General features: G+C 71.9%; 48 protein-coding genes and 1 tRNA gene (1 of these 49 running past the window's edge). 27 read left to right on the forward strand and 22 right to left on the reverse strand.

The genetic code is table 11. The features are described 5' to 3' along the window. Positions 1–25: 25 nt before the first annotated feature. Positions 26–3,214: a vWA domain-containing protein gene (locus AB0F56_RS26495; RefSeq protein WP_362013906.1), complete on the reverse strand. Its 3,189-nt coding sequence runs from the start codon at positions 3,212–3,214 to the stop codon at positions 26–28. A gap of 219 nt (positions 3,215–3,433) precedes the next feature. On the opposite strand from AB0F56_RS26495, the gene AB0F56_RS26500 reads away from it, so the two are divergent. From AB0F56_RS26500 to AB0F56_RS26535, 8 genes are all read left to right on the forward strand, one after another. Further along, on the forward strand, positions 3,434–4,216 hold the full coding sequence (locus AB0F56_RS26500; RefSeq protein ID WP_362013907.1) for a 2-keto-4-pentenoate hydratase: 783 nt from the start codon (positions 3,434–3,436) through the stop codon (positions 4,214–4,216). Between the two features lie 6 nt (positions 4,217–4,222). After that, positions 4,223–5,116 (forward strand): acetaldehyde dehydrogenase (acetylating), encoded by an 894-nt coding sequence (locus AB0F56_RS26505; protein ID WP_362013909.1) that lies wholly within the window; start codon positions 4,223–4,225, stop codon positions 5,114–5,116. Next, positions 5,113–6,153 (forward strand): 4-hydroxy-2-oxovalerate aldolase, encoded by a 1,041-nt coding sequence (dmpG, locus tag AB0F56_RS26510; RefSeq protein WP_362013911.1) that lies wholly within the window; start codon positions 5,113–5,115, stop codon positions 6,151–6,153. The genes AB0F56_RS26505 and dmpG overlap by 4 nt, the downstream gene beginning before the upstream one ends. 49 nt (positions 6,154–6,202) lie before the next feature. Continuing rightward, positions 6,203–7,345 carry a Rieske 2Fe-2S domain-containing protein gene (locus AB0F56_RS26515; protein ID WP_362014154.1) on the forward strand — a complete coding sequence of 381 codons (1,143 nt, stop codon included), beginning with the start codon at positions 6,203–6,205 and terminating at the stop codon, positions 7,343–7,345. Continuing rightward, positions 7,345–7,581, forward strand: a complete 237-nt coding sequence (locus AB0F56_RS26520) for a hypothetical protein (protein ID WP_362013912.1) — start codon at positions 7,345–7,347, stop codon at positions 7,579–7,581. The genes AB0F56_RS26515 and AB0F56_RS26520 overlap by 1 nt, the downstream gene beginning before the upstream one ends. Then, a complete protein-coding gene (locus AB0F56_RS26525; RefSeq protein ID WP_362013914.1) occupies positions 7,571–8,557 on the forward strand; it encodes a ferredoxin--NADP reductase in 987 nt (328 codons plus the stop codon). The genes AB0F56_RS26520 and AB0F56_RS26525 overlap by 11 nt, the downstream gene beginning before the upstream one ends. 104 nt (positions 8,558–8,661) lie before the next feature. Continuing rightward, positions 8,662–9,084, forward strand: coding sequence for a ribonuclease (locus AB0F56_RS26530; RefSeq protein WP_362013916.1), 423 nt, complete (start codon positions 8,662–8,664; stop codon positions 9,082–9,084). An 80-nt stretch (positions 9,085–9,164) separates the two neighbouring features. Further along, positions 9,165–10,631, forward strand: a complete 1,467-nt coding sequence (locus AB0F56_RS26535; RefSeq protein ID WP_362013917.1) for a PE-PGRS family protein — start codon at positions 9,165–9,167, stop codon at positions 10,629–10,631. On the opposite strand, the gene AB0F56_RS26540 is transcribed toward AB0F56_RS26535, so the two are convergent. Further along, positions 10,615–11,493: an IclR family transcriptional regulator gene (locus tag AB0F56_RS26540; RefSeq protein WP_362013919.1), complete on the reverse strand. Its 879-nt coding sequence runs from the start codon at positions 11,491–11,493 to the stop codon at positions 10,615–10,617. The genes AB0F56_RS26535 and AB0F56_RS26540 overlap by 17 nt on opposite strands. Before the next feature lie 236 nt (positions 11,494–11,729). Here AB0F56_RS26540 and AB0F56_RS26545 point away from each other — a divergent pair, with 236 nt between their 5' ends. Beyond that, positions 11,730–12,827 (forward strand): TauD/TfdA family dioxygenase, encoded by a 1,098-nt coding sequence (locus tag AB0F56_RS26545; protein WP_362013921.1) that lies wholly within the window; start codon positions 11,730–11,732, stop codon positions 12,825–12,827. Then, entirely contained in the window at positions 12,824–13,411 is a 588-nt protein-coding gene (locus AB0F56_RS26550) for a phosphonate degradation HD-domain oxygenase (RefSeq protein WP_362013923.1), read from the forward strand. The genes AB0F56_RS26545 and AB0F56_RS26550 overlap by 4 nt, the downstream gene beginning before the upstream one ends. A gap of 64 nt (positions 13,412–13,475) precedes the next feature. Here the strand turns inward: AB0F56_RS26550 and AB0F56_RS26555 are convergent, their stop codons facing one another. The 6 genes from AB0F56_RS26555 to AB0F56_RS26580 are packed head-to-tail and all read right to left on the reverse strand — an operon-like array spanning position 13,476 to position 19,012. Next, complete coding sequence (locus tag AB0F56_RS26555; protein ID WP_362013925.1) at positions 13,476–14,231, reverse strand: GntR family transcriptional regulator; 756 nt, start codon at positions 14,229–14,231, stop codon at positions 13,476–13,478. 25 nt (positions 14,232–14,256) lie between these two features. After that, a complete protein-coding gene (locus tag AB0F56_RS26560; RefSeq protein WP_362013927.1) occupies positions 14,257–14,910 on the reverse strand; it encodes an HAD family phosphatase in 654 nt (217 codons plus the stop codon). Then, the gene (locus AB0F56_RS26565) at positions 14,907–15,980 is read right to left on the reverse strand and encodes an ABC transporter ATP-binding protein (RefSeq protein WP_362013929.1); all 1,074 of its coding nucleotides are present in this window, start codon (positions 15,978–15,980) and stop codon (positions 14,907–14,909) included. The genes AB0F56_RS26560 and AB0F56_RS26565 overlap by 4 nt, the downstream gene beginning before the upstream one ends. After that, on the reverse strand, positions 15,977–16,864 hold the full coding sequence (locus AB0F56_RS26570; protein WP_362013931.1) for an ABC transporter permease subunit: 888 nt from the start codon (positions 16,862–16,864) through the stop codon (positions 15,977–15,979). Before AB0F56_RS26570 ends, AB0F56_RS26565 begins: the two co-directional genes overlap by 4 nt. Then, complete coding sequence (locus AB0F56_RS26575) at positions 16,852–17,853, reverse strand: ABC transporter permease subunit (protein ID WP_362013933.1); 1,002 nt, start codon at positions 17,851–17,853, stop codon at positions 16,852–16,854. Before AB0F56_RS26575 ends, AB0F56_RS26570 begins: the two co-directional genes overlap by 13 nt. Before the next feature lie 7 nt (positions 17,854–17,860). Further along, the gene (locus AB0F56_RS26580) at positions 17,861–19,012 is read right to left on the reverse strand and encodes an extracellular solute-binding protein (RefSeq protein WP_362013935.1); all 1,152 of its coding nucleotides are present in this window, start codon (positions 19,010–19,012) and stop codon (positions 17,861–17,863) included. Positions 19,013–19,332: 320 nt separating this feature from the next. On the opposite strand from AB0F56_RS26580, the gene hsaA reads away from it, so the two are divergent. The 5 genes from hsaA to AB0F56_RS26605 all read left to right on the forward strand — a co-directional run bounded on the left by hsaA (position 19,333) and on the right by AB0F56_RS26605 (position 24,666). Continuing rightward, a complete protein-coding gene (gene hsaA, locus AB0F56_RS26585) occupies positions 19,333–20,508 on the forward strand; it encodes a 3-hydroxy-9,10-secoandrosta-1,3,5(10)-triene-9,17-dione monooxygenase oxygenase subunit (protein WP_362013937.1) in 1,176 nt (391 codons plus the stop codon). Continuing rightward, positions 20,505–21,368: a 4,5:9,10-diseco-3-hydroxy-5,9,17-trioxoandrosta-1(10),2-diene-4-oate hydrolase gene (gene hsaD / locus AB0F56_RS26590; RefSeq protein WP_362013939.1), complete on the forward strand. Its 864-nt coding sequence runs from the start codon at positions 20,505–20,507 to the stop codon at positions 21,366–21,368. The genes hsaA and hsaD overlap by 4 nt, the downstream gene beginning before the upstream one ends. Before the next feature lie 240 nt (positions 21,369–21,608). Next, positions 21,609–22,517: a VOC family protein gene (locus AB0F56_RS26595; RefSeq protein ID WP_362013941.1), complete on the forward strand. Its 909-nt coding sequence runs from the start codon at positions 21,609–21,611 to the stop codon at positions 22,515–22,517. Then, a complete protein-coding gene (locus AB0F56_RS26600; protein WP_362013943.1) occupies positions 22,517–22,978 on the forward strand; it encodes a flavin reductase family protein in 462 nt (153 codons plus the stop codon). Before AB0F56_RS26595 ends, AB0F56_RS26600 begins: the two co-directional genes overlap by 1 nt. Continuing rightward, positions 22,975–24,666 carry an FAD-dependent oxidoreductase gene (locus tag AB0F56_RS26605; protein WP_362013945.1) on the forward strand — a complete coding sequence of 564 codons (1,692 nt, stop codon included), beginning with the start codon at positions 22,975–22,977 and terminating at the stop codon, positions 24,664–24,666. The genes AB0F56_RS26600 and AB0F56_RS26605 overlap by 4 nt, the downstream gene beginning before the upstream one ends. On the opposite strand, the gene AB0F56_RS26610 is transcribed toward AB0F56_RS26605, so the two are convergent. Beyond that, on the reverse strand, positions 24,626–26,134 hold the full coding sequence (locus AB0F56_RS26610) for an ankyrin repeat domain-containing protein (protein WP_362013947.1): 1,509 nt from the start codon (positions 26,132–26,134) through the stop codon (positions 24,626–24,628). The genes AB0F56_RS26605 and AB0F56_RS26610 overlap by 41 nt on opposite strands. 64 nt (positions 26,135–26,198) lie before the next feature. After that, entirely contained in the window at positions 26,199–27,053 is an 855-nt protein-coding gene (locus AB0F56_RS26615) for a hypothetical protein (protein WP_362014155.1), read from the reverse strand. A gap of 234 nt (positions 27,054–27,287) precedes the next feature. Here AB0F56_RS26615 and AB0F56_RS26620 point away from each other — a divergent pair, with 234 nt between their 5' ends. Further along, the gene (locus tag AB0F56_RS26620) at positions 27,288–28,073 is read left to right on the forward strand and encodes a serine protease (RefSeq protein ID WP_362013949.1); all 786 of its coding nucleotides are present in this window, start codon (positions 27,288–27,290) and stop codon (positions 28,071–28,073) included. A 125-nt stretch (positions 28,074–28,198) separates the two neighbouring features. On the opposite strand, the gene AB0F56_RS26625 is transcribed toward AB0F56_RS26620, so the two are convergent. Then, positions 28,199–29,950 (reverse strand): beta-galactosidase family protein, encoded by a 1,752-nt coding sequence (locus AB0F56_RS26625; RefSeq protein WP_362013951.1) that lies wholly within the window; start codon positions 29,948–29,950, stop codon positions 28,199–28,201. 119 nt (positions 29,951–30,069) lie between these two features. Here AB0F56_RS26625 and AB0F56_RS26630 point away from each other — a divergent pair, with 119 nt between their 5' ends. From AB0F56_RS26630 to AB0F56_RS26660, 7 genes are all read left to right on the forward strand, one after another. Then, positions 30,070–30,957, forward strand: coding sequence for an AraC family transcriptional regulator (locus AB0F56_RS26630; protein WP_362013953.1), 888 nt, complete (start codon positions 30,070–30,072; stop codon positions 30,955–30,957). 11 nt (positions 30,958–30,968) lie between these two features. Further along, positions 30,969–31,277 carry a chorismate mutase gene (locus AB0F56_RS26635; protein WP_362013955.1) on the forward strand — a complete coding sequence of 103 codons (309 nt, stop codon included), beginning with the start codon at positions 30,969–30,971 and terminating at the stop codon, positions 31,275–31,277. Between the two features lie 188 nt (positions 31,278–31,465). Beyond that, positions 31,466–32,464, forward strand: coding sequence for an asparaginase (locus tag AB0F56_RS26640; protein WP_362013957.1), 999 nt, complete (start codon positions 31,466–31,468; stop codon positions 32,462–32,464). Between the two features lie 81 nt (positions 32,465–32,545). Beyond that, positions 32,546–35,038, forward strand: a complete 2,493-nt coding sequence (gene pepN, locus AB0F56_RS26645) for an aminopeptidase N (RefSeq protein WP_362013959.1) — start codon at positions 32,546–32,548, stop codon at positions 35,036–35,038. A gap of 182 nt (positions 35,039–35,220) precedes the next feature. Next, positions 35,221–36,087, forward strand: coding sequence for a nuclease (locus AB0F56_RS26650; protein WP_362013961.1), 867 nt, complete (start codon positions 35,221–35,223; stop codon positions 36,085–36,087). A 121-nt stretch (positions 36,088–36,208) separates the two neighbouring features. Further along, positions 36,209–37,675: an aminotransferase class V-fold PLP-dependent enzyme gene (locus AB0F56_RS26655; protein ID WP_362013963.1), complete on the forward strand. Its 1,467-nt coding sequence runs from the start codon at positions 36,209–36,211 to the stop codon at positions 37,673–37,675. Next, positions 37,672–39,108 carry a SidA/IucD/PvdA family monooxygenase gene (locus tag AB0F56_RS26660; protein WP_362013964.1) on the forward strand — a complete coding sequence of 479 codons (1,437 nt, stop codon included), beginning with the start codon at positions 37,672–37,674 and terminating at the stop codon, positions 39,106–39,108. Before AB0F56_RS26655 ends, AB0F56_RS26660 begins: the two co-directional genes overlap by 4 nt. 16 nt (positions 39,109–39,124) lie before the next feature. Here AB0F56_RS26660 and AB0F56_RS26665 read toward each other — a convergent pair whose 3' ends face one another. Then, positions 39,125–40,924 carry a 5'-nucleotidase C-terminal domain-containing protein gene (locus tag AB0F56_RS26665; RefSeq protein WP_362014156.1) on the reverse strand — a complete coding sequence of 600 codons (1,800 nt, stop codon included), beginning with the start codon at positions 40,922–40,924 and terminating at the stop codon, positions 39,125–39,127. Positions 40,925–41,079: 155 nt separating this feature from the next. Between AB0F56_RS26665 and AB0F56_RS26670 the strand changes: the two genes are divergently transcribed. Continuing rightward, positions 41,080–41,769, forward strand: a complete 690-nt coding sequence (locus tag AB0F56_RS26670) for an SIMPL domain-containing protein (protein WP_362013966.1) — start codon at positions 41,080–41,082, stop codon at positions 41,767–41,769. Between the two features lie 156 nt (positions 41,770–41,925). Further along, the gene (gene pyk / locus AB0F56_RS26675) at positions 41,926–43,362 is read left to right on the forward strand and encodes a pyruvate kinase (protein ID WP_362013968.1); all 1,437 of its coding nucleotides are present in this window, start codon (positions 41,926–41,928) and stop codon (positions 43,360–43,362) included. A 7-nt stretch (positions 43,363–43,369) separates the two neighbouring features. On the opposite strand, the gene AB0F56_RS26680 is transcribed toward pyk, so the two are convergent. Beyond that, positions 43,370–44,152: a transcriptional regulator gene (locus AB0F56_RS26680; protein ID WP_362013969.1), complete on the reverse strand. Its 783-nt coding sequence runs from the start codon at positions 44,150–44,152 to the stop codon at positions 43,370–43,372. Between the two features lie 110 nt (positions 44,153–44,262). Continuing rightward, positions 44,263–44,337 (reverse strand) — tRNA-Leu (locus AB0F56_RS26685). A gap of 97 nt (positions 44,338–44,434) precedes the next feature. On the opposite strand from AB0F56_RS26685, the gene AB0F56_RS26690 reads away from it, so the two are divergent. Continuing rightward, positions 44,435–45,094: a response regulator gene (locus tag AB0F56_RS26690; protein WP_362013971.1), complete on the forward strand. Its 660-nt coding sequence runs from the start codon at positions 44,435–44,437 to the stop codon at positions 45,092–45,094. A gap of 74 nt (positions 45,095–45,168) precedes the next feature. Here AB0F56_RS26690 and AB0F56_RS26695 read toward each other — a convergent pair whose 3' ends face one another. From AB0F56_RS26695 to AB0F56_RS26730, 8 genes are all read right to left on the reverse strand, one after another. Beyond that, complete coding sequence (locus AB0F56_RS26695; protein ID WP_362013973.1) at positions 45,169–45,885, reverse strand: ABC transporter ATP-binding protein; 717 nt, start codon at positions 45,883–45,885, stop codon at positions 45,169–45,171. Beyond that, positions 45,882–46,916, reverse strand: coding sequence for an ABC transporter ATP-binding protein (locus AB0F56_RS26700; protein ID WP_362013975.1), 1,035 nt, complete (start codon positions 46,914–46,916; stop codon positions 45,882–45,884). Before AB0F56_RS26700 ends, AB0F56_RS26695 begins: the two co-directional genes overlap by 4 nt. A 5-nt stretch (positions 46,917–46,921) precedes the next feature. Further along, complete coding sequence (locus AB0F56_RS26705) at positions 46,922–48,715, reverse strand: branched-chain amino acid ABC transporter permease (protein ID WP_362013976.1); 1,794 nt, start codon at positions 48,713–48,715, stop codon at positions 46,922–46,924. Then, a complete protein-coding gene (locus AB0F56_RS26710; protein ID WP_362013978.1) occupies positions 48,712–49,644 on the reverse strand; it encodes a branched-chain amino acid ABC transporter permease in 933 nt (310 codons plus the stop codon). Before AB0F56_RS26710 ends, AB0F56_RS26705 begins: the two co-directional genes overlap by 4 nt. Positions 49,645–49,755: 111 nt before the next feature. Beyond that, positions 49,756–50,988 carry a branched-chain amino acid ABC transporter substrate-binding protein gene (locus tag AB0F56_RS26715; protein WP_362013980.1) on the reverse strand — a complete coding sequence of 411 codons (1,233 nt, stop codon included), beginning with the start codon at positions 50,986–50,988 and terminating at the stop codon, positions 49,756–49,758. Between the two features lie 447 nt (positions 50,989–51,435). After that, positions 51,436–51,879, reverse strand: coding sequence for a hypothetical protein (locus AB0F56_RS26720; protein ID WP_362013981.1), 444 nt, complete (start codon positions 51,877–51,879; stop codon positions 51,436–51,438). Between the two features lie 242 nt (positions 51,880–52,121). Then, positions 52,122–52,628, reverse strand: a complete 507-nt coding sequence (locus AB0F56_RS26725) for a hotdog fold thioesterase (protein WP_362013983.1) — start codon at positions 52,626–52,628, stop codon at positions 52,122–52,124. A gap of 165 nt (positions 52,629–52,793) precedes the next feature. After that, entirely contained in the window at positions 52,794–55,070 is a 2,277-nt protein-coding gene (locus tag AB0F56_RS26730; protein ID WP_362013985.1) for an FdhF/YdeP family oxidoreductase, read from the reverse strand. A 123-nt stretch (positions 55,071–55,193) separates the two neighbouring features. On the opposite strand from AB0F56_RS26730, the gene polA reads away from it, so the two are divergent. Then, positions 55,194–57,671 carry the 5' portion of a DNA polymerase I gene (gene polA / locus AB0F56_RS26735; protein WP_362013986.1) on the forward strand. 234 nt of this gene lie beyond the right edge of the window, so 2,478 of the gene's 2,712 nt are visible here — the first part of the coding sequence; the start codon lies at positions 55,194–55,196; its stop codon lies off the right edge, out of view.

A 57,671-nucleotide genomic window follows, 5' to 3' on the forward strand; every position in this document is an offset into this window, starting at 1 on the left:
GGCTGCGCCCCCGAACCCCCGGCTGTCAGGCGCGGTCGCCGCAGCAACCGCCGCCCGGGCGCGGCGGCTTCGGCTTGCCGGGGCCGCCGGGGCCGCCGGAGCCGCCGGAACCGTCGGGGTCGCCGGGCCCGTGCGGCTTACCCGGCCCACCCGGCCCACCCGGCTCGTGCGGTCCACCCGGCCGACCCGGCTCGTGCGGCCCACACGGGCCAGGCCCACCAGGCCCACCGGGCCCACCCGGTCCACCGGGCCCACCAGGTCCACCAGGCCCGTGCGGCCCACCCGGCCCGTGCGGCCCGCACCCGCACGGCCCGTGTGGCGGGCGCACCAGGCAGCGGCAGAGGGCCTTGAGCAGGCGGCGGAGGGTCGCTTCGCAGGGGTCGCCGCCGCCCGGGGGCGGGGCCGCCGGGGCAGCCACGACCACCGGCGGGCGCCCCGGTTGGGCGACGATGACCCCGGGGGCGGCCGGGACGGACCAGGTCACCGGGATCGTGTAGCTGCCGTCGCCGTTGTCCCTGACCGGCCCCGTGATCGTCGTGCCGGGCGCCCCCGTGATCGGGAGGTCGTCGATGTGGCCGGGGCCCACGTGGTTGCCGTAGCGGTCGCGCGGGACGATCGTGAGCGTGCCGCCGCCGTCGGGCGGTCCGGCGACCGTGACCGTCGTACGGCCCGGGTCCACCGAGACGTCGACGTGCACCGTCCACTGGGTCTCCCGGGTCGACACGCACCCCTCTCCGTACACCGCCCGGGCGTGGAACGTGTAGTTGCCCTCCACCGTGAGCAGCTCGGTCTGCGGGTTGCCGAACAGGCCGCCCGCCTCGAAGGCCCCCTCGGTGTGCGCGGCGTCGTCGAAGAGCGGGAACGTCTGGCTCGTGTACGTGAACAACGGTCTCCCCGCCGCCCGTTCAAGCGCCCGCAGCGTCGCGTGCCGGGCCGGGATCGTGTCGCCGTCCACGGTCACGGGCGCCTGGAGCCCCGCCTCCGTCAGGATGTTCCCGGCGCCCGCCGTCGGCCGGGTCGCCGTGAGGTCGACCCGCGCGTGGTGCGGGCTGCCGCCCTCCTCGTACCGCAGGAAGACCATCGGATTGACCGTGTCGCCCGTGTAGAAGCGGGTCGGGCCCGCCAACCGGTCGAGCCTCGGCCCGCCGGAGGCCACCACCTGCACGAAGAACCGCAGGTCCACTCCCGGCGGCGGGATCTCGCCGCCGCCCGGCCGGAACACCTGCGCCCGCCACTGGCCGTCGCGCTCCTCGCCGTACGGCAACGGCACCCGCAGGAACGTCCAGGTGTGCCCGCGCTCCGAGACGACCCCGTTCTCGGGCGTCACCGACACGACACGCCCGGACGGCGTGAGCAGCCCGACGCCGAGCTCGCCCTCCACGTTGTCCCAGCCGACCACCACGGTCAGCGACTCCTCCCCGCACACGTGGAACGGGATCAGGTCGCTGCGCCGCACCGCTGCCGGCATGTCGAACTCGGGGTCGAAGAGCGCGCCCGACTCGAAGATGTTCCCGAAGGCCAGGCCGAAGAACTTCTTCAGCGCCAGACCGTTCCCGGCGCGCGTGTAGAGCCCGCCGAGCTCCTGTGTGAGCTGGGTGAGCAGGGCCCCGTCCAGGCTGGTCTCCGTGCCGAATCCGATCGCGCTGACGTCGATCCCGGCGAGGCCGCCGCGTACGTCGGCGATCATCGGCGGGGTGTTCTGCAGCCCGTCGGTGAGCAGCAGCACGGCGCGCGGGTTGGTGCCCGGCGCGGGGAACTGGCCGCGCGCGGCGTCGAGTCCGCCGCCGATCGTCGTCATCCCGCCGGGCGAGAGCCCGCCGACCACACCGCTCGAGAACGGCGGTGGCCCGGCGAGCGCCGTCTTCGTCGCGTCGGTGACCGGCGCCAGAGCGAAGTCGACGGGTGAACTCGCGGACGTGGAGAAGGAGACGAGCCCGAGGCGGTTCCCGGTGCCCGCCCGGACCAGCCGGACGAAGAGCGAGGCCGCGTCCCGGGCCTCCTCGATCTTCGTACGGTCGCGGCCCGTCCCGGCCTTCTCCGTCATGCTGCCGGAGCGGTCCACGACCACCATGACGTCCCGGTTCGCGGGGGGTCCCGGCGGGGTGGCGAGATCGCGGAGGATGGTCGCCGTGGGGGAGTACCTCAGGAAGCAGCGGCTGCCGTGGGACAGCACGCCGATCACCCGGCCCGCGGCGTCGAAGAGCCCGGATCCCGAGCTGCCGCCCGAGACGTCGACGTTGACGTCCACCCCGATCGTCGCGCTGCCGATGATCCCGCCGAACGAGGCGTGCGGCGGGCTGAGCTTCTTCACCGCCCCGTTGGGGTGGTGCACGCCGAAGACGGCTTCTCCGGCGCCCGGCAGATCCGGTCTGATCGGGATCGGCGTGATCCCGAGCCCCTCCGGGGGCACCTCGATGCGCAGCAGGCAGTAGTCCAGGCCCGCGTCCCGGTCGTAGCGGTGCCGCAGCACCTCCACGACCTTGTGGAACCGCGCCGCGTACCCCGCGGGCCGGGCGCCCGCGCAGTCCGTCGCGTAGTCGAAGGTCACCGACGCCGAGGCGGCCTCCGCGGCCACGTCCGTCAGACAGTGCCCGGCCGTGAGCACCACGTTCGGCTCGACGAGCGTGACCGAACACGTCGAGAAGAAGTGGCCGTGGTGCGTCGCCACGATCATGCCGACGCTCTTCGCGACCCGGGCCCGCACGTCCGAGGCCGGGGTCGCGCAGGCCGCGTTCTCCCAGTTCGGCGGCGTGTTGCAGAACCAGAACGGGTCGTACTTCGGCTCCGTGTACACCGGATCGCCCAGGAACGGGTCGCTGTTCGAGAACGCCGTGGGGTCCTGCTCGCCCGCGTGCCGCTCACCGCGCGCGTACCGGTCGAGCGTGGCCCCGCCGGTCGTGGCGCCGTCGGTGACGTACCGGATGGGCACGCGCCCGCCGGGGAGTGCGTACACATTGACCGGACGGGACCAGAACTCGGTCCCGTGGGCGGCGGTGAACACGTCTCTTCCGTAGCCGAGTTCGACCTCCAGGCGGTTGGCGGCCGGCAGGTTCACCCCCTGGAAGTGCAGGACCACGTACTTGGTGCCCGAGGGCGCGGGTGCGTACGGGAAGTCGAGCGCCCAGATGCCGGGCGAGGTCGGGGGCGCGCCCGAGGCGGGCCCGATGACGACGGCGGGGGACAAGGTCTGGACCGTGCCGGTGATGTGCGACATGGATCTCTCCAGGGGTTCGCGGCCATGCGCTTGTCACAAGATGTGCCCGTGTCATCACGTACCGTAATCACGCCTGTTGGGGGCGTGAAGAGGCGCGTGAGGCGCCCGCAATGCGCGAGGCGGCGGTTTCCCGGCCAGCGGGAATCCGCGCTCCCCCGGCGCCGCCCCACCGGCCTACGGTCGGCGCACCCATCCCACCTCCCCCCGGAAGGAGCGGCGATGCTCACCGACCGGCTCCGGCGGCAGGCCGCCGAGCGGCTGCGCGACGCCGAGCGCGGCAGAACCCCCGTGGTGCCCCTCACGGAGACCTTCCCGGGCCTCGGCGTCGAGGACGCGTACCACGTCCAGTTGCTCAACATCCGGGACCGGCAGGCGGCCGGAGCCACCGTCGTCGGGCACAAGGTCGGCCTGTCCTCGCCCGTCATGCAGCGCATGATGGGCGTCGACGAGCCCGACTACGGCCATCTCCTCGACGACATGGAGCTCCGCTCCGACCGGCCCGTCCCCGTCGCCCGCTACTGCGCGCCCCGCATCGAGGTCGAGACCGGTTTCGTGCTCGGCGACGACCTCCCCGGCGAGGGCTGCACCCCGGCCGACGTCCTCGCCGCCACCGAACGCGTCGTGCCCGCCCTGGAGTTGATCGACAGTCGGATCGCGGACTGGCGCATCACCATCGGCGACACGATCGCCGACAACGCCTCCTCCGCCGGGTTCGTCATCGGCGAGGGCCGCCCGCCGCGCGACATCGACCCCAAGAGCGTCGAGGCACGGCTCTACGAGGACGGGGCGCCGCTCGCCGAGGGCCGGGGCGACGCCGTCCTCGGCGACCCCGCCCACTCCGTCGCCTGGCTCGCCCGGACCGTCGCCCGCTTCGGCGTCCGACTGAAGAAGGGCCATCTCGTCCTGCCCGGGTCCTGCACCCGCGCCGTCGACGTCACGGCAGGACGTACGTACACCGCCGAGTTCACCGGGCTCGGTTCCGTCTCCCTCTCCTTCTGCTGAGGCACGATGACCACCCTCACCGCCGCCATCGTCGGCTCCGGCAACATCGGCACCGACCTGCTGTACAAGCTGCTTCGCTCACCCCACATCGAGCCCCGCTGGATGGTCGGGGTCGACCCGGAGAGCGAGGGGCTCGCCCGGGCCCGCCGGCTCGGGCTCGACACCTTCGCCGACGGGGTCGACCGGCTCCTCGACGGGGCCGAACTCCCCGACCTCGTCTTCGAGGCGACCTCCGCGTACGTCCACCGCGCCAACGCGCCCCGCTACCGCGCCCTCGGCATCAAGGCCGTCGACCTGACCCCGGCCGCCCTCGGGCCCGGTGTCGTCCCGCCCGCCAATCTGACGGACCACCTCGACGGCGACAACGTCAACATGATCACCTGCGGCGGCCAGGCCACCATCCCCATGGTCCACGCCGTCTCCCGCGTCGTCCCCGTCCCGTACGCCGAGATCGTCGCGTCCGTCGCCTCCGTCTCCGCGGGACCCGGAACCCGCGCGAACATCGACGAGTTCACCCGGACGACCGCGCGCGGCATCGAGACCGTCGGCGGCGCCGGCCGGGGCAAGGCGATCATCATCCTCAACCCCGCCGACCCACCCGTGATCATGCGCGACACCGTCTTCTGCGCGATCCCCGAGGACGCCGACCGGGAGGCGATCGCCGTCTCCGTCAAGCAGGTCGCCGAGGACGTGCGGGAGTACGTCCCCGGCTACCGGCTGCGCGCCGAGCCGCAGTTCGACGACCCGTCCGACGTCAACGGCGGCATGGCCCGCGTCGGCATCTTCCTGGAGGTCGAGGGCGCCGGCGACTACCTCCCGCCGTACGCCGGGAACCTCGACATCATGACGGCCGCCGCCACGAAGGTCGGCGAAGAGTTCGCGAAGCGGAGCCACGCATGACGACGGACGCCTACGACATCCGGGTCACCGACACCTCCCTGCGCGACGGCTCCCACGCCAAGCGCCACCAATTCACCGTCGAGGACGTGACCTCGGTCGTCGCCGCCCTCGACGACGCCGGAGTCCCCGTCATCGAGGTCACCCACGGCGACGGGCTCGGCGGCTCCTCCTTCACGTACGGCTTCTCGAAGACCCCCGAACAGGAGCTGATCAAGGCCGCCGTCGCCACCGCCCGGCGCGCGAGGATCGCCTTCCTCATGCTTCCCGGGCTCGGCGTGAAGGACGACATCCGCGCCGCGCAGGCGAACGGCGCGAGCGTCTGCAGGATCGCCACCCACTGCACCGAGGCCGACATCTCGGTCCAGCACTTCGGCCTCGCGCGGGAGATGGGCCTGGAGACCGTCGGCTTCCTGATGATGGCCCACTCCACCACCCCCGAACTCCTCGCCCGCCAGGGCCGGATCATGGCCGACGCCGGCTGCCAGTGCGTGTACGTCGTGGACTCCGCCGGCGCCCTCGTCATGGACGAGACCGCCGACCGGGTCGCCGCCCTCGTCGCCGAACTCGGCGACGACGCCCAGGTCGGCTTCCACGGCCACGAGAACCTCGCCCTGGGTACGGGCAACTCGATCGCCGCGATCAGGGCCGGGGCCCGGCAGATCGACGGCTCCACCCGCCGCCTCGGCGCGGGCGCGGGCAACACCGCCGTCGAGGCCCTGGTCGCCGTCTGCCAGAAGATGGGGATCCGTACCGGCATCGACGTACTGAAGATCATCGACGCGGCCGAGGACGTCGTCCGGCCCGTCATGGACGAGGAGTGCCGGCTCGACCGGCTCGCCCTGCTCATGGGGCACGCCGGGGTCTACTCCAGCTTCCTCAAGCACGCCTACCGGCAGGCCGAGCGGTACGGCGTCTCCGGCGCCGAGATCCTGCTGCGCGCCGGGGAACGCCGACTCGTCGGCGGCCAGGAGGACCAGCTCATCGACATCGCCGTCGAACTCGCCAAGGAGAAGGTGACCGCCCATGACCCCCGGTGACCGCCCCACGACCACCGTCGACCGTGCCACGACCGCCGGCGACCGCGCCATGACCACCGCCGACCTGCAGGAAGCCACCGAGCAGGGCCCCCGCGTCATCCGGGCCGCCGCCCCGCCCGCCCGGTTCGCGCGCGGCTGGCACTGCCTCGGGCTCGCCCGGGAGTTCCAGGACGGCGAGCCCCACGAGATCGAGGCCTTCGGCACCAAGCTCGTGGTCTTCCAGGGCCAGGAGGACGGGCAGTTGCACGTCCTCAACGCCTACTGCCCCCACATGGGCGGCAACCTCGCCCACGGCACCGTCAAGGGCGACGCCGTCGCCTGCCCCTTCCACGACTGGCGCTGGTCAGGGAACGGCCGCTGCGCCGGCATCCCGTACGCCCGTCGCGTCCCGCCGCGCGCCAAGACCCGCGCCTGGACCACCCTGGAACGGAACAAGCAGCTCTTCGTCTGGCACGACCCCGAGGGCAACCCGCCGCCGCCCGAGGTCACCATCCCCGAGATCGAGGGCCTCGACAGCGGCGAGTGGTCCGACTGGTCCTGGAAGACCGCCCGCGTCGACGGCTCCAACTGCCGCGAGATCGTCGACAACGTCGTGGACATGGCGCACTTCTACTACGTGCACTACGCCTTCCCGACCCGCTTCACCAACGTCTTCGAAGGCCACATCGCCGGCCAGTACCTGGAGTCCACCCCGCGCCAGGACATGGACCTCGGCAACCTCAGCGCACCCCTGCGCTCCGACGCCTCCTACTACGGCCCCTCCTACATGATCGACCGCGTCTGGTCGGACATCGGCGGCGGCGCGGAGATGGAGAGCGTCCTCATCAACTGCCACTACCCGGTGAGCGCCGACAGCTTCGTCCTCCTCTACGGGACGACCGTGCGCAAGCTCCCCGGCATGACCGACGAACAGGCCGCCGACGCGGCCGAGCTGTTCACCACCGGCCTCGCCGTCGGCTTCGAGCAGGACATCGAGGTCTGGCGGAACAAGACCCGCATCGACAACCCGCTGCTGAGCGAGGAGGACGGGCCGGTCTACCAACTGCGGCGCTGGTACGAGCAGTTCTACGTGGACACGGCCGACGTCAAGGACGAGATGGTCGAACGGTTCGAGTTCGAGATCGACACCACCCGGGCCAACCAGGCGTGGGAGGCCGAGGTGGCCGAGAACCTGGCAAGGCGCGCGCGGTGATGCGGCCGGTGGAGTGCGCCGCGTGCGGGAACCGGGTGCTGTGCGAGAAGTTCAGCCCCGCGCACACCTCCGTGCAGTGGTCGGGCCCCTCGGCGGACGCGTGCCCGGTCATCCGGGCGCGCGTCGCTGCGGGCGAGCCCGCCGGCCGGGTCCGCTCGTGCGGGGAGCTGCGCGGCTCCATCGAGGCGGCGGTGGCGAGCGGCGCGCTGGAGGTGACGGGTGCGGATGTCGTCTAGGGGGCTGCGCGTGCGGGTCGCCGAGGTGATCCGGGAGACGGCCGACGCCGTCTCCCTCGTCCTCGACGCCGACTTCCCGTACCGCCCCGGCCAGTTCCTCACCGTACGGCTGCCCGACGGCGGGGCCCGCTGCTACTCGCTCGCCAGCTCGCCGCACACCGGCGAGGCGCCGAAGATCACGGTCAAGAAGGTCCCGGGCGGACGCGGTTCCGGCTGGCTGTGCGAACGGGTGGCGACCGGGGACGAGTTGGAGGTGCTGCCGCCCGCAGGGACCTTCACCCCGGCCGTCCCCGGCCGCGATCTGCTCCTGGTCGCAGGCGGCAGCGGCATCACCCCCGTCATCTCGCTGGCCAAGTCGGCCCTGGTGGCGGGGGAGGGGCGGGTCGCGCTGCTGTACGCCAACCGGGACCAGGACTCCGTCGTCTTCCGCGACGAACTGCGCGACCTGGCCGAGGACTTCGCCGGGCGCTTCGCCCTCACCCACTGGCTGGAGTCCCTCCAGGGCCTGCCCACCGCCGAGCTCCTCGCCCCCGCCCTCGCCCCGTACGCCGCCCGGGACACCTACCTGTGCGGCCCGGCCCCGCTGATGGACGCGGCGGAGACGGCCGTACGGTCGGCGGACGGGCGCCGGGTCCACCGCGAGCGGTACTTCTCCCTGGCCGAGGACGTCTTCACCCGCGAGGAGCCGGTGGAGAGCGAGGTCTTCTACACCGCCGAGGTCCGCCTGGACGGCCGGGTCCACCGGGTGGCCGGCGGGCCGGCCACCCCGCTCCTCGACGCCCTCCTCGCGGCCGGCGTCGACGCCCCGTACTCCTGCCGCGAGGGCGCCTGCGCGGCCTGCGCCTGCCGGGTCACGGCGGGCGAGGTGAAGATGGCCCGGAACGAGGTCCTGGACGCGTCGGATCTGGCCGAGGGGTACGTCCTCGCCTGCCAGGCGGTGCCGCTCGGCGAGCGGGTGGACGTGACGTACGAGTGAGGGGCGCGCACACCGTCCCCACAACGTGCGGATGAAGTTAACGTCCGCCGAATTGAAGGGAGTTGGGCTGTCGCAGCCTCTTCTACGCGCGTCATCATCGAGCCATGAGGATCCCCCCACGAATCTCAGCCATCGGCGGCGCCGCCGCCCTCGTCTCGACTCTCCTCCTCGGCGCCCCGGCCACCGCGGCCGTCGCCCCGACCTCCGCCGCCCCGGCCGCGTCCGCGTTCGCGGCCGCCGCCGTCGGCGACGTCTGCTACTCCGACCTCCCCTCCCAGGCCCACGACACCCTCCGCCTGATCGAGCAGGGCGGCCCGTTCCCGTACCGCCAGGACGGCACCGTCTTCCAGAACCGGGAGGGCATCCTCCCGGCGCACTCCACCGGCTACTACCACGAGTACACGGTCAAGACGCCGGGCTCCTCCAACCGGGGCGCGCGCCGCATCGTGACGGGCGAGTCGTCCCAGGAGGACTACTACACCGCCGACCACTACGCCTCGTTCGACCTCGTCGACCACGGCTGCTGACGCACGACACCTCAGCCCCCGGTCCGCGGCCGGACCTTCCCCCACGCCTGTCCGGCCGCGGACCGGGCACGATGGAGCGCATGACACTCGATGACGTGGGGCAGCCGGTCGACGGCTGGGGGCTGGGCTTCAACCGGGCGACGCCCGAAGACCTGTTGATCCGGCTGCTGGACGTCGAACCTCACTTCCTCTTCCGGCGCGATCTGCCGCCGGCCGTACTCGAAGCCGCTGCCGGCCACCCGGACCGGAAGGTGCGCGCCGTCCTGCTCGACGCCCGCCCGAAGCTGGCCGCCGACCAGTGGACCCGCCTCCTCCTCGCGGAGACGAGCGGTCCACGGCGAGCCCTGTTCGTCGAGGACGCCGCGCTCGGGGGTGCTCCGCTGACCGCCGCGGGCCACGAAGCGCTCGCCGCCGACGCATCCCCGCTGGTCCGGGCCGAGGCAGCCAGGCTGCGCGGACTGCCCGCGCCCCAGCTCCGCGCCCTCGCCGCCGATCCTGTCCCCGCCGTCCGGGCGGCTGCCTGCGATCCCGCCTGGCCGCACCTTGCTCGGTCCGTACGCGAAGGGCTGCTCGCCGACCCCGACGAGCATGTCCGTACGGCCGCCCTGCTGCGCCACCATCAGGACCACCCGCTGGACGACGCCGCCTTCGAGCAGTTCGACAGTCGGGTACTCGCCACCTGCAGGCTCACACCCGGACTGGCCGCCCGCCTCGCCCGGCATGAGGATCCGGCGGTCCGGGCCCGGCTGGCGGGCAATCCGCGTCTCGACCCCGCCGCGGTCGCGGTGCTCGCACGCGACGAGGACGACGGAGTTCGCCGCGTCGTCGCCCTGCGGGCCGACCTCACGGAGGAGCAGCGGGCCGCCGTCCGCGTCGAGATCCCGCCGGGCGACCGGCACCCCTACGCCCTGCCCTGGGTCGCCGCGCTCCACGACGATCCGCAGGCCATGCGCCGGCTCGCCGCCTCCAGCCATCCGTACGTCCGCAGCAGTGTGGCCCGTGCCCGACACCTCCCGCCGGACGTTGCCGAACGGCTCTCCCGCGATGAGGACCGGACCGTACGGCTCTTCCTCGCCGAATCCTGCGACGACGCGCCTCCGGACATGCTCCTGGAGGTCTGGCACTGGTGGGACGGCAGCCTCAGCTTCCCCGGCCGCCCGCGCACGAACCCGAACTTCCCGCGCACCGGCCTGCTCCGCTACGCCACCGACCCGAACCCGCGACTGCGCCGACTCGCCCTGGGCGACCCGGAGTCCACGCCCGAGCTGGTCGAGGCGCTCAGCCGGGACGAGGCCGTGGAGGTGCGGCAGGACGTGGCGGAGGACCCGAGGCTTCCTCCCTCGGCGGCGGTTCGTCTGCTGGACGACCCGGACTCCCACGTACGGACCCTCGCCGCGCGGAACCCCGCCATCCCGCAGGACGTCCTGCGCCGGCTGCTGCGCGACCCGCGGACCGCCCGCGACGCCGCGAGGAACCCCTCGCTACCGGTACCGGTGATGCGCCGGATGGTCGAGCTGCTCGTGGAGCGGACTACATCCACTCGCTGAACCGCAGCCACCCCATCATCGCGTCCATCTCCCCCTCCGACACCCGCGACTTCGGCGCAGGCGGCGCGGGCTGCGGGGCGGCGGCCGCGCGGCCCGGGCCGAACAGGTCGCCCCACACGCCCCGCGTGCACGCCAGGACCGCCGGGGCGAGGCGGTCCAGGTCGCGGTGGATGCCGTGGCCCGAGACCGAGACGGCGGCGATCGCCCGGCCCGCGCCGCGCAGGGGCGCGGCCACGCAGGAGACGCCCCGGTAGGTCTCCTCGCGGTCGAAGGCGACGCCCCGCTCGCGGGCCGCGGCGAGTTCGGAGCGGAGGGCGACCGGGTTGACCAGGGTCCGGGGGGTGAGCGGGCGGAGCCGGTGGGCCAGGAGCGCGGTGAGGGCGGCCGGGTCGCCGAAGGCGAGGAGGGCCTTGCCCGCGGCCGTGGAGTGCGCGGGCATCCTGCCGCCCGTGCGGGAGGGGACCGTGGAGTCCTCCGAGCCGCCGATCCGCTCCAGGCAGACGACCTCGGTGCCGTCGAGGACGTACAGGTGGACCAGGTGTCCCGTCGACTCGTGGAGCGCGTGGAGGCGGGGGAGGGCGGCCCGGCGCAGCCGGTTGTGGTGGGCGGCGAGCGCGCCCAGCTCCAGCATCCGCATGCCCATCCGGTAGTCCCGACCCTCCCGGTCGAGCCAGCGCAGCTGGACGAGCTGGTCGAGGATGCGGTGCGCCGAGGAGCGCGGGATGCCGGAGCGGCGGATCACCTCGGTGAGCGAGAGCCTCGGCTCGGGGCCCTCGAAGGCGGCGAGCACCCGGGCGGCCTTCTCCAGCAGAGAGGGCGCCGGCGGCGCAGGAGTCTGTACGCCGACGAGCTCAGCGGTCATGGCCGTCTCCCGTGTTTCCGTGACGTTGCGCCGATGGCGCCGACCCTGCCACGCGGGTCTCGCCCGGGGGAAGACAGCTGCACTCGCTATTTCTAATAGGTATATACGGGGTGGCGTCGGGCACCTGCCGGGCTGCCTGCCGGGCCGCCCTGTTGGGTTGCCCGTAACCCCTTGGTCATGCGCGGCTGCGAGGCTCTCGATCGAAGTAAAGTTGTCTGTACAACTTGGAGAGTCTCATGGCGTCCCTCGCCACCGCGCCGCCGTTCTGGCTGCGCGACAACTGTCCCTGCGGTCACTGCCGTGACCCCCGCAACGGCCAGAAGCTGTTCCAGATCACCGAACTCCCCGCCGCGCTCGCCGTCGACGCCGTCCACGACACGCGCACCGCCGACGGTGCCCCCGCCCGCGAGGTCGTCTGGGCCCCCGACGGTCACCGCTCCGTCTACCCCGAGGCCTGGCTCGGCGCCCACCTGCCGGGTGCGAACGCCGCCCCCGGCGACGGCCGCACCGAGGACGACAAGGAGCTGTGGGCCGCCGAGCGGTTCGCCGGCGGGCTCCCCGAGGCCGACTGGGACGCGTACACCGCCGACCCGGCCGTCCGAGCCGCCGCCCTCGACTCCGTCCTGCGCCTCGGCTTCGTCCTGCTGCGGGGTGTCCCCGTGCGCGACCGCCAGGTCCTCGACGTGGCCCGCACCTTCGGCTACGTACGCGAGACCAACTACGGCGAGCTCTTCGAGGTCCGCGTCGAGGCCGACCCCAACAACCTGGCCTTCACCGGCGCCCGGATCACCCCGCACACCGACAACCCCTACCGCGACCCGGTCCCCACCCTCCAGCTCCTGCACTGCCTCACCAACGCGGCCCAGGGCGGCGACTCCGGCCTCGTCGACGGCTTCCACGCCGCCGCGCTGCTGCGGGCCGAGGACCCGGAGGCGTACGAGATCCTCACCCGCGTCCCCGTCCCGTTCGCCTTCGCCGACGAGCGCACCGAACTCCGCGCCCACCGACCCCTGATCGGTACGGACCCGACCGGCCTGCTCCGCGAGATCCGCTTCAACAACCGCTCCATCGGCACCCTCTCCCTCCCCGCCGACCGGCTCGACGCCTTCTACGCCGCGTACCGGCGCTTCGGCGAGCTGCTCCTGCGGCCCGAGCTCCAGCTGGACTTCCGGCTCGCCCCCGGCGACTGCCTGGTCTTCGACAACACCCGGCTGCTGCACGCCAGGACCGCCTTCGCCGAGTCCGGCGACCGGCACCTCCAGGGCGCGTACGCCGACATCGACGGGCTCGCCTCCACCCTCGCCGTCCTGCGCCGGGAAGGGGCCGCCAAGTGAACGCCGTGAACGCCGTGAACTCCCCGAACCCCCAGAGCCCCCTCGACACCCTCGCCGCGCTCTTCGAGGGCGAGGGCAGTGCCGAGTACTTCGGCGAGGACGTCACCCAGGCCGAGCACATGCTCCAGGCCGGCGCCCTCGCCGAGGCGGCCGGCGCCCCCGCGCACCTGGTCGCCGCCGCGCTCCTGCACGACGTCGGCCACTTCCAGGGCGCCGTCACCGGCCGCGACCTGATGGAGAACGGCACCGACAACCGGCACAGCCACACCGGCGCCGACTGGCTCGACCAGTGGTTCGGCCCGGAAGTCACCGAACCCGTACGGCTGCACGTCGCCGCCAAGCGGTACCTGTGCGCCGTCGAGCCCGGCTACTTCGCCCTGCTCTCCGAGGCCTCCGTGCACACCCTGGCCGTCCAGGGCGGGCCGATGAACGAGGAGCAGGTGCGCGCCTTCGAGGCCCACCCGGGCGCGGCCGACGCCGTCGCCGTACGCCGCTGGGACGAGCAGGCGAAGGACCCGGAGCTGCCGACCCCCGGCTTCGAGCACTTCCGCCCGCTGCTCGCGGCGCTGCTCCGCCCGGCGTGACACCACCCCCCCCACATGACTGAACCCGGGGTCTCGGACTCCGGGTTCAGTCATGTACGGATACTCAGGCGCCCAGTCTGCGGCCCAGCGCGCTCGTCGCCGTCGAGCTCTGCATCGTGAACGCCACCGTCCCCGGCAGATAGCGGTCCTGCGACCACTCCACCGGCGTCCCCGCAGGGTCCGTGGAGTGCCGGCGCTCCCGCAGCAGCGACTCCCCGACCCGGCAGCCGAGCAGCTCCGCGTCGTCGGCGTCGGCCGGCACCAGGTCGATGGTGTGCCGCGCGTCGGCGAACAGCACGCCGTGCAGCTCCAGTTGCTCCGAGTGCGAGACCGTGTCGAGCGGCATCCCGGCCACCAGCACCCCGATCCGCTCCGGATACGTCGTCCGCTCCACCATCACCGGCGCGCCGGCGAGCGTCCGCAGCCGGCGCACCCGGTAGACCGGCGCGCCCTCCTCGACGCGCAGCTTCTCCGCCTCCTCCGCGTCCGCCGGCACCCGGTCCACCGCCACGATCCGGCCGCCCGGCTCCTCGCCGAGGGAGCGCGCCCAGCGCGTGAACGAGCGCAGCTCGCCGAAGCTGTGCAGCCGCGGACCGCCGAGGACCACCCGGCGCGAACCGCGCCGCGAGGTGATCAGGCCGTCCGTGCGCAGCGCGGCGAGGGCCTGGCGGACCGTCCCCCGGGACACGCCGTAGCGGCGGGCCAGTTCGTCCTCGGCGGGGAGCTTCGCCCCCGAGCCGTACTCGCCCGCCGTGATGGCGGTCCGCAGATCCCCGGCGACCTTCAGATACAGCGGCGTCCTGCCCCGTTCCTCACTCACAGGCCCACCCTGCCATGTGCGCGGCTCACCCGACCAGGGAGTTCAGCAGCTCGGGGTCGACCTCGGTCAGCGAGTCCGCCAGCGTGACGCCCGCGGTTCCGGCGAAGTCCACCAGCGGTTCCGTCGACGGCACGGCCAGCACCCGGCAGCCCGCGGCGACGGCCGAGGCGACGCCCGTCGGGCTGTCCTCCACCGCCACGCACCGCGCCGGTTCGGCGCCGAGCGCCACGGCCGCCGCCAGATACGGATCGGGCTCGGGCTTCGTGCGCGCGGTGTCCTCGGCGCCGAACAGCGCGTCGAACCGGTGCCCGTCCAGGGTGCTCGCCACCTGCGCGACGACCGCCCGCGGCGAGGCCGAGACGAGCGCCGTCGGCACCCGGCTCTCGCGCAGCGCCGCGAGCAGCCGCAGCGCGCCGGGCCGGGGTGCCGCCGCCACCGCGAGCCGGGCCGCGAAGTCCGCCCCCAGCTCGGCTGCCAACTCGTCGGCCGGTGCGTCCAGATGGGCGTGCAGCAGCTCGGCCGTGTCCTCGACCGACCGCCCCGTCACCGCCGTACGCCGCTCGGCGTCCAGGGTCCGGCCCCGGCGCACGGCGGCGGACTCCACCACGTCGAGCCAGACGCCCTCGGTGTCGACGAGCGTGCCGTCCATGTCGAAGAGGACCGCCTGAAGCCGCCTCACGCCGCACCTCCCGCGGAAGCGAGGAGCACGGGCCGCGGCCGGGGACGGACCGAGACGGCCGTGCCCGGGGCAAGACCGGCGGCCGCGTGCGTCGGAACGTCCGCCTTGACATCCGTACCGTCGGGCAGCGCGATCCGCAGCCGGGTCGTCGGGCCGTGGAACGACGTGCCGGTGACCTGTGCGGGGCCGCCGGCCGTCACCTCCAGGGCCTCGGGCCGCAGCAGCACCCGTACGTCCCCGGTACGCCCGTCCGGCTCCTCGACCGGCAGCGTCACCCCGAGTACCTCGACCTCGCGGCCGCCGTCGGCCGCCAGGCCCGGCACCCGGTTCATGGTGCCGATGAACTCCGCGACGAAGTCCGTCGCGGGCCGCTCGTACAACTCGGTCGGCGTGGCGCACTGTTCCAGCCGGCCGCCGTTCATCACGGCGACCCGGTCGGCCATCGACAGGGCCTCCTCCTGGTCGTGCGTGACGAACACGGTGGTGATGCCCAGCTCCAGCTGGAGCCGGCGGATCTCCTCCCGCAGCGTCACCCGCACCTGGGCGTCGAGCGCCGACAGCGGCTCGTCGAGCAGCAGCAGCCGGGGCTGCAGCGCGAGCGCGCGGGCCAGCGCGACCCGCTGCTGCTGACCGCCGGAGAGCTGGTGCGGGAAGCGGTCGCCGTGGCCCGCGAGGCCCACGAGGTCGAGCAGTTCGGCGGCGCGGGCGCGCCGCTCGGCGCTCCGTACCTTGCGCATCTTCAGCCCGAAGGCCACGTTGTCGGCGGCCGTGAGGTGCGGGAAGTGGCTGTACGACTGGAACACCATTGCCGTGTCACGGCGGTTGGCGGGCACCGGCACGATGTCCTCGCCGTCGAGCAGCACCTGGCCCTCGTCGGGGCGCTCGAAACCGGCGAGCACGCGCAGCGCCGTCGTCTTGCCGCAGCCGGACGGGCCGAGCAGGGCGAGGAGTTCACCGGGAGCGACGTCGAGGTCGAGGCCGTCGAGGGCGACGGAGGAGCCGAAGGACCGGCGCAGACCGCGCAGCTTGAGCGCCGCCCCGGTCCGCGTGGAGGTGTCGGTCACGGTCATGAGGTGGGGGTCTTTCCTCGGGAGGCCGCGGCGGCCTCGGACGGACGGGACGTGGCGGAACGGGACGTGGACGGGCGGGGGGAGCGCGGCGCGCGCCGGCGGCGGTTGCCCACGGTGGTCAGCGCGAGCAGCAGCACCCAGGTCAGCAGCAGGCTGAGCAGCGACACGGCCACAGAGAGCCGGGCGTCGGAGCCCGAGGCCTGCACGATCCACACCGCGAAGGGCTGGAAGCCGAGCAGCGAGGCGACCGTGAACTCGCCGAGGACCAGCGCCAGCGTCAAGAACGAGCTGTTCAGGAGCGCGCCGCGCAGGTTCGGCAGCACCGCCGAGACCAGCGCGCGGGGCCAGGACGCCCCGCAGTCCCTGGCGGCCTCCACCAGCGTGCGCAGGTCGACGGAGCGCAGGCCCGCGTCGAGCGCACGGTAGACGAACGGCAGCGCCATCACCGCGTACGCGAGGACCAGGACGAAGGGGAAGTCCGGGTTCTGCACGGCCACGAACGTCTGGTAGAGCGGGGTCGTGGACAGGTGCTCCGGGCCCCAGCGCAGTACGGTCCCGAGCCCGGCGGTCAGCGCCACCGGCGGCACCACCAGCGGCAGCGTGCACACGACCTCCAGGACCGGCCGCAGCCGGGGCGCGGAGAGCCGGGCCGCGACCGCCGCCGGGACGGTCACGAGCAGGACCAGCGCGACGGTCGCCGCCGCGAGCCCGAGCGAGAGCAGCAGACTGCCGGTGAAGCCGGGCGCGGCGAAGATCCTGGTGTACGAGGAGAGGGTGAGCCCCTGCCCGGGGATGTCCAGCGTGAACACGGCGGACGCGAGCAGCGGCACCAGGAAGTAGACCCCCGCGACCAGGAGGGCGACGGGACGTCCTAGGCGAGCCATCGGGTGCTCCTTCGCTGGAGGGGGAGGTGGACGGCCATCACGAGCGCCGCGACCACGACCATGTCGAGGCTCAGCGCGAGCGCCACGTTCTCCTGGCCGACCAGGACGTTGCCGGAGAGCGCGTCCGCGATCTGCAGGGTCACCAGCGGCACGGAGCTGCCGACCATCGCCGCCGCCGTCGCGTACGCGGCGAACGCGCTGCCGAACAGCAGCACGAAACCGCCGAGCAGGGACGGCAGCAGCACCGGGATGCCGACGTGGCGCCAGTACTGCCAGGCCGTCGCCCCGTTGTCGTGGGCCGCCTCGCGCCACTGGACGCGCAGTCCGTCGAGCGCGGGCGCGACGGTCAGCACCATCAGCGGGACCAGGAAGTACAGGTAGGTCAGGGCCAGGCCCCAGAACCCGTACAGCGACCAGCCGTGCTCGTCCAGGCCGAACTCGGTGGTGAGCACGCCCGCGTTGCCGAGGGTGGCGACGAAGGCGAAGGCGAGCGGGACACCGCCGAAGTTGGCGAGCACCCCGGAGGCGGTGAGGACGGCCTCGCGCAGCGCCCGGCCGCGCGAGGAGACCACGGCCTGGGCGAGGAAGAGCCCGAAGACGGTGCCGGCGGCGGCGGTGAGCGCGGAGAGCTTGACGCTGCCGAGCAGCGCGGTGGCGTACGCGCCGTCGACCGACCGCTCCAGGTTGTCCAGGCCGTACCCGCCGTCGGCGACCGTGAAGGCGCCGTCGGTCATGGCGAGCGCGGGCAGCCCGAAGGCGAGCGCGACGAGCAGGAACAGCGGCAGCGCGGCCGGCCAGGCCGTCTGTGGGCGGCGCTTTTCGCGCTTCTGCTTCGCTGGGGTGGGGCCCGTGCTCTTGACCAGCGTCAACGCTGTGGGGGAGCCGTCGGCCATGGGGGAGCCGACGGCCCCCGGCCCCGCCGGGGCGGCCGGGCGCGTGGTGGACGCGCCGACCGCCCCGGACGGGGTCGTGGAGGAGTGCGGAGTCATCGAGGCGTCACCCGGAGACGGCCGCGGCCCAGCCCTGCGACAGGGTCTCCTTGGCCTTGGCGGTCTGCTGCTCGGTCGGGAACTTCGGGGTGCCCGCGACCTTCGGCAGCGCGGCGGCGGCCGTCTTGTCCAGCGTGCCGTCGGCCTCCATGGCCGGCATCAGGACGGGCCGGGCGAAGCCCTTGAGCCACAGGTTCTGGCCCTCGGGGCTGTACAGGTACTCCTGCCACAGGCGGGCGGCCGCCGGGTGCGGGGCGTCCTTGTTGATGGCCTGCGAGTAGAACTGGGCGTAGACGCCGTCCGAGGGGACGGCGACCTTCCAGTCGATGCCCTTGGACGCGAACTGCTTGGCGTACCCGGCGTTCAGGTAGTCCCAGTCGATGGAGATGGGCGTCTCGCCCTTCTCGATCGTGGCGGGCGTCGACTCGACCGGGTTGTAGTTGCCGTTCTTCTTCAGCTTGCCGAAGAAGTCGATGCCCGGCTTGATGTCGTCGAACGAGCCGCCGCCCGCGAGCGCAGCCGCGTACACGCCGCCGAAGGCCGAGCCGGACTTGGTCGGGTTGCCGTTGAGGGCGACCTTGCCCTTGTACTCGGGCCCCAGCAGGTCGGCGAAGGTCTGCGGGCAGACCTTGACGCGCTTGGCGTCGCAGCCGATGGAGACGTAGCCGCCGTAGTCGTTGAACCAGCGGCCCTGCGCGTCGCGCTGCGTCTCGGGGATCTTGTCGAAGGCGGCGACCTTGTACGGCGCGGTCAGGCCCTGCTCGCCGGCGGCCTGCGCGAAGGAGGCGCCGAGGTCGAGCACGTCGGGGGCGCGGTCCTGGCCCTTGCGGGACTTGACCGCGTTGATCTCGTCCTGGCTGGAGCCGTCGGGGTTCTCGACGGTCACCTTGATGCCGTACTTGGCGGTGAAGCCGTCGATGATCGCGCCGTAGTTCGCCCAGTCGCGCGGGATGGCGATCGCGTTGAGCGTGCCCTCCTTCTTCGCGGCGGCGACCAGGGCGTCCATGCCGCCGGCTTCGGTGGCGGAGGTGGCGGTGGCGAGGTTCTTCCCGTCGGCGCCTGCGGCGCCCTTCGTGGGGGCGGCGCCACAGGCGGTGAGCGACAGGGCGGTCAGGCCGAGGGCACCGAGCAGGACGGCGGCGCGGGCAGGGGAGGTCACGCGTACTCCATGGGGGAAGGGGAGCGGGGCCGAGATGTGTGAACAACTGTTGTCCATACAACTCCTGCATTACGGGGGGTCACGATGACCCTTCGGTGAACGCGGGGCGAAGCCCGCCCTTCGATTCCCCGGCGGAACGGGTTACCCGCGAGTTCGCGGGCGCGGGGCGGCTCTCCCGGGCCGGGGCCGGCTCTCCCCAAGGGCCGGGCCCGGCTCTCCCCGCCCCGCTCTTCCCGCTCAGCGGGAACCCCCTATGCCGTTCCGGAACACCTCGGCGTACGGTCCAGCCACTCCCGATTCCCTCCGAGAGAGGACACGCGATGAGCGACGCCACCGGAGCCGTCCTCGAGGCCGTCCGCGCCCTCGCCCCCGCCCTGCGCGAGCGGGCCGCCGAGGCCGAGGCCGCCCGCAAGGTCCCCGAGGACTCCGTCAAGGAGCTCGCCGCGACCGGATTCTTCAGGCTCCTCCAGCCCCGCGCGTACGGCGGCCACGCCGCCGACCCCGTCGTCTTCTACACGGCCGTCAAGGAGATCGCGAAGGCCTGCGGCTCCACCGGCTGGGTCGCCTCGGTCGTCGGCGTCCACCCCTGGCACGTCGCCCTGTACGAGCGAGAGGCGCAGGAGGAGGTGTGGGGCGCCGACCCCGACACCCGGATCTGCTCCTCGTACGCCCCCACCGGCAAGGTCACCCCCGTCGACGGCGGCTTCACCCTCACCGGCCGCTGGCACTTCTCCTCCGGCTGCGACCACACCGACTGGGCCCTCCTCGGCGGCCTCGTCACCGACGCCGACGGCCGCCCCGTCGACATGCGCACCTTCCTCGTCCCGCGCACCGCCTACCGCGTCGACGAGGTCTGGGACACCGTCGGCCTGCGCGGCTCGGGATCCAACGACATCGTCTGCGAGGACGTCTTCGTCCCCGAGCACCGCGCGCTCAGCTTCGGCCCGGTCACCGCCCTCGACGCGCCCGGCCTCGCCGCCCACCCCGAGCCGCTCTACCGGCTGCCGTACGCCTCCGTCTTCACCACCACCATCTCGACCCCGATCGTCGGCATCGCCGAGGGCGCGTACGAGGGCCATGTCGCCGCCACCCGCGAGCGGTTCCGCGTCAGTTACGGCCAGCAGGTCGCCGAGGACCCCTTCGCCCAGGTCCGCATCGCCCGCGCCGCCGCCGACATCGACGCCTCCTGGCTCCAGCTCACCCGCAACATGACCGAGCTGTACGAACTCGCCCGCGCCGGCGCGCCGTTGCCCATGGAGCTGCGCGCCCGGGCCCGCCGCGACCAGGTCATCGCCACCGAACGGGCCGTCGCCGCCGTCGACCTGCTCATGGAGAACGCCGGCGGCAGCGCGATGCGCGCCGGCCCCAACCCGGTCCAGCGCGCCTGGCGCGACGTCCACACCGGGCGCGGTCACGCGGCCAACGACCCCGAGCGGGCCCTCGTCCTCTACGGCCAGGCCGCGCTCGGCCTCGACATCCAGGACACGATGCTGTGACCACCGCGACCGCGCTCACGTACGAGAGCACCTCCCGGACGGTGAAGGCGGGCGGCCTCACCCTCCACTTCCACGAGGCGGGTCCCGCCGACGCCCCCGCCGTGATCATGCTCCACGGCGGCGGCCCCGGCGCCTCCGCCTGGTCCAACTTCGGCCGCAACCTGCCCGTGTTCGCCGAGCACTTCCGTACGCTCCTGGTCGACCAGCCCTGCTTCGGCCGCTCCGACAAGACCGCGCCGGACCGCGACTACTTCTCCTTCAGCGCCCGCGCCGTCGCCGCCCTCATGGACGAACTCGGCTTGGACAAGGCCCACTTCATCGGCAACTCGCTGGGCGGTGGTACCGCCACCCGGCTCGCGATCGACCACCCGGACAAGGTCGACCGGCTGCTCCTCATGGGCCCGGGCGGGATCTCCGTCAACCTCTTCTCGCCCGACCCGACCGAGGGCATCAAGCGCCTCTTCGCCTTCAACGCCTCGCCCGCGCCGAGCCGCGAGCAGATGCGGGAGTTCCTGCTCACGATGGCGTACGACCCGGCGATCGTCACCGACGCCTTCGTCGAGGAGCGGTACGTCCAGGCCACCGACCCCGACGCCCGGCTCGGCGCGGCCCGGATGGGCGCCGCCTTCGCGACCTGGCCGCAGGAGTCGCAGCTCTGGCGCGAAGGCCACCGCATCACCCGGCCGACCCTGCTCACCTGGGGCCGCGAGGACCGCACCAACCCGCTCGACGGCGCGCTCGTCGCCCTGCGCACCATCCCCGACGCCCGGCTGCACGTCTTCCCGCACTGCGGTCACTGGGCACAGGTCGAACGCTTCGACGACTTCAACCGCCTCGCCCTCGACTTCTTCAAGCGCTAGGTCGTGTCCGGAAAGTCTGGCCTGGCTCGCGACGCCCGGCACGCACGCTCGCCGCGTTGCCGACATGCCCACGTAGCTCCGCTACGAGGGCATCCCGGCGCCTTGCGATCGCACGCACCGGACGCCGCGAGCCCCGCCCTTCGGGCGGACGACCATACTTTCCGGACACTCCCTAGCGCCAGGCCCCGCTTCTCCTCGCGTCAGGCACCCCGCTCCTCCTCGCGTTAGGACCCGCCTCCCATGGACATCCGCTCGCTCGGCTACCTCCGCATCGAGACGACCTCGCTCGCCGACTGGCGCGCCTACACCCTCGACATCCTCGGGATGGCCGAGGCCCAGGACTCCTCCGACACCGTTCTGCACACCCGGATCGACGACCGGATCCGCCGCCTCAGCTTCGTCGCCGGGACCACCGACCGGCTGCTCGCCGCCGGCTTCGAACTGCCGAACGCCCGCGCCCTCACCGAGGCCGCCGAGGAGCTCGAAGCGTCCGGCTTCCCCGTCAAGCACGCCGACGAAGCCACCCTCGCCGAGCGCCGCGTCCAGGGCCTGATCCACGTGGACGATCCGGCGGGCAACCCGCTGGAGCTGTACTGGGGCCAGGCGCAGGACCACAGCCCGCTGCCCGCCCGCTACGGCAACCGCTTCGTCACCGGCGCTCCGAACGGTCAGGACCTCGGCCTCGGCCATGTCGTCCTGCCCGCCCCGAACATGGACGAGACCGTCACCTTCTACGAGCACCTGCTCGGCTTCCAGCTCCGCGACCGGATGAAGCTCCCGCCGGTCGCCGTCCCCACCGGCGAACCCGGCCAGGACTTCTACTGGATGAACTTCCTGAGCCCCAACGCCCGCCACCACAGCCTCGGCCTCTACCCGGGCGCGCTGCCGCCCGGCATCGTCCACTTCATGGTCGAGACCGACTCCCTCGACGCCGTCGGCTACTGCCTGGACCGGATGAACGCGGCCGGCATCCCCATCGCCTCCACTCTCGGCCGCCACTCCAACGACCGCATGGTCTCCTTCTACGCCCAGGCGCCCGGCGGCTTCCAGGTCGAGTACGGCTGGGACGGACTGCTCGTCGACCCGGCGACCTGGACCACGAAGGAGATCACCTCCGACAGCCTCTGGGGCCACCGTTGGAACGGCTGATGAGGGAGGTCCTCGGCCACTTCGCCAGCGGCATCACGGTCGTCGCCGCCCTCGACGGCGACGGCCGGCCCGCGGGCCTCGCGGTGCAGTCCTTCGCCTCCCTCTCCCTCGAACCGCCGCTCGTCCTGCTGTGCGTGGCGAAGACCTCCACCAGCTGGCCGGCCGTCCGGGCCGCAGGGCACTTCGGGATCTCCATCCTCGCCGAGGACCAGCGCGCGGTGTGCGCGTCCCTCGGCCGCCCGGGATCCGACAAGTTCGCCGGCGTCGACTGGACCGCGAGCGAGGACGGCGCCGTCCGCATCGAGGGCGCGCTCGCGACCCTGCACTGCGCGGTCCACGCCGTCCACGAGGCCGGCGACCACCACGTCGTCACGGCCAGGGTCCTCGCCCTGGAGGCCCGCGACGACGGCACACCGCTCCTCTACTACCGCAGCGACTACGCGACAGGGGTGTTCGGATGAGCCCGCAGCAAGGGCGGAGCCCGCAGCAGGGGCAGAGCCCGGAGCAAGGCCAGGAGTACGACGTCGTGGTCGTCGGCTCCGGGGCCGCCGGCTTCGCCGCCGCGATCACCGCACGGCTGCGCGGCCTGACCGTCCTCGTCGTCGAGAAGACCGACCGCTACGGCGGCTCCACCGCCCTGTCCGGCGGCGCGATCTGGGTCCCGGGCAACCACCACCTCGACGAGGCCGGCCTCGGAGACACGTACGAGAAGGCCCGCGCCTACCTCGACGCGACCGTCGGCGAGCGCGTGCCCGCCGCGCGCAAGGACGCCTACCTCGCCCACGGGCCGCGCATGGTACGGGAGTTCCACGACCGCACCCATGTCCGCTTCATGTACACGCCCGGCTACGCCGACTACTTCCCCGAGGCCCTCGGCGGCATGGCGCAGGGGCGGTCGGTCGAGCCGCGGATCGTGGACCTCGAGCGGCTCGGACCGCTCGCGGCGACCATGCGCCGGGCCGGCCTCCCCACGTACGGGCTGACCATGACCTCGTACGACTTCCGCTTCCTCAACATGATCGCCCGCACCTGGGCCGGGCGGCGCGCCTCGCTCCGGGTCGGCGCGCGGGCCGTCGGCGCCCTGCTCACCCGGCGCACGCTGCTCTCCCTCGGCGAGGCGCTCATCGCCCGGATGCGGCTCTCGCTGCACGAACTCGGCGGCGAGCTCCGCCTGAACGCCCCGCTCGCCGGACTCCTCGTCGAGGACGGCCGGGTCGCCGGGGTGGAGCTGGCCGACGGGCGGACCGTACGGGCCCGGGGCGGTGTCGTCCTCGCTTCCGGAGGCTTCTCGCACGACCAGGCGCTCCGCGAGAAGCACCTCCCGGCGCCCACCTCGACGGCCTGGACGCACGCCTCGGAGGGCCAGACCGGCGACGCGCTGCGGATCGGCGAGGAGCTGGGCGCGGCGACCGACCTGCTCGACAAGGTGTGGGGCGCGCCGTCGGTCTGCCCGCCGGGCGAGAAGCCGTTCTTCCTCGTCGCCGACCGGGGCATCCCGGGGATGGTGATCGTGAACGCGGCGGGGGAGCGGTACGCCAACGAGGCGGCGCCGTACCACCGGTTCGTCGACCGCATGTACGCCTGCGACCGGCCCGAGGCGACGACGGTCCCGTCCTGGCTGATCCTCGACGCCCGCTCCAAGGCGCGGTACATCTTCGCCGGGCTCTTCCCGGGCCGGCCGTTCCCCAAGCGGTGGGACGGATTCGTCCAGCGGGCCGGGACGGTGGAGGAGCTGGCGCGCCGGATCGGGACCCCCGCCCTGGAGGCCACGATCGCCCGCTTCAACGGCTTCGCCGCGCGCGGACGCGACGAGGACTTCGGGCGCGGCGACTCCGCCTACGACCGCTACTACGGCGACCCGACGCTCCCGAATCCGAACCTCGCGCCGCTGGACAAGGGCCCCTTCTACGCCGTCCCGGTCCACCCCGGCGACATCGGCACCAAGGGCGGCCTGGTCACCGACGGCGACGGGCGGGTGCTGCGCGAGGACGGCGGCGTCATCGCGGGCCTGTACGCGGCCGGGAACTGCTCGGCGGCCGTGATGGGGGAGACCTATCCGGGACCGGGCGCGACGATCGGCCCCGCGATGGCGTTCGCGTGGGCGGCGGTCAACGACATCGCGGGGTCGTCCACTCCAGGCGGGTCCTGACCCGGGGGTCCTCGATGAACTCGACGGCGGCGAGCGCGGTGTCCCGTGCGGTGCCCTCCGGGTCCCCGTCGGCGAGGAGCGACGCAAGCACCTCGACCGCGCGCGGATCCTGACGCATCGCCAGACCCCGGGCGGCCTCGGCCACCGCGTCCTCGTCGTCGTCCGCGAGCCGCGCCACGAGCGCCTCCCGCAGGACGGGGGTGTCCTCGGGCACCTCCGCGAGCGCGAGCGTCGCCCAGTCCCGTACCCCGTGGTCGTGGTCCCGGCTCAGCGCGACCAGGGTCGCCACGGCCACCGGGTCCCCGGCGGGCACGGGCCCGGTCAGCGCGCACCCGAGCGCACGCCGTACCTCGATGTCGGGATGGCCGGCCAGGCTCAGCAACTCGGGCAGTGCCTGCGGCTCCCCGTACTGGCCGAGCGCGACGACGACGGAGAGCGCGGGCTCGCGGGCGGTGCCGGGCGTCGAGGGTCCTTCGCCGCGCGCCGCCTGGGCCGCCAGGCGGCGCAGGACCGGCAGACCTCGGGGCGTGAAACCGTCGAGGGCGCCCAGGACACGGGCGCCGAGGGCGCGGCGCAGCGGGTCCTGGCTCGCGCACCACGCGGACGCGGCCCGGAAGGACTCCTCGTCGTCGCGGGCGCCCAGCGTGCGCACCGCCTCCTTCCAGTCGTCGAGGTCCGGGTCGCCGCAGCGCAGCGCCCGCGCGGCCAGCTCCTCGGGCGGGACCCGTACCCCGAGCGCCCGCTCCAGGAGCGTGGCGATCGCGGCGTGCCCGGTCTGCTGCTCGTTGCCGCTGCTCGGCGCGCCGTCCGCCCGCAGCACGTCCACGACGACGGTCACCCCGCCGTCCTCCCGCACCCGCCGCACGACGGTCTCGGCCGACCCCTCGGGACCGCCGGCCGCGGGCCCGCCCGCGTCGAGCAGCCCGCGCCGCAGCTCCTCCGCGATGTCCACGCCGATCCACCGCCGCGCCTCGCGCAGCGCGTCCTCGGCCGGGCCCGCGCCGAACTCCAGGAGCGCCCGCACGCTCGCCGGCGAACCGCGCCGCGCCGCCGCCACCAGCGGCGGCAGCCCGTCGGGCCCCGGCCGGCTCGGCGCGGCGCCGTGTTCCAGCAGGAGCCGTACGGTCTCCGCGTGCCCGAGCCGCACCGCCCAGTCCAGGGCCGTGAAGCCGTACGCCTCCGACTGGTCCGCCGCCGCCCCGGCGGCCAACAGCGCCCGCACCACTTCCGCGTGCCCGCCGCAGGCCGCCCCGCACAGCGGCAGGTCCCCGGCCTCCGCGCCGCTGCCCCGCCCGGGATCCGCCCCGGCGGCGAGCAGCAGCCGGACGGCCCCCGGCTCGTTCGCGACGGCCGCCCGGTACAGCGGGGTCTCCCCCTCCTCGTCGGCCGTCTCGGGGGAGGCCCCGGCCCGCAGGGCGCGCACGACGGCGTCGTCCCCCTCGTGAATCGCCTCGAACAACGTGCTCATGCGCCGACCTTCACCCGAAGGACCCGTAGGGCGCAAACAGGTATATCCGCCTGGGCGCTTCGCGCTACGCGTCGCACTCCAGAACCGTCCCGCACCCCCCGCACCTGGCGCGAACCCGACGCCCCGTCGGCACCCGCAGCCGCTGCCGGCACACCGGGCACGGGAAGGAGACCCGGGCCGAGGCCCCGTTCCCCTCGAAGGCGTACGGAGCGTCCGCCCCGGCCCGCCCGTAGCGGCGGTCCTTCGCGTACCGGTGGCGCGCCGCCCACCCGGCCGCCGCCAGCGGGGGCCGCCGGAAGTCCCGGGCCGCCTCCTCGCGCCCCCGGGTCCACGCCTCGTACGCCCGCGGGCTGGTGAACCAGGGCGAGGGGTCCTCCCCGAACACCTCCGCCCGCTTGGCCAGCACGTATCCGAACTCCTCCGGCGTCAGGTACCCCAGCTTCTGGCTCGACATCCCGTCCTGGCGGAACGCGTCGAGCAGCAGCCAACCGGCCCCCAGATAGGTGGTCACCACATCGGTGAGGATCTCGTTGTCCCGGGTGCCGGAGAAGCCGAGATCGAGGCGGTGCAGCAGTACGTGGGTGACCTCATGGGCGAGCGCCGCACCCACGTCCGCGCGGTGGTCGCGGAAGCGGTCGTTCAGCTCGACGAAGTACTCCGGACCGGCCGCGAGTTCGACGGTCGCCGCATGACGCATCGTCCGGAAGCTCACGATCATCCGCGCCTCGGGCAGCCGCAGGTGGTGGACCAGGGCCCTGGCCACCCGCTGCGCTCCGAGGTGGAGGTCCTCCTCGTCGGAGAAGGCCACGGCCGCCGCGGGCACGCTCGCCGCGTACTGCCGTACCCCGTCCGCCGAGAGCCGCCGGTACAGCGCGGTGATCGCGGCACGGACCGTGGCGAGGTGGGGAAACCCGTGCACGACCCGGTCGGAGGCTCCGGATCCGCCGGACGCTCCGGACCCACCGGCTCCCTCGGCTCCGCTTCCGTTCGGCACGACTCACCCCCTTCCTCCCACTGTACGAGGCCACCGCTCGGAGCCCCGGAGCTGGCCGAAATCGTGCCCTTGTGGCCCCCGGCGGGCGATGTCCATAATCCGGACCAAGCCTTGACGGGCACATGCCATCAAGGCCAACCCCCCACGAAAGGCAGACACTTGAAGAAGAACAGGTTCGTCCGCGCCCTGCAGAGAATCGCCGCGGCCGGCGCCGTCGTCCTCGCCGCCGTCAGCCTCCAGCCGTCCACCACGGCCTCCGCCGCGCCCGCCCCCGTCGTCGGCGGCACCCGCGCCGCGCAGGGCGAGTTCCCCTGGATGGTCCGGCTCTCCATGGGCTGTGGCGGCTCGATGCTGACCCCGCAGATCGTCCTCACCGCCGCCCACTGTGTGAGCGGCTCCGGCAACAACACCAGCATCACCGCCACCGTCGGCGTCGTGGACCTCCAGTCCAGCGCCGCCATCAAGGTCAAGTCCACCAAGGTCCTCCAGGCCCCCGGCTACAACGGCTCGGGCAAGGACTGGGCCCTGATCAAGCTGGCCTCGCCGATCACCTCGGTGCCCACCCTGAAGATCGCCGAGACGACCGCGTACAACAGCGGCACGTTCACCGTCGCCGGCTGGGGCGCGGCCCGCGAGGGCGGCGGCCAGCAGCGCTACCTGCTCAAGGCCACCGTCCCGTTCGTCTCGGACACGGACTGCGCCAAGTCCTACGGCAGCGACCTCATCAAGGGCGAGGAGATCTGCGCCGGCTTCACCCAGGGCGGCGTCGACACCTGCCAGGGCGACTCGGGCGGCCCGATGTTCCGCCGCGACAACGCCGGTGCCTGGATCCAGGTCGGCATCGTGAGCTGGGGCCAGGGCTGCGCCCGCCCGAACTACCCCGGCGTGTACACCGAGGTCTCGACCTTCGCGGCCCAGATCAAGTCCGCGGCGGCGACCCTCTAGTACGGAGCCGTCGTGAGTACGCGGCTGCCGTGAGCACGTAGCTGTCGTACGAACCGCGCGTGAGCGGGTACGGGGCACCGCCGCCCCGTACCCGCTCACGCACGTTCACGTCCCTCGTACGGGGTTCACACCAGCCGTACCGACTCCGCCGCCCCGCCCTCCAGTTCGAGCACCCACACCTCGTTGGCGCCCTCCCGGAGCACCGGGCCCGGCACGAACAGCGACTCCTGCGGGCCGACACCCCAGTACCGGCCCAGGCAGAAACCGTTCACCCAGACGAAGCCCCGCACCCCGCCCGGCAGCGAGAGCGCCGCGTCACCCGGACCGGCCACCTCGACCACGGCCCGGTACAGACCCGGTCCGCGCACCTCCTCGGCGGCCACCGGCCGGAACGGGACCTTCGCCACCGCCGCCGCCTCGAAGGCGTCGAGCCGCAGCCCCTGCGCCCGTACCCCGTGCACGTACTGCCGCTCGTGCCGGACCCCGCCCGTGATCCCCTTCGGCTCCGCCTGCCGGGGCCCGTAGTTGACCCGCCCCAGCGACTCCACCCACAGCTCCACGACCGCGGGCCCCGCGACCGGCTCGGGCAGCGCCTCCTCCTCCGCGGTCAGCACGCCCGCCCGCACCCCGTCCACGTACACCACCGCACGGTCCCGCAGCCCGGTCACGACCAGCGGATACGGCTGCCGGGGCCCGGGGACCTCCAGCCGGTAGCGCACCACACCCCGGTCCACCCCCAGCTCCTCGAAGGTCGGCGGCATCGGCGTCACCGACTCCTCGTCGCCGAGGACCTCCAGGACCTCCGCGAGCGGCGCCCACTCCGCGAACTCCGCCGCCGCCGGCCCCGCGAGCCGCCGCGGCGGCTCCGGCACCTCCGGCAGCGGCCCCTCCGCGTATGCGGCGAGCACCTCGCGGAACCGCCAGAACTTCTCCGTCGGCAGCCCCGCCTCGTCGACCGGCGCGTCGTAGTCGTACGAGGTCACCGTCGGCCGCAGCTCGCCCTCGTGCATCCCACCGTCCCGGTTCGCCCCGGCCCAGCCCGCGAAGTTCGTGCCGCCGTGCGCCATGTAGACGTTCACCGACGCCCCGCACTCCAGGATCTCCCGCAGCGCCGCCGCCGCGTCCTCCGCGTCCCGTACGGAATGCTCCGTACCCCAGTGGTCGAACCAGCCGCACCAGAACTCCATGCACATCAGCGGCCCCCCAGGCTGGTGCCGCCGCAGCGTCGCGAACGCCTCCCGCGCCCCCGAGCCGAAGTTCGCCGTCGCGAGCACCCCCGGCACCGAGCCGCCCGTCAGCATGTGGTCCTCCGGGCCGTCCGAGGTGAACAGCGGCACCTCCACCCCGCAGTCGAGCAGCAGCTCCGCGACCCGGCGCAGATACCCCTGGTCGGAGCCGTAACTCCCGTACTCGTTCTCCACCTGGACCATGATCACCGGACCGCCGCGGCCGACCTGCCGCTCCACCACCTGCGGAAGCAGCATGCGGAACCAGCGCTCCACATGGCCCAGATACTCCGCGTCGGCCGACCGCACCCGCCGCCCGAGGGGCCCCGTCAGCCAGTGCGGCAGCCCGCCGTTCTCCCACTCGGCGCAGATGTACGGACCCGGGCGCACGATCGCCCACATCCCGGCGGCCGCCACCGCGTCCAGGAAACGGCCGAGCGCGGCCACGTCCCCGTACCGGCCGGGCTCCGGCTCGTACAGGTTCCACGGCACGTACGTCTCGACACAGTTGAGGCCCATCGCGCGGAGCATCCCGAGCCGATGCCCCCACTGCTCCTCGTGCACCCGGAAGTAGTGCAGCGCCCCCGACAGCAGCCGTACCGGCCGGCCGTCCAGCAGAAAGTCCTCGTCACCCACAGCGAACGTGCTCATGCGCTCACCTTCGCCCTCTGGCGGTGGGCCGGTCCATGGACAAAGATCGTCGCTGTTTGGACGGAAGAACGTTCCTGCGGCGGGGGGACGGAACGCGGCAGAGAGGCAGGCGACGGCCGATGTACCACACCTGGATGCGTTACTTCACGCCCAGCCCGGTCCACCACCGCCTCGGGCTCGTCTGCCTCGGCGTCGGACTCCAGCACGGCACCCTGCCCACGGTCGGCCCCCGCACCCTCGACCACCACGTGGCCGTCGTCATCAGCGCCGGCAGCGGCTGGTACCGGGGCACCGACGGCCGCCGCACCACGATCACGGCACCCGCCCTGATCTGGCTCACCCCCGGCACCCCCCACCACTACTCCGCCGACCCCGACACCGGCTGGGACGAGGCCTTCGTCGACTTCGCCGGACCGGCCACCACCACCTACACCGAACTCGGCTACATCGAGCCCGACCGGCCCGTCGTCCCCCTCTGCGACGCCGCGGGGCCGCGCGCCGCCATCGGCCGCATCGCCCGCGCCGCCCGCCGCGGCAACCCGCTCCTGGAGGTCGAGACCGGCGCCGCCGTCCACGAACTCCTCGTCGCCCTGCGCCGCGCCCGCGCCGACACCAACGCCGACGGCGACCCCGTCCTCACCGCCCTCGCCCGCGACGCCTTCCAGCCGCTGTCCGTCGCCGAACACGCCGCCCGGCACGGCATGACCCAGGCCGAACTCCGTACCGCCGTCCGCCGCGCGGCGGGCTGCAGCCCCAAGGACTACCTGCTCACCATCCGGCTCGGCCGCGCGAAGGAGCTCCTCGCCGCCACCGAACTGCCCGTCGCCGCCGTCGCCCGCCGCATCGGCTACGACGACCCCGCCTACTTCTCCCGGCTCTTCACCCGCAGGGTCGGCACCGCACCCGTCCGCTTCCGCGAACAGCAGGGCAGGGCCGTCCCCGGCGGCTGGAGCGACCGCATCCCGGATCCCGAACACCCACCGACGATCGCCTCCCGATCCGTCTAAGCTCGCTGCTCATGAGCGAGATCGACGAGTCCGTGGCGACGGAACTGACCAGACTGCGCGAAAGCATCGACAACATCGACGCGGCGGTCGTCCACATGCTCGCCGAGCGCTTCAAGTGCACCCAGCAGGTCGGCGTCCTCAAGGCCCGCCACCAACTTCCCCCGGCCGACCCGGCCCGCGAGTCCCGCCAGATCGCCCGGCTGCGCGAACTGGCGGAGAACGCGAAACTGGACCCGGCGTTCGCCGAGAAACTCCTGAACTTCATCATCGCCGAGGTGATCCGCCACCACGAGACCATCGCGGACGGAACCCAGAACTGAGCCCAGGGCAGAGCCCCGGCGAACCGAGCCCGGGGCCGAGCCCCGCGGCGAACCGAGCCCGGGGCCGAGCCCCGCGGCGAACCGAGCCCGGGGCCGAGCCCCGCGGCGAACCGAGTCCAGGGCCGAGCCCCCGCCGTGGCGGCCGGCCCCCGGCTCGACAGGAACAGGAACAGGAACGGAGCAGTCGGATGCATCGCGTCACCGTCTTCACCCTCGGCGGCACCATCTCCGCACGCGGCGGTGACGCGAGCCGCATGACCGGTACCGAGGTCCTCGCCGGTCTCGGCGCCGGCATCGCGGGCGGCCTCGACGTCGAGCTGCGCGACTTCCGGCGCCTCCCCAGCTCCTCCCTCTCCTTCGAGGACCTCGCCGCCCTCGCCGACGAGGTCCGCGCGACCCTCGCCACCGGCTCCGGCGTCGTCGTGGTCCAGGGCACCGACACCCTGGAGGAGACCGCCTTCCTCCTCGACCTGCTCTGCGAGACGCCCCAGCCCGTCGTCGTCACCGGCGCCATGCGCCGCCCCGACCTGCCCGGCGCCGACGGCCCCGCCAACCTCGCCGCCGCACTCGCCGTCGCCGCCGACCCCGGCTGCGCCGGCCTCGGCGTCCTCGTGGTCCTCGCCGACGAGATCCACGCCGCCCGCCTCGTCCGCAAGACCCACACCACCTCCGTCACCACCTTCGCCTCCCCGGGCGCAGGCCCCCTCGGCAGCGTCGTCGAGGGCGAGCCCCGCATCCTGCTCCGCCCCGCCGGCACCAGCGCCATCCACCCGCTCCGCTTCGACCCGGCCGTACGCGTCGCCCTCGTCACCCTCTCCCTCGGCGACCGCGGCGAACTCCTCGACGACCTCGACACCCGCTTCGACGGCCTCGTCCTCGCCGCCTTCGGCGCCGGCCACGTCCCCACCTGGCTCGTCGACCCCCTGGAACGGCTCGCCGCCCGCATCCCCGTCGTCCTCGCCTCCCGCACCGGGGCGGGCGCCACCCTCACCCACACCTACCGAGGCCCCGGCTCCGAGCACGAACTCCTCCACCGCGGCCTCATCCCCGCAGGCCCCCTCGACCCCGCCAAGGCGCGCCTGCTCCTGCACACCCTGCTCTCCACCGGCGCCAAGAGCACCACCGGATACGACCGCCCCGGCATCACCGCCGCCTTCGCCCACGTCACGGGCGCGGGCCTCGCCTGACCGCCAGGGCCTCCAACACCGCGCTGAGCTGTCAGCGGAACCCCCGTGCCCCGCCGCCACCCCATCGGGCAGCATGGCCCCATGCCCGTACTGACGCGCGAGGAAGCGCAGACCCGTGCCCACCTCCTCGACATCCAGCACTACGCGGTCGACCTCGACCTCACCACAGGCGACGAGACCTTCGAATCCACGACCGTCATCCGGTTCACCGCCCGCACCGCCGGCGACACCTTCGTCGAACTGAAACCGGTCACCCTCCACTCCCTCCACCTCGACGGCGAGCCCCTCGACCCCGCCGCCCTCGACGACAACCGGGTCCCCCTCAGCCTCACCGTGGGCGAGCACGAGCTCCGCGCCGTCACCACCATGCGCTACAGCCGCACCGGCGAAGGCATGCACCGCTTCACCGACCCCACCGACGGCGAGTCGTACGTCTACACCCAGCTCTTCATGGAGGACGTCCAGCGCGTCTTCGCCGCCTTTGACCAGCCCGACCTCAAAGCCGTCTTCGAGCTGACCGTCAAGGCCCCCGACAGCTGGACCGTCCTCGCCAACGGCATCACCGAACAGCAGGCCGACGGCCGCTGGAAGGCCGCCGCCACCCCCCTGCTCTCCACCTACTTCGTCTGCGTCGCCGCCGGCCCCTGGCACTCCGTCCGCACCGAACACGCCGGACTGCCCTTCGCGATCCACTGCCGCCGCTCCCTCGCCCCCCACCTCGACGCCGACGCCGACGAGATCCTCGACATCACCAAGGCCTGCTTCGACCGCTTCCACGAGAAGTTCGACGAGCCCTACCCCTTCGACTCGTACGACCAGGCCTTCGTCCCCGAGTTCAACGCCGGCGCCATGGAGAACCCCGGACTCGTCACCTTCCGCGACGAGTTCGTCTACCGCTCCGCCGTCACCGTCACCGAACGCCAGACCCGCGCCATGGTCATCGCCCACGAAATGGCCCACATGTGGTTCGGCGACCTCGTCACCCTGCGCTGGTGGGACGACATCTGGCTCAACGAGTCCTTCGCCGAGTACATGGGCTACCAGACCGTCAACGAGGCCTGCGCCGACCGCTTCCCCGACACCTGGATCGACTTCGGCATCGAGCGCAAGGCCTGGGGCTACGACGCCGACCAGCGCCCCTCCACCCACCCCGTCGCCCCCGACCCGGACGCCGTCCCCGACACCGCCTCCGCGCTCCTCAACTTCGACGGCATCTCCTACGCCAAGGGCGCCTCCGCCCTGCGCCAACTCGTCGCCTGGATGGGGGAGAAGGACTTCCTCGCCGGCATCAACACCCACTTCAAGCGGCACAAGTTCGGCAACGCCACCCTCGCCGACTTCATCGACAACCTCGCCTCCGCCACCGACCGCGACGTCCACGCCTGGGCCGAGCAGTGGCTCCGCACCACCGGCGTCGACACCCTCACCCCCGAACTCGGCGGCGACGAGACCCGCACCACCCTCACCGTCCACCACGACGGCAGCCGCCCCCACCGCATCGCCGTCGGCGTCTTCGACCGCGACCTCGTCGACGGCCGCCGCCTCGTCCCGCGCGAACACGTCGAGATCGACGTCCCGCAGACCGCGCCCCTCGACCTCCCGGGCCCCCGCCCCACCCTCGTCGTCCTCAACGACGGCGACCTCACCTACGCCAAGGTCCGCCTCGACGACGACTCCCTGAAGACCGTCGTACGCGGCCTGGCCGGCATCCCCGACGCCCTCACCCGCGCCCTCGTCTGGAACACCCTGCGCGACATGGTCCGCGACGGCGAACTCGACCCCCGCGCCTACCTGGCCACCGCCGACGCCCACCTCCCGGACGAGAAGGACCTCGCCATCGTGCAGGGCGTCCTCGCCTTCGCCCGCACCCACATCGCCGACCGGTACCTCCCGGCCGACGACCGCCCCGCCGCGCTCGCCCTCCTCAGCGGCCTCGCCCGCGACCTCCTGCGCCGCACCGAGGACGGCGACAACCCCGGACTGCGCCTCATCGCCGTCCGTACGTACATCGGCAGCGCCACCCAGCCCGACACCATCGCCGGCTGGCTCGCCGACGGCAGCGTCCCCGGCGGCCCCGAGATCGACCCCGAACTGCGCTGGCGCATCCTCGCCCGCCTCGCCGTCCTCGGCGCCCTCGACAACGCCACCATCGACTCGGAACTGGCCCGCGACCCCAGCGCCACCGGCCAGGAAGGCGCCGCCCGCTGCCGCGCCGCCCTCCCCACCCCCGAGGCCAAGGCCGCCGCCTGGTCGGCCCTCTTCGACACCGACGACCTCTCCAACTACCTCTTCACCGCCACCGCCCAAGGCTTCTGGCAGCCCGAACAGGCCGACCTGGTACGGGAGTACATCCCCCGCTACTACCCTGCCGCCACCGCACTCGGCGCCCGCCGAGGCGCCGCCATCGCGGAAGCCGCCGGCCGCCACGCCTTCCCGGCCCACGCCATCGACGCCGACTCCCTCGCCCTGGGGGAGGCCCACCTCACGGACGAGGACCTCACCCCCGCCCTCCACCGCAAGCTCGTCGACCAACTCGCCGACCTCCGCCGAGCCCTGAAAGTCCGCGACGCCTGACCGAGCCCGCACACGGGGACGGCGGTTCGACCTCACCCACCGGAGAGGTTGAACCGCCAACAGGACCCGCCGACGGCACGGACGCATAGTGGGAGAAGGGGCACCCTGCTCACCCACCCACTCCCGCAGGCGTCTGCGAGGCCCTCATGCCGTACCTCAGCATCAAAGGCGAATTCCGGCTCGTGGACACGCGCCCGGACGGCAGCGTCGTCGGGACCCGCCCGGACGGCGACACGGTCCGCTTCTACCCGGACGACCCGGCCGTCTGGAGCACCGTCCCCGGCCCCCACCCCATCGTGATCCGCGGCCCCGGCGGCGCCAATCTGCGCCTTGAGGGCATCGACGCCCTCGAAACCCACTTCAAACCGCCCTTCGTCAGCGGCCCCGAGCTGCACCAGCCCAAGATCCCCGCCGACGCGGCCGCCGCCGAGCTGCTCCGCCTCCTCGGCTTCGACCCCGTCCAGCGCACATCCAACGGAACGGTCAAGGCCCCCACCAACCCGACCGCGGTCCGCGGCTACGTCCTCACCCGAGGAGCCGACAAGCCCGGCCGCTGCATCGCCTTCACCGGCCCCGGCGACGGGCCCCAGGCGGGCCCGAACGGCGAAGTCTTCGTCACCCCCGAGATGGTGCGCGACACGGTCAACCACCAGCTGCTCGCCAAGGGCTTCGCCTACCCGATCTTCTACCGCACGCTCTTCCCCGACCTCCGCGCCGAGCTCACCGCGACGGCCACGAAGGCCCGCACGGACGGCGAGGGCGTATGGCCGCTGGACAAGACCCACAGCAACACGCTCGCGGTCGAGCCGCCCGACGTCGACAAGGACGTCATCTACCCCAAGTTCTTCCGCCGGCTCGGCGAGTACGTGCTCGAGAACGACGGGAACCCGGCACTGGGCGGCTTCCTCGACTACCTCCGCCGCAAGGCCGACCGGTTCACCATCCTCTCCACCGGACACTTCAGCACCGGCCTCGACCTGATCATCGAGGTCGACGACGGCAAGGTCCGCTGGACCCACCCGGTCGAGGACATCGTCTACGACGAGTGAGCGCCGGAGCGCGGGGGCGCCGGCACCCCGGTAGCCCCCGCGCTCCGGCCGCCATCCCCCGTTCGGATTACCCCGGCACACTCACCGGACAAACCCACAAAACCCCCGGCAGGGTGGTGCCATGTGTGCCGCGACCACCCCGAACACGCCGCCCCTCGCGAGCGACACCACCGCCCTGCGCCCCCTCCTGGACACCGTCCTCACCGCCCTCCACGAGGGCACCGCGGCACGCGGCGGCCCCCTCCCGCCCGGCGGCCCCGACCAGGTCACCGCCCGCGTACGCGAAGCGCTCGGGGACCCGCTCCCACCCCACGGCACCGACCCCGCCGCCGCCCTGCACGCCCTCACCCGCGCCCTCGCCGAAGGCGCCGCCGACCCCGCGCACCCCCTCTGCGCCGCCCACCTCCACACCCCGCCCCTCGCGCTCGCCGCCGCCGCCGACCTCGCCGCCTCCGTCCTCAACCCCTCCATGGACTCCTGGGACCAGGCCCCCGCCGCCTCAGCCTTCGAAGCCCTCCTCACCGAGGCCCTCGCGGCCACCGTCTACCCCGGAGCGGCCACCCGCGAGGCCCCGGCCACCACCCGCGAGGCTCCGGCCGGCACCCGCGCCACCCCTGACGCCCCCACCCCCGACGCCCTCGTCACCACCGGCGGCACCGAGGCCAACCAACTCGCCCTCCTCCTCGCCCGCGAGCGGCTACAGCGCCTCCACCCCGGCCACGCCCTCCAGACCGTCGTCGGCGCCAACGCCCACCACTCCTTCCACCGCGCCGCCTGGCTCCTCGGCCTCCCCGAACCCGTCACCGTCCCCACCCCCAACGGCACCCTCGACCCCGTCGCCCTCGACGAAGCCCTCACCGACCTCCACGGCCCCCTCCTCGTCGCCGCCACCGCCGGCACCACCGACACCGGCCGCATCGACCCCCTCCCCGAGATCGCCGACCTCTGCGACGCCCACCACGCCGACCTCCACATCGACGCCGCCTACGGAGGCCCCCTCCTCTTCAGCGACACCCACCGCCCCCTCCTCACCGGCCTCGACCGCGCCCGCACCGTCACCCTCGACCTGCACAAACTCGGCTGGCAACCCGTCGCCGCCGGACTCCTCGCCGTACGCGACAAGAACGACCTCACCGCCCTCACCCACACCGCCGACTACCTCAACGCAGCCGACGACACCGAAGCGGGCCTCCCCGACCTCCTCGGCCGCTCCCTGCGCACCACCCGCCGCCCCGACATCCTCAAGATCGCCGTCACCCTCCGCGCCCTCGGCCGCAGCGGACTCGGCGCCCTCGTCGACCAGGTCCACGCCCTCGCCCACCACCTCGCCGACCTCATCGACAAGACCCCCGGCCTCCAGCTCTACGAGCGCCCCACCCTCACCACCGTCCTCTTCCGCCCCACCGACGCCGACGACACCACCGTCGCCGCCATCCGCCGCACCCTCCTCACCGAAGGCCGCGCCGTCCTCGGCCGCGCCCACGAAGACGGCCGGCTCTGGCTCAAAGCCACCCTCCTCAACCCCCACGCCACCCCCGGCGACCTCCAACACCTCCTGGACCTCGTGGAAGGCAGCACCGACCGATGACCGGCAGCACCCCACACCACCCCCACCCCCAGCAGTCCCCCCACGACCCCGACCAGCCCCACGACCTGGTCGGCATCGGCATCGGCCCCTTCAACCTCTCCCTCGCCGCCCTCGCCCACGGCGTCCCCGGCGGCCTCGCCACCGCCTTCTACGAACAGAGCCCCGCCTTCCACTGGCACCCCGGCCTCCTCATCGAAGGCGCCACCCTCCAAGTCCCCTTCCTCGCCGACCTGGTGACCCTCGCCGACCCCGCCAGCCCCTGGACCTTCCTCAACTACCTCCGCAGCCGCGAACGCCTCTTCCCCTTCTACTTCGCCGAGAGATTCCACATCCAGCGCGCCGAGTACGACGCCTACTGCCGCTGGGTCAGCGACCAACTCCCCGGCCTCCACTTCGGCCACCAGGTCGACTCCGTCCGCTGGAACCCCGAACGCGCCCTCTTCGAAGTCGACTTCACCCAACTCGACGCCGACGGCCAGGCCGAAGCCCTCGGCCGCACCTACACCCGCAACGTCGCCCTCGGCGTCGGCACCGAACCGTACGTACCCGAACCCCTCAAACCCCTCGCCGACGCCCCCCACGTCCCCGTCATCCACTCCGCCGACTACCTCGACCACCGCGCCCGACTCATCGCCGCCGACCACGTCACCGTCATCGGCTCAGGACAATCAGGCGCCGAAATCTTCCTCGACCTCCTCCGCGCCCGCCCCGCAGGAGCCGAGAAGATCCACTGGCTCACCCGCACCGAAGCCTTCGCCCCCATGGAGTACTCCAAGCTCGGCCTCGAACACTTCACCCCCGACTACACCCGCTACTTCCACGCCCTGGCCGAACCCACCCGCAACGAACTCCTGCCCCGCCAATGGCAACTCCACAAAGGCATCGACACCGACACCCTCACCGCCATCCACGACGAGCTCTACCGCCGCACCCTCCACGGCGGCTGGCCCGACGCCGTCCTCACCCCCGGAGTCCGCGTCCGCACCGCCGGCCGCGTCGCCACCACCAAGGTCGAACTCCACCTCGAACACCTCCAGCAGGCCACCCGCTCCCGCCTCACCACCGACGCCGTCGTCCTCGCCACCGGCTACCGCGAACGCCCCGTCGACCGCATGCTCGCCGGACTCGACCCCTACCTCCGCCACGACTCCGCCGGCCGCGCCCGCATCGACACCGAGTACCGCCTCGTCCTCGACGCCTCCGTCACCGGCTCCGTCTACGTACAGAACGCCGAAAAACACACCCACGGCGTCGGCGCCCCCGACCTCGGCCTCGCCGCCTGGCGCAGCGCCACCATCCTCAACACCCTCACCGGCAAAGACCCCTACCCCCTGCCCCGCCGCACCGCCTTCACCACCTTCGGCCTCGAACAGCGAGAGGCGCCACGCATCCCGGCCCAGAGCCAGGCGCTGACGCCCCTCACACAGAACTGAAACCGCAGGCGGCCGATCAGAACACCGGCACACCGTCCCGGGTCAGCCTCCAGCCCACCGAAGCGAACTGACCCGGGTCGATCGCCCCCTTCGCCTTCACCCACTGAATGATCGTGTTACGGATCTCGTCCGAATTCGCCCACAACTGCGGCGCCCCCGCCACATGCGGAAACGCCCCGCCACCACTCGCCCGGTAGTTGTTCACCGCGAACACGAACCGCGCCGCCGGATCCACCGGCCGCCCGTCGTACGACAGATTCACGATCCGCTCACCCGCCGGCCTCGCGATGTCGATCTCGTACGTCACCCCGTACACGGCGTCGTAGTTGTAGTCCGGTATCCCGTCCGCGTTCGTCAGCTTCGCCGTATCCACCGGCGCCCCCGCCGCGGTCCGCACGTAGTACCGCGCCGAGAACTCCAGATAGTCCTTGAGCTGCGCCCCCGTCAGCAGCCGCGCCTCCAGCGTGTTCTCGAAGACATACAGCCCCGCCGCGTCCCGAATCGTCACCCGACCGGCCGGAATCGCCGCCGTACGCGAGAAGCACGACGCCTGCGACAGCACCGGCAGCGCCCCGTACTCACCACCCGCGAGCGCCGCCCGCACCGTCTCCGCCTGGACGTGGTTGATCAGATCGATGATCGGCTCGTCCTTCCACGGCGCCTCCACCGTCGCCATCGTCGCGCTGGACGAACCGATCACCTGATTGACGTACGCCACGACCTTCTTGTGCTCGTCCGCGAGCAGCCCCACGATCTCCGGATCCTCCTCCACCGCGTTGGAGTTCAGAACCCGCGCACCGACCTTCTCCACCACCCAACGGCCCTTCGACCACACCAGGTCGAAATCGAAGAGCGTCAGCCGCTGCCCCCACTTCAACGGCTCCGACAGCACCACGTCCTTCCCCGACACCTTGTTCCTCACCCGGTACTCGGGAATCTCCGTGTGCGCATGCCCCACCAGGATCGCGTCGATACCCGGAACCTGCTCCGCCACCAGACCGGCCGCGTTCTCCACGTACGGAAGCTGATCACCGTACGACGACGTCCCACTGGACCCCGAATGCGCCGACACCACGACCACATCGGCCCCCATCGACCGCAGCTTCGGCACCCACTTCGCGGCCTGCTCCTCCAGACCCGGGAAGACCATCCGCCCGCTGACATTGGCCTTGTCCCAGATCGCGATCCCCGGATTCGTCAGCCCGAGCACCGCCACCCGCACATCCCGCCCGCACGGCGTCCGCAGCCGATGCATGCTGTACGGCGCAAACGCCGGCCGCAGCGTCTTCGCATCGAGCGCGTTCGCACCCAGCAGCGGGAAATCACACTGCTCCTCGAACTTCCGCAGCACCGGAATGCCGTAGTTGAACTCGTGATTGCCGAGCGCCGCCGCGTCGTACCCGATCGCGTTCATCGCCTGAGCCATCGGATGGACCGGACCCCGGCGCGCGGTGATCGGGTCGACCTTCGCGTAGTAGTACGACAACTGAGTGCCCTGGATCGTGTCACCCGCGTCGATGAGGAGCGTGTTGCGCCGCCCCTTCTCCGCACGCACCTGATCGACCAGCGTGGAGATCTTCGCGAGGCCGACATCGTTGTGCGCCTTGTCGTCGAACTCCTTGTCCGTGAAGTAGTCCCAGTTGAAGACATTGCCGTGCAGGTCCGTCGTACCCATCACGGTGAAGGAGTACCGCCGGGCCGGCCGGGGGCGAGCTCCGTGCGCCTGCGCGGGGGCGGCGGCCACCCCCGTGGCGAGCGTGGCTCCGGCCCCGACGGCGACGGAACTCTCCAGAAACGTCCGACGGTTCAACGACATGCGATCTCCTAGATCCAGTGGGGTGGCAGGCGCCCGGGCGCACAACGCGCGTAGATTCTGGCCCCACCCACCCCACCCGCAACAGAGGTTTACGGCGCCGAAGTGGGAAAGTGGCACGACCCACACCAGCCGACACCGGCACCAGGGAGCCAGCCATGACCACCCCCCACCCGACTCCCCACCCGACCCCGGAGGCACCCCAGGTCGCCGTCCGCGGCGAAGCCCGACTCGACGTCGACCCCGAGATCGCCCACATCTCCGTCACCCTCAGCGCCCGCGGCACCGACCGCGCCGCCACCCTCGCCGACCTCACCCGCCGCAACACCCACACCCTCGACCTCATCAAGTCCTACGGCGAAGCCATCGAGAAGCTGGAGACCGGCGCCTTCTCCATCACCCCCGAACCCAGCAAGCACGGCCGCGGCGAACGCGTCCGCGCCTACCAGGGCCACGTCCACCTCACCGTCGAACTCGCCGACTTCACCGCACTCGGCGAACTCACCACCCGCCTCGCCGACCTCGACCTCACCCGCGTCGACGGCCCCTGGTGGGCCCTGCGCCCCGACTCACCCGCCTACGCCGAAGCCCGCCGCACCGCGGTAGGGGAGGCGGTCCAGCGCGCCCGCGCCTACGCGGAAGCCCTCGGCACCACCCTCGTCGCCCTCCTCGAACTCTCCGACACCGAACTCGCCCCACCCTCACCCCTCGGAGGCCGAGGCATGCGCATGGCCGCGTTCGCCGCCGAATCCGCCGACGTACCCCCGCCCCTCGACCTGGAACCCCAACGCCAGTCCGTCACGGCAGAGGTCGTCGCCCGCTTCACGATGGCCCCACCACAGCTGTAGGCAGCGGCCCACAGGGGGCCTCCCGGCCCCCTGAAACGCTCATCGGAGCACCCGCCCGCACAGATTCAAGACTTGTCAATAACCTTTCACGCAAAGGTTGTTGAACGGCCATGCCCGACCCCTCAACTACCCGCCGGTAAGGCCTAGGCTCGAACCATGCGCCGAGCGAAAATCGTTTGCACCCTGGGGCCCGCCACCGACTCGTACGACCAGATCAAGGCACTGGTCGAAGCCGGAATGGACGTCGCCCGCTTCAACCTCAGCCACGGCACCTACGCCGAACACGAGGAGCGCTACCACCGCGTACGCAAGGCCGCCGACGAGACCGGCCGCAGCATCGGCATCCTCGCCGACCTTCAAGGCCCGAAGATTCGCCTCGGCCGCTTCCGTGAAGGCCCCGTACTCCTTGAACGCGGCGACGACTTCACGATCACCGTAGAAGACCACGAGGGCGACCGCACCACCTGCGGCACCACCTACAAAGGCCTCGCCGCCGACGTCACCACCGGCGAACGCATCCTCGTCGACGACGGCCGCGTCACCCTCGAAGTCACCGCAGTCGACGGCCCCCGCGTCCACACCCGCGTCGTCGAAGGCGGCATGGTCTCCGACCACAAGGGCCTCAACCTCCCCGGCGTCGCCGTCTCCGTCCCCGCCCTCTCCGAGAAGGACATCGACGACCTCCGCTGGGCCCTGCGCACCGGCGCCGACATCATCGCCCTCTCCTTCGTCCGCAGCGGCCGCGACATCGAAGACGTCCACCGCATCATGGACGAGGAAGGCCGCCGCCTCCCCGTCATCGCCAAGGTCGAGAAGCCCCAGGCCGTCGACGCCATCGACGACATCGTCGCCGCCTTCGACGGCATCATGGTCGCCCGCGGCGACCTCGGCGTCGAAATGCCCCTCGAACAGGTCCCGATCGTCCAGAAGCGGGCGATCAAACTCGCCAAGCGCAACGCCAAGCCGGTCATCGTCGCCACCCAGATGCTCGACTCCATGATCGAGAACTCCCGCCCCACTCGCGCCGAAGCCAGCGACGTCGCCAACGCGGTCATCGACGGCACCGACGCCGTCATGCTCTCCGGCGAGACGAGCGTCGGCCGCTACCCGATCGAAACGGTCCGCACGATGGGCCGCATCGTCGAGGCGGCAGAAGAAGACATCTTGGCCAAGGGCCTCCCCCCGCTGACGGAACGCAACAAGCCCCGCACCCAGGGCGGAGCGGTCGCCCGAGCAGCCGCCGAGATCGGCGACTTCCTCGGCGCGAAGTTCCTCGTCGCCTTCACCCAGTCCGGCGACACGGTCAAGCGCCTCTCCCGCTACCGCTCACCCATCCCCCTCCTCGCCTTCACCCCCGACCCGGCGACCCATGCCCAGCTCACCCTCACGTGGGGCGTGGAGACCTTCCTGGGCCCGCACGTCGACTCCACGGACGCGATGGTCGCCCAGGTCGACGAGGAACTCCTCCGCATCGGCCGCTGCAAGAAGGGCGACACGGTCGTCATCACCGCCGGCTCCCCGCCCGGCGTCCCCGGCTCGACGAACCTGGTCCACGTCCACCACATCGGCGACCCGGTCACCCGAACCCCCTGACCGTGGTTCAGGACTTGGGCCCGACATGGAGGTCCATGAGCGCGACGGAGGCTCGGCGGGCGACGGAGATGTTCTGAGCGGTACGGGACTGATGGGCGCTCTTCCATTCGACGCCGACACGGTCGAGGGCGGCGGTGAAGAGCCCGATGATGTCGGCGGACGTGTTGGTGAAGAAGTACCGGGGGTACTCGTACCGCTTCATGCGGCCGCCGATGATCTTCTCGGTCCAGTTGGTGATCCGACAACCGTCGGAGTGGATGAGCCCTCGGATCAGCGCCCACGGGTGTTCGGTCACGATCTGTTGCTGCCACGGCGCGAGCACGATGGGCCGCTCGTGCTTCTTCCCAGGGCTGTGCTGCGGGAAGAGGCACTTCCAGTGGCGGCCGTAGCTGGTGACCGCGACGCATCCCTGCTTCTGCAGGATGTAGGCCGTTCCTTCGGGCCGAACGGCCAAGATCGCCGCACGGCACGCCTCAATCAGTCCCGGCCAGGCATCCGCGCAGGCGATGCGGAGGTGGTGGCCGCCCCGGGGGTGTTCGCTGATGCAGCCGTCACCCAGATACAGCCCGAGCAGGTAGGAGTACGCGGCCGCATCGTCCGGCAATCCCGGCACCGGACGGCACCTCACGCACGGCGCGGCCTGCGCTCTGAGGCGAGGGAGAGGTTCAAGTCGCGTTCCCCAGGCGCGTAACGCGGCTCGGGAGATGCCCGTCTGCTTGCTGACAGAGTTGAGGCTGCGGCCGTCGGACAAGAGGCTTAGCGCGTGCTTGCGCGTTGCGAGGTCGTACATGAATGCGAGCGTGGCTGCGATGATCGATGGGCGCATCGGAATCGAAGCTATGTTCACCGATGTGAGTGAACGACCGCCACCCGCGGCACGACCTTGGAATCGAAGGAAAGTGCCCCAGGTGGGATTCGAACCCACACTGTCCGCTGTTTGAGAGCGGCCTCTCTGACCAGTTGGAGTACTGGGGCCTTAGAAAGGTAGGGCCAGATGGGCCCTGCGGATCACCACCTTACAGGAGCTAGGTAGGCTCAGGGGAGCAGTACCGCCCCGCAACGAGGAGCCCCCGTGACCGCCCCCGAGTCGCCCCAGCCCGCCGCCGACGACGCCGACGCGTCGCACGTTCCGCCGCTGACGACCCGTGTCGTCATCGCCGAGGACGAGGCTCTCATCCGCATGGACCTCAAGGAGATGCTCGAAGAAGAGGGGTACTCGGTCGTCGGCGAGGCCGGCGACGGGGCGCGGGCCGTCGAGCTCGCTCGGGAGCACCGGCCCGACCTCGTCATTCTGGACGTGAAGATGCCCGTCCTGGACGGCATCTCAGCCGCTGAGAAGATCGCGGGCGAGTCCATCGCCCCGGTTCTCATGCTCACCGCCTTCTCGCAGCGCGACCTCGTGGAGCGTGCTCGGGACGCGGGGGCGATGGCGTATCTGGTGAAGCCGTTCAGCAAGAGCGATGTCGTGCCGGCGATCGAGATGGCGGTGTCGCGGTTCGCGGAGCTGCGGGCGCTGGAGAAGGAGGTCGCGGACCTCTCTCAGCGGCTTGAGACGCGGAAGCTCGTCGACCGGGCGAAGTCGATTCTTCAGACGCAGTACGGCTTGACGGAGCCCGCCGCGTTCCGGTGGATCCAGAAGACGTCGATGGACCGGCGGATGTCGATGCAGCAGGTCGCGGAGGCGGTCATCGAGGACGCCGAGGAGAAGAAGGCGGCAAAGGGCGGCCAGTAGCAAGGTGTACGAGCATGAGAAGGCCCGCCCCACATCCTTGTGGGGCGGGCCTTCTGCCTGTGGGGCGGGCCGGGCTACTCCTCGCCGAGGTACGTCTTGCGTACGTCGTCGTTGACCAGGAGGTCCTGGCCGGTGCCGGAGAGCTTGATGGTGCCGACCTCCAGGACGTAGCCGTAGTCCGCGAGGGACAGGGCTGCCTGGGCGTTCTGCTCGATGAGCAGGATGGTCATGCCTTCGGCCTTGAGGGTGGCGATGGTCTCCATGATCTTCTGCATCATGATCGGGGAGAGGCCCATGGAGGGCTCGTCGAGCATGAGCAGCTTGGGCTGGGACATGAGGGCCCGGCCCATGGCGAGCATCTGCTGCTCACCGCCCGAGAGGGTGCCGGCGGCCTGCTTGCGACGCTCGCCCAGGATGGGGAAGAGGTCGTAGGCGCGCTGGATGTCCTTCTCGATGCCGTCCTTGTCCTTGCGGAGGAAGGCTCCGAGCTGGAGGTTCTCGGCGATGGTGAGCTTGGGGAAGATGTGCCGGCCCTCGGGGGAGTGGGCCATGCCGAGGGAGACGACCTTGTGGGCGGGGATGCCGTTGAGGACCTGGCCGTCGAAGGTGATCTTCCCGCTGGCGGGCTTGATGAGGCCCGAGAGGGTCCGCAGGGTGGTGGTCTTCCCCGCTCCGTTGGTGCCGATCAGGGAGACGACCTGGCCGGCCTCGACGGAGAAGGAGATGCCCTTGACGGCTTCGATCTTGCCGTAGGCGACCCTGAGGTCCTCGACCTCGAGAAGTGCGGTCACTTGGTGTCTCCTTCGGTGGTGCTGTCCGCTGCCGGAGCGTCGGCCTCGGGGGCGTCGGCTTCGGTGGCCTCCGCCTCCGGGGTGTCGGCTTCGGTGGCCGCCGCCTCCGGGGTCTCGTCGGCGGGGGCTTCGGAGGCCGGGGCCTCGTCGGCGGAAGCGGCTTCCGCTTCCGCGTGTGCCTCCGCCGCCTCGACCTCGGCGACTTCCTCCGCGCCCGGGGCGCCCTCGAAGGGGGTGCCGAGGTAGGCCGCGACGACGCGCTCGTCGCCCTGGACGACCTCTGAGGTGCCTTCGACGAGCTTCTCGCCCTGGACGAGGACCGCGACCCGGTCGCACAGGTTGAAGATGAACTTCATGTCGTGCTCGATGACGAGGACGGCGATGCCCTTGTCGCGGATGGCGAAGACGAGTTCCTCGGTGGCGCGGGTCTCGTTCTGGTTCATGCCGGCGGTCGGCTCGTCCAGGAGGAGCAGGCCGGGGTCGCTGGCGAGGGCGCGGGCGATCTCCAGCTTGCGCTGTTCGCCGTAGGGCAGGTTGCGGGCGAGGTGTTCGGCCTTGTGCTCGAGGCCGATGAACTGCAGGAGTTCCATGGCTCGTGCGCGGGAGGCGACTTCCGCCTTCTTGAAGCCGGGGCCGCGCAGGAGCGCGGACCAGAGGCCTTCCTTGGTCCGGGTGTGGCGTCCGACGAGGACGTTCTCCAGGACCGTCATGTTGGAGAAGAGGCGGATGTTCTGGAAGGTGCGGGCGATGCCGGCCTTGGTGACGAGGTGTGGCTTGGGCGGCAGCACCGTGCCCTTGTAGCTGACCTGTCCCTCGGTGGGGATGTACAGGCCGGTCAGGCAGTTGAAGAAGGTGGTCTTGCCGGCGCCGTTGGGGCCGATGAGACCGACGATCTCGCCCTCGCGGACGGTGAGGTTCACGTCGCGTACGGCGGTGAGTCCGCCGAAGCGCATGGTGACACCGCTGGCGTCGAGGACCGTGGCGGCGGTGGAGGCCGCTGCCGTGTTTTCCGTGGTGGTGGTCGTCGTCATGGCGTTCACGCACCCGCCTTCGAGGTTCCGACGATCGGGTCGGCGGGCGGCCGCTGGTCCGGTACGTCGATCTTGTCGGCGCTCTCCTCGTGCTCGTGGTACTCGAGCTGGGCGCGCCGGTTGGGGATGAGGCCCTCCGGGCGGAAGCGCATCAGCAGGATGAGCGCGAGGCCGAACGCGAGGAGCTGGAAGTCCTTGAGGAAGGCCAGCTTCTCGGGGATGAGGAAGAGCAGCGCCGCGCCGAGGAGCGGGCCGCGGATGGTGCCCATGCCGCCGAGGATGACGGCCGCGAGGAGGAATGCGGAGTTCGGGGCGACGGGGCCGGCGAACACGTACATCTCGGGGAGGACCGTGCCCTGGAAGTGGGCCTGGACCGTGCCGGCGACGCCGGCGAGGGTGGCGCCGAGGGCGAAGGCGATGAGCTTGACCCGGAAGCCGTTGATGCCCATGGCGGTGGCGGCGGTCTCGTCCTCGCGGATGGCGACCCAGGCGCGGCCGATGCGGGAGTCCTGTGCCCGGCTGAAGACCAGGACGACGAGGACCATGACGAGCAGCATCAGCAGGTAGTAGTTGGCGTAGCTGCCGAGTTCCACGCCGAGGATGGTGTGGGTCTCGCCGAAGTCGTAGCCGAAGATGTTCAGGGCCGGGATGTTCGGGATGCCGTTGGGGCCGTTGGTGATCTGGGGTCCGTTGTCGCCGTCCATGTTGTTGACGGTGATGCGGAAGATCTCTCCGAAGCCGAGCGTCACGATGGCGAGGTAGTCGCCGTGCAGCCGGAGGGTCGGTGCGCCGATGATGACGCCGAAGATCAGCGAGGCGAGCGCTCCGATGATCATGGCGGCCCAGAACGGGAGCTCGATGTCGAGCGCGGAGGCCGTGGATCCGGAGACGAGGGCGGCGGTGTAGGCGCCGACGCCGAGGAAGGCGACGTATCCGAGGTCGAGCAGGCCGGCCAGGCCGACGACGACGTTCAGTCCGAGGGCGACCGTGGCGAAGATGAGGATCTGCACGGCGATCACGGTGAACGTGTCGGTGGTCTGGGTGAAGGGGAAGACGGCCGCGGCGGCGAAGGCCGCGACGGCGGCGATCTGCTTGTTCTTCGACGCGATGGCCGAGACCCGGCCGATGAGACCGGCCTTGTTGAGTCCGGCGGCACCGAAGCCCACGAGGAGCAGGTAGCCGATGAACAGCTCGGGGTATTCGGTGGAGATGCCGTAGGTGACGGCGTACATGCCGATCGCGAAGGCGACGACGATCAGCAGGATCTCGGCCCAGGAGGGGATCTCCTTGGGCTTCGCCGGCTTGCGGGAGTCGTCCTTGAGCGCGAACGCGGCCAGCGGGACGAGCGTGGCGACGGCGGCGATGAAGCCGCCGGGCTCCAGGTGGGCGAGGCCGCCGAGCTGGGCCGCGATGGCGATGACGGTGTACCAGGTGGTGCCGAGCACGCCGAGGGCGAGGAACTGCAGTGCCTTGCTGGAGCCGGCGGGGGTGAGCCAGCGCAGGCCCTTGACGCCGAGCCCGGAGAGGGCGAAGAGCGTCAGGAGGAGGCCGCCGACGAGGGTGAGGACCTGGAGGCCGCCGGGGTAGCCGGTGACGGTGAGGTCGCCGGGGAATTCGGAGGTGTAGGTCCAGGCGAGGAAGGTGCTCGCGACGGTGACGAGGCCACCGGCGGCGACGATCCAGTGGAGGAGGCCGGGCGCCTTGGCGGCGTCGGTCTTGGCCGGCGTCGGGGACGCTGCGGGCGTCTCCGGGGTGTCCGGCGTCTCGGGGGTGGTGAGATCGGTCGTCATCGCGATCACGCCCTGTCCGCTGTGCGCTGTCCGAGGAGACCTTGTGGTCGGAACAGGAGCACGAGGATGAGGAGGGAGAAGACCCAGATGTCCTTCCAGGCGCCGCCGCCGAACTGTGCCATCCCGGGGATGTGTTCGACGTAGGCGATGGAGAGGGTTTCGGCGAGTCCGAGGACGACGCCGCCGATCATGGCGCCGTAGATGTTGCCGATGCCTCCGAGGACGGCTGCGGTGAAGGCCTTGAGGCCGAGCAGGAAGCCCATCTCGAAGCGGATCTGGCCCTTGTCGAGGCCCTCGGCGACCGCTGCGACCGCGGCGAACGCGGCGCCGATGGCGAAGGCCATCACGATGATGCGGTCGGTGTTGATGCCCATCAGCTTCGCGGTGTCCGGGTCCTGTGCCGTGGCCTGCATGGCGCGGCCGCTGCGGCTCTTCGAGACGAAGAGGCCGAGGGCGAGCATGCACGCGGGGGCGGCGACGAGGACGAACGTGTCGGCGCGGGAGATCGACAGGCCGTCGAAGATCTCGAAGGGTCCGCCCTGGAACTCGGGGAAGGTGACCTTGCTCTTGGCGCCGGGGTAGAAGCCCCAGATGAGCTGCTGGAGCACGATCGACAGACCGATGGCCGTGATCAGGGGGGCGAGCCGGGGGGCGCCGCGCAGGGGGCGGTAGGCGAAGCGTTCGGCGGCGGTGGCGACGGCCACGGAGACGACCGCGCCGCCTATCAGCATGATGGGGATCGCGATGACGAGGGCGGTGCCCTCGGGCAGGATCGTGTATGCCGTGAGCGCGCCGAAGCCGCCGACCATGAAGATCTCGCCGTGGGCGAAGTTGATGAGCTGGACGATGCCGTAGACCATCGTGTAACCGATGGCGATGAGACCGTAAAGGGCCCCGAGGGCAAGGCCGTCGGCCAGCTGTTGCGGCAGTTCGTTCACCGCAGGGCCTCCGATGAGCGTGTCGGATATGACTCCGCGCGAGGGCGCTGTTTGCGCCCTCGCGCGGCTTGGTTCATTTGGTGCGTGGTGCTGTGCGGGGCTGTGCGGGGGTCAGTCCTGGAAGGTCTCGGACTTGACGTCGACCCAGGCGCCGTTCTTGACCTGGTAGACGGTGAGCTGCTTGTTGGTCGTGTCGCCGTACTGGTCGAAGGAGACCTTGCCGGTCACACCCTCGAAGGAGACCTTGGACATGGCCTCGGTGACCTTGGCGCGGGCGTCGTCGGGGAGCTTGCCGTTGTTGGCGGCGACGACGGCCTTGACGGCCTGGATGATGGACCACGCGGCGTCGTAGGAGTAGCCGCCGTAGGCCGCGTACGGGTCCTTGTAGCCGGCCGCCGAGTAGTCGGCGATGAACTTCTTGGCCGTCGGGAGCTTCTCGACGGGGAAGCCGACCGAGGTGGCGAGGTCACCGTCGTTGGCCTCGCCGGAGGCCTTGATGAACTCGGGGTCGTAGATGCCGTCGCCGCCCATGGTGGGGATCTTGGCGCCGGCCTTCTTGACCTGGTCGGAGAGGAGGCCGCCCTCGGGGTACTGGCCGCCGAAGTAGACGGAGTCGGCGCCCGAGCCCTTGATCTTGTTGGCGGTGGAGGAGAAGTCCGTCTCCTTGACCGTCACGGAGTCCGTGCCGACGACGGTGCCGCCGAGGCGCTTGAACTCGTCGGAGAAGATCGCGGCGAGGCCGGCACCGTAGGTCTGCTTGTCGTTGACGACGAAGACCTTCTTCTTGCCGGCGTCCTTGAACAGGTAGTTCGCGGCGAACTTGCCCTGGATGACGTCGGTGGTGGCGGTACGGAAGTAGGTCTTGAAGGGGCGCTTGAAGTCGCCCTTGCCCCAGTTGTCGCCCTGGGAGAGGGACGGGTTGGTGTTGGCCGGGGAGACCTGGGTGAGGTTGGCCTTGTCGAAGTCGGCCTGCATCGACTGGGAGACGCCGGAGTTCAGCGGGCCGACGACGCCGAGGACGTCCTTGATGCCGACGAGCTTGGTGGCGTTGGCCTTGCCGGTGGCCGGGACGGCCTGGTCGTCGAGGGCCTCGATCTTGAAGGTGACGCCCGGGACCTCTTTGTTCTTGTTGGCGGTCTGGACCGCCAGGTCCACGGAGTTCTTGATGCCCTGACCCAGCGCGGACAGCGAGCCGGTGAGCGGCGCGTCGACACCGATGACGACGGTCGTGCCGCCGGCGGAGTTGTCGGACCCGCCCTTGTCGTCGCGCGAACCGCAGGCGGTGAGGGTGAGTGCTCCCGTGGTGACCACGGTGGTGAGGATGAGCAAGGAACGGTTGCGCACGATGAATCCTTTCCCTGGCGCGGCCCCCTCGAGCTGAGGCGGTGCCGTGAAGCGTGGAGCTGGAGGTGCCGTTTGTGAATGCCGGGCCGTACTGGGGATGACTGGGTGGTGCAGGGCCGTGCAGTGGACGCGCCCGGCGGCGCGGTGACTGGCCGTGACTCTAAGCGCAGGTGGGGGAGGTGGGGAGCGGGGAGGTCAGGATGTGACTGTCTTGTTATCGCGAGGGGGAGAGGAGGTGGACAGCGGGTGGGCAAACTGGGGCAAACAGGTCAGCAAGCCGGTGTTCACATAGTGAGAACGCCCAGTTCCGCTAAGGGGCTTGAGCGGATCATGCTCCTGTCGGCCCGCTCGCGGAGGTCTCCGGATATCGGACAGTCACTCAAACGTCAGCGGACGGAACGCTGAGTGCAGCGCTCCGCTTCCTCCTCGCACCGACGTCACGGAGCGTTACGGAGGGGGCTTCCAGTTCTCCGAGCTCCCGGTCGCGCCGTTCGCCGCCGCGCACCGTCTTCGGGTCTCCTCGTCGGTGAACGAGACCGCCGCTTCGCGCCCGGCGGCGCGCTCCTTCGCACGGGCGAGCGCGAGGACGTCGTCGTGGATCACCAACTGCTCGTTGGAGAGCCCCTTCTGCTCCCAGTCGAGCCCCGCCCACTCGCTCCCGACCAGGGCTTCTTTGACCCAGTACGCGACGAGATCGACGCAGAGGTCCACGGGGGATCGGGCGGTGGGTGAAGGGGTGGGTGAGGCGGTGGCGGAGGGGCGGGCGTCGGGGCCCGCGCGGGGGTCGCCGTCGGTGCAGCCGGGGAGCGCGGCGAGGGCGCACGCGGCGGCGCCGGTGCGGAGGGTGACGCGGAGGGTGCTCGTGACCGTCGTGCGCGCCGGAAGCCCCATGGCGGCGACGCTAGTGGATGGCCCGTGCTCGACACAACGGGCCTTGATGCCGGGCGAGTTGGAAGGTCCGGGACATGAAACGGCCCGGGACATGAAACGGCCCGGGCCATGAAACGGCCCGGGACATGAAACGGCCCGGGACATGAAACGGCCCGGGACATGAAACGGCCCGGGACATGAAACGGCCCGGGACGGTCATGACCGTCCCGGGCCGCGCTGGAAGCCCTTCGCGGGCTGGGGGCTCAGGCCCCGGCGTCGCTGCCGCCCGTGTTCGGGAGGTTGCCGGCGTCCTTGGCGGTGACCTCGCGGAGCAGGCAGGTGAGGCGGGCCGTGCAGACCCGCTTGTCCTGCTCGTCGGTGATCACGATCTCGTACGTCGCCGTGGACCGGCCGCGGTGCACCGGGGTCGCGACACCCGTCACGAGGCCGCTGCGGACGCCGCGGTGGTGGGTGCAGTTCAGGTCCACGCCCACCGCGATCTTGGAGATGCCGCCGTGCAGCATGGAGCCGACCGAACCGAGGGTCTCGGCGAGGACGGCGGAGGCGCCGCCGTGCAGCAGACCGTACGGCTGGGTGTTGCCCTCCACCGGCATCGTGCCGACGACCTTGTCCGCCGAGGCCTCGAGGATCTGCACGCCCATGCGGTTGCCCAGGTGGCCCGCCGAGAACAGGGCGGGCAGGTCCACGCCGAGCGCGGCGTACTCGTCGAGGACCTCCTGCGGGAACTTCACGTGCTGCTGCTCGCCCATCGGCCCGGCTCCGTTCGTCTTCGTACTGCGTACGTCGTCAGTGCGTGCCTGAGCAAACGCTTAGGCGAGGGGAGATTGTTCCAGACGGTCCGGGCCGTGGGGTGGTCACCCCCGGTAACGGCCGCCGGCCACCCCGCCCCGGTCGCCGGCCCGGGGCCGGTCCCCCTACCCCGCCGGCTCCAGCCGGACGATCACGGACTTGCTGGCGGGGGTGTTGCTGATGTCCGCCGTGGAGTCGAGGGGCACGAGGACGTTGGTCTCCGGGTAGTACGCGGCCGCGCAGCCCCTGGCCGTCGGGTAGTGGACGACCCGGAAGCCGGGCGCGCGCCGTTCGGCGCCGTCCTTCCACTCGCTCACGAGGTCGGTGTACGCCCCGTCCGCGAGGCCGAGGGCGGCCGCGTCCTCGGGGTGGACGAGGACGACCCGGCGGCCGCCCTTGATGCCGCGGTAGCGGTCGTCGAGGCCGTAGATCGTGGTGTTGTACTGGTCGTGCGAGCGCAGGGTCTGCAGGAGCAGCCGGCCCTCGGGGACCGTCGGGTACTCGACGGGCGCGGCGGTGAAGTTGGCCTTGCCGGTCGTGGTCGGGAAGCGGCGCTCGTCGCGCGGCGCGTGCGGGAGGGCGAAGCCGCCGGGGGAGGCGGCGAGGCGGGCGTTGAAGTCGTCGAAGCCGGGCACCACGCGCGCGATGCGGTCGCGGATCGTGGCGTAGTCCTTCTCGAACTCCTCCCAGGGCGTGGCCGATCCGGCGCCGAGGACGGCGCGGGCCATGCGGGCCACGATCGCGGGCTCGGAGAGCAGGTGCGGGCTTGCGGGCGGCAGGTTGCCGCGCGAGGCGTGGACCTGGCCCATCGAGTCCTCGACGGTCACGAACTGCTTGCCGCTGCTCTGGACGTCCTTGTCGGTGCGGCCGAGCGTGGGCAGGATCAACGCGCGCGTGCCGGTGACCGCGTGGGAGCGGTTCAGCTTGGTCGAGACGTGGACGGTGAGCCGGGCGCGGCGCATCGCCGCCTCGGTGACGTCGGTGTCGGGGGTGGCTCCGACGAAGTTGCCGCCCATGGCGAAGAAGACCTTCGCCTCGCCGTCGCGGAGCGCCTGGATGGAGCGGACCACGTCGAAGCCGTGGTGGCGCGGCGAGACGATCCCGAACTCCTTGTCCAGGGCGTCGAGGAAGGCGGGCGCGGGCCGCTCGAAGATGCCCATGGTGCGGTCGCCCTGCACGTTCGAGTGGCCGCGTACGGGGCAGACGCCCGCGCCGGGGCGGCCGATGTTGCCGCGCAGCAGAAGGAAGTTGACGACCTCGCGGATCGTGGGCACGGAGTGCTTGTGCTGGGTGAGGCCCATCGCCCAGCAGACGATGGTCCGCTTCGAGGCGAGGACCATCTCCAGGGCCCGCTCGATCGCGGTGCGGTCGAGGCCGGTCGCGGCGAGCGTCTCGTCCCAGTCGGCGGCGCGCGCGGCGGCGGTGAACTCCTCGTACCCGTGGGTGTGCTCCCGTACGAACTCCTCGTCGACCGCGCCCGGGGTCTCCAGGACCAGCTTGTTGAGGAGGCGGAAGAGGGCCTGGTCGCCGCCGATGCGGATCTGGAGGAAGAGGTCGGTGAGCGAGGCGCCCTTGAGGAGGCCCTGCGGGGTCTGCGGGTTCTTGAACTTCTCCAGGCCCGCCTCGGGCAGCGGATTGACCGAGATGATCTTCGCACCGGCGGCCTTGGCCTTCTCCAGGGCGGAGAGCATCCGGGGATGGTTCGTGCCCGGGTTCTGTCCCGCGACGACGATCAGGTCGGCCTGGTGCAGGTCTTCGAGGGAGACGCTGCCCTTGCCGATCCCGATGGTCTCGTTGAGCGCCGAACCGGAGGACTCGTGGCACATGTTGGAGCAGTCCGGCAGGTTGTTCGTGCCGAACTCGCGGGCGAAGAGCTGGAGCAGGAACGCGGCCTCGTTGCTGGTCCGCCCGGAGGTGTAGAAGAGGGCCTCGTCGGGGGAGGAGAGGGCGGTCAGCTCCTCGGCGATGATCGCGAACGCCCGCTCCCAGGTGACCGCCTCGTACCGCTCGGCGCCCTCCGGCAAGTACATGGGCTGGGTGATGCGGCCCTGCTGGCCCAGCCAGTACCCGCTGCGGCGCGCGAGGTCCGCCACCGGGTGCGCGGCGAAGAAGCCCGGGGTCACGCGGCGCAGCGTCGCCTCCTCGGCGACCGCCTTCGCCCCGTTCTCGCAGAACTCCGCCACGTGCCGCTTGTCGCCCTCGGGCCAGGCGCAGCCGGGGCAGTCGAAGCCGTCCTTCTGGTTGACCTTGAGCAGGGTCCGCGCGGTGCGCCGCACGCCCATCTGTGCCTGGGAGATCCTCAGGGTGTGCGCGACGGCGGCGAGGCCGGCGGCGGCGTGCTGCGGCGGCTCGACCTGCGGCGCGTCCTGGACCGGGTCGCCTGCGGGGGGCTTGCTGACCATCGCGCTCTCCCTTGAGCGGTCATGTGTGGCGTACGCCTTCGATCCTGTCACGGGCCACCGACAGCGTGTGCCCGAGGGCTGCTGTGGGCGGGATTGTCAGTGGTCCGTGGCAGGATCGTGTCCGTGGCTGATACAGCATCGAAGAAGACCGAAGAAACCCGTCCGCGCCTGCTCCTCATGGACGGGCACTCCTTGGCGTACCGGGCGTTCTTCGCGCTGCCCGCGGAGAACTTCACGACCGCGACCGGACAGCCGACGAACGCCATCTACGGCTTCGCGTCGATGCTGGCGAACACGCTCCGCGACGAGGCGCCCACGCACTTCGCCGTCGCGTTCGACGTGTCCCGCAAGACCTGGCGGTCGCAGGAGTTCCCGGAGTACAAGGCGAACCGCTCGAAGACCCCGGACGAGTTCAAGGGGCAGGTGGAGCTGATCGGCGAGCTGCTCGACGCGATGCGCGCGCCGCGGTTCGCGATCGACGGTTTCGAGGCCGACGACGTCATCGCCACGCTCGCCACGCAGGCCGAGGCGGCCGGCTTCGAGGTCCTGATCGTCACGGGCGACCGGGACTCGTTCCAGTTGATCTCGGACCACGTGACCGTGCTGTACCCGACGAAGGGTGTCTCCGAGCTGACCCGGTTCACGCCGGAGAAGGTCCAGGAGAAGTACGGCCTCACGCCGCAGCAGTACCCGGACTTCGCGGCGCTGCGCGGCGACCCGTCGGACAACCTGCCGGGCATCCCCGGTGTCGGTGAGAAGACCGCGGCGAAATGGATCAACCAGTTCGGTTCCTTCGCGGAGCTGGTCGAGCGCGCCGAGGAGATCAAGGGCAAGGCCGGGCAGAACTTCCGGGACCACCTGGAGGCGGTCAAGCTCAACCGCGTCCTGACGGAGATGGTGCGGGACGTCGAGCTGCCGAGCACCGTCCAGGACCTGGAGCGCGTGCCGTACGACCGCACGGCCGTCGCGATGGTCCTCGACACCCTGGAGATCCGTAACCCGTCGCTGCGCGAGCGGCTGCTCGCCGTCGACCCGGGCGCCGGCGAGGAGCAGGCCCCGGCGCCCGCCGCCGGTGTGGAGCTGGACGGTTCGGTCCTCGGCGCGGGCGAGCTCGCCCCCTGGCTGGCCGAGCACGCCACGAAGCCGCTGGGCATGGCCACGGTCGACAGCTGGGCGCTCGGCACGGGGAACGTGGGAGAGATCGCGCTGGCCGCCGCCGACGGCGCCGCGGCCTGGTTCGACACGACGGAGCTCGACGAGGCCGACGAGCAGGCCTTCGCCGCCTGGATCGCCGACCCGGACCGGCCGAAGGTGCTGCACAACGCCAAGGGCGTGATGCGGGTCTTCCCCGAGCACGGCTGGAGCGTGGCCGGTGTCGCCATGGACACCGCGCTCGCCGCGTACCTCGTCAAGCCGGGCCGCCGCTCCTTCGCGCTCGACGCGCTGTCCCTGGAGTACCTCGGCCGTGAACTCGCCCCGGCGTCCGCCGCCGACGGCCAGCTCGCCTTCGGCGCCGACGACTCGGCGGAGGCCGAGGCCCTGATGACGCAGGCCCGGGCCGTCCTCGACCTCGGTGGCGCCTTCGAGGAGAAGCTCGGCGAGGTCGGCGCCCGCGAGCTGCTGCACGACGTGGAGCTGCCGACGTCCGAGCTTCTGGCCCGCCTGGAGCGGCACGGCATCGCCGCCGACCGGGCCCATCTGGAGGCCATGGAGCAGCAGTTCGCCGGCGCGGTGCAGCAGGCCGTGAAGGAGGCGCACGCCTCGGTCGGGCACGAGTTCAACCTCGGCTCGCCCAAGCAGCTCCAGGAGGTGTTCTTCGGCGAGCTGAACCTGCCGAAGACGAAGAAGACGAAGACCGGGTACACCACGGACGCCGACGCGCTGGCGTGGCTGGCCGGGCAGACCGAGCACGACCTGCCGGTGATCATGCTCCGCCACCGCGAGCAGGCGCGGCTGCGGTCCACGGTCGAGGGCCTGATCAAGACGATCGCCGCCGACGGCCGCATCCACACCACCTTCAGCCAGACCGTCGCCGCAACCGGCCGGCTCTCCTCCACCGACCCGAACCTGCAGAACGTGCCGGTGCGCACCGACGAGGGCCGGGCGATCCGGCACGGCTTCGTCGTCGGCGAGGGCTTCGAGTCCCTGATGACGGCGGACTACAGCCAGATCGAGCTGCGGGTCATGGCCCACCTCTCCGAGGACGAGGGCCTCATCGAGGCGTTCACCTCCGGTGAGGACCTGCACACCACGGTCGCCTCGCAGGTCTTCGGCGTCGAGCGGTCCGCCGTCGACGCCGAGATGCGGCGCAAGATCAAGGCCATGTCCTACGGCCTGGCGTACGGCCTGTCGGCCTTCGGCCTCTCGCAGCAGCTGAACATCGAGGCGGGCGAGGCCCGGGCCCTGATGGACACCTACTTCGAGCGCTTCGGCGGGGTACGGGAGTATCTGCGCCGCGTCGTCGACGAGGCGCGCGCCACGGGCTACACGGAGACGATGCTGGGCCGCCGCCGGTACCTGCCGGATCTGAACAGCGACAACCGCCAGCGCCGTGAGGCCGCCGAGCGGATGGCGCTGAACGCGCCGATCCAGGGCACGGCG

The organism is Streptomyces sp. NPDC026092, from assembly GCF_040638605.1.
Taxonomy (GTDB): Bacteria; Actinomycetota; Actinomycetes; order Streptomycetales; family Streptomycetaceae; genus Streptomyces.

Coding starts and splice junctions, on each gene's coding strand:
- AB0F56_RS26500 (WP_362013907.1), top strand. CDS start 3,434: ATGCTCACCGACCGGCTCCGGCGGCAGGCCGCCGAGCGGCTGCGCGAC.
- AB0F56_RS26720 (WP_362013981.1), bottom strand. CDS start 51,879: ATGGGGCTTCCGGCGCGCACGACGGTCACGAGCACCCTCCGCGTCACC.
- pepN (WP_362013959.1), top strand. CDS start 32,546: ATGCCCGTACTGACGCGCGAGGAAGCGCAGACCCGTGCCCACCTCCTC.
- AB0F56_RS26610 (WP_362013947.1), bottom strand. CDS start 26,134: ATGAGCACGTTGTTCGAGGCGATTCACGAGGGGGACGACGCCGTCGTG.
- AB0F56_RS26525 (WP_362013914.1), top strand. CDS start 7,571: ATGTCGTCTAGGGGGCTGCGCGTGCGGGTCGCCGAGGTGATCCGGGAG.
- pyk (WP_362013968.1), top strand. CDS start 41,926: ATGCGCCGAGCGAAAATCGTTTGCACCCTGGGGCCCGCCACCGACTCG.
- AB0F56_RS26570 (WP_362013931.1), bottom strand. CDS start 16,864: ATGGCTCGCCTAGGACGTCCCGTCGCCCTCCTGGTCGCGGGGGTCTAC.
- AB0F56_RS26625 (WP_362013951.1), bottom strand. CDS start 29,950: ATGAGCACGTTCGCTGTGGGTGACGAGGACTTTCTGCTGGACGGCCGG.
- AB0F56_RS26540 (WP_362013919.1), bottom strand. CDS start 11,493: ATGACCGCTGAGCTCGTCGGCGTACAGACTCCTGCGCCGCCGGCGCCC.
- AB0F56_RS26635 (WP_362013955.1), top strand. CDS start 30,969: ATGAGCGAGATCGACGAGTCCGTGGCGACGGAACTGACCAGACTGCGC.
- dmpG (WP_362013911.1), top strand. CDS start 5,113: ATGACGACGGACGCCTACGACATCCGGGTCACCGACACCTCCCTGCGC.
- AB0F56_RS26630 (WP_362013953.1), top strand. CDS start 30,070: ATGTACCACACCTGGATGCGTTACTTCACGCCCAGCCCGGTCCACCAC.
- AB0F56_RS26520 (WP_362013912.1), top strand. CDS start 7,345: ATGCGGCCGGTGGAGTGCGCCGCGTGCGGGAACCGGGTGCTGTGCGAG.
- AB0F56_RS26495 (WP_362013906.1), bottom strand. CDS start 3,214: ATGTCGCACATCACCGGCACGGTCCAGACCTTGTCCCCCGCCGTCGTC.
- AB0F56_RS26595 (WP_362013941.1), top strand. CDS start 21,609: ATGGACATCCGCTCGCTCGGCTACCTCCGCATCGAGACGACCTCGCTC.
- AB0F56_RS26730 (WP_362013985.1), bottom strand. CDS start 55,070: ATGGTCAGCAAGCCCCCCGCAGGCGACCCGGTCCAGGACGCGCCGCAG.
- AB0F56_RS26725 (WP_362013983.1), bottom strand. CDS start 52,628: ATGGGCGAGCAGCAGCACGTGAAGTTCCCGCAGGAGGTCCTCGACGAG.
- AB0F56_RS26680 (WP_362013969.1), bottom strand. CDS start 44,152: ATGTACGACCTCGCAACGCGCAAGCACGCGCTAAGCCTCTTGTCCGAC.
- AB0F56_RS26565 (WP_362013929.1), bottom strand. CDS start 15,980: ATGACCGTGACCGACACCTCCACGCGGACCGGGGCGGCGCTCAAGCTG.
- AB0F56_RS26640 (WP_362013957.1), top strand. CDS start 31,466: ATGCATCGCGTCACCGTCTTCACCCTCGGCGGCACCATCTCCGCACGC.
- AB0F56_RS26575 (WP_362013933.1), bottom strand. CDS start 17,853: ATGACTCCGCACTCCTCCACGACCCCGTCCGGGGCGGTCGGCGCGTCC.
- AB0F56_RS26535 (WP_362013917.1), top strand. CDS start 9,165: ATGACACTCGATGACGTGGGGCAGCCGGTCGACGGCTGGGGGCTGGGC.
- AB0F56_RS26545 (WP_362013921.1), top strand. CDS start 11,730: ATGGCGTCCCTCGCCACCGCGCCGCCGTTCTGGCTGCGCGACAACTGT.
- AB0F56_RS26605 (WP_362013945.1), top strand. CDS start 22,975: ATGAGCCCGCAGCAAGGGCGGAGCCCGCAGCAGGGGCAGAGCCCGGAG.
- AB0F56_RS26515 (WP_362014154.1), top strand. CDS start 6,203: ATGACCACCGCCGACCTGCAGGAAGCCACCGAGCAGGGCCCCCGCGTC.
- AB0F56_RS26670 (WP_362013966.1), top strand. CDS start 41,080: ATGACCACCCCCCACCCGACTCCCCACCCGACCCCGGAGGCACCCCAG.
- AB0F56_RS26665 (WP_362014156.1), bottom strand. CDS start 40,924: ATGTCGTTGAACCGTCGGACGTTTCTGGAGAGTTCCGTCGCCGTCGGG.
- AB0F56_RS26655 (WP_362013963.1), top strand. CDS start 36,209: ATGTGTGCCGCGACCACCCCGAACACGCCGCCCCTCGCGAGCGACACC.
- AB0F56_RS26505 (WP_362013909.1), top strand. CDS start 4,223: ATGACCACCCTCACCGCCGCCATCGTCGGCTCCGGCAACATCGGCACC.
- AB0F56_RS26600 (WP_362013943.1), top strand. CDS start 22,517: ATGAGGGAGGTCCTCGGCCACTTCGCCAGCGGCATCACGGTCGTCGCC.
- AB0F56_RS26700 (WP_362013975.1), bottom strand. CDS start 46,916: ATGACGACGACCACCACCACGGAAAACACGGCAGCGGCCTCCACCGCC.
- AB0F56_RS26530 (WP_362013916.1), top strand. CDS start 8,662: ATGAGGATCCCCCCACGAATCTCAGCCATCGGCGGCGCCGCCGCCCTC.
- hsaA (WP_362013937.1), top strand. CDS start 19,333: ATGAGCGACGCCACCGGAGCCGTCCTCGAGGCCGTCCGCGCCCTCGCC.
- AB0F56_RS26660 (WP_362013964.1), top strand. CDS start 37,672: ATGACCGGCAGCACCCCACACCACCCCCACCCCCAGCAGTCCCCCCAC.